Origin of the sequence: Roseimaritima multifibrata (genome assembly GCF_007741495.1) — a bacterium.
In the GTDB taxonomy this organism is placed as follows: domain Bacteria; phylum Planctomycetota; class Planctomycetia; order Pirellulales; family Pirellulaceae; genus Roseimaritima; species Roseimaritima multifibrata.
On sequence record NZ_CP036262.1, the window covers coordinates 115,344 to 173,014 of the forward strand.

General features: G+C 54.7%; 43 protein-coding genes and 1 tRNA gene (2 of these 44 cut by a window edge). 22 read left to right on the forward strand and 22 right to left on the reverse strand.

The window, feature by feature from the left end; genetic code table 11:
- The 3 genes from lpxK to FF011L_RS00495 all read left to right on the forward strand — a co-directional run.
- Positions 1 to 397, forward strand: the 3' end of a protein-coding gene (lpxK, locus tag FF011L_RS00485) for a tetraacyldisaccharide 4'-kinase (RefSeq protein ID WP_145349451.1). The gene continues 674 nt to the left of window position 1, outside the view; the window shows 397 of its 1,071 coding nt (coding positions 675–1,071); its start codon lies beyond the left edge, outside the window; the stop codon is at positions 395 to 397.
- Between the two features lie 123 nt (positions 398 to 520).
- Positions 521 to 814, forward strand: coding sequence for a zinc ribbon domain-containing protein (locus FF011L_RS00490; RefSeq protein WP_145349452.1), 294 nt, complete (start codon positions 521 to 523; stop codon positions 812 to 814).
- A 31-nt stretch (positions 815 to 845) separates the two neighbouring features.
- Complete coding sequence (locus FF011L_RS00495; protein WP_145349453.1) at positions 846 to 1,364, forward strand: SET domain-containing protein; 519 nt, start codon at positions 846 to 848, stop codon at positions 1,362 to 1,364.
- 119 nt (positions 1,365 to 1,483) lie between these two features.
- On the opposite strand, the gene FF011L_RS00500 is transcribed toward FF011L_RS00495, so the two are convergent.
- From FF011L_RS00500 to FF011L_RS00525, 6 genes are all read right to left on the reverse strand, one after another.
- On the reverse strand, positions 1,484 to 2,098 hold the full coding sequence (locus tag FF011L_RS00500; RefSeq protein ID WP_145349454.1) for a hypothetical protein: 615 nt from the start codon (positions 2,096 to 2,098) through the stop codon (positions 1,484 to 1,486).
- A gap of 68 nt (positions 2,099 to 2,166) precedes the next feature.
- Positions 2,167 to 4,329, reverse strand: a complete 2,163-nt coding sequence (locus tag FF011L_RS00505) for a serine/threonine-protein kinase (protein ID WP_246109646.1) — start codon at positions 4,327 to 4,329, stop codon at positions 2,167 to 2,169.
- Positions 4,326 to 4,961 carry a hypothetical protein gene (locus FF011L_RS00510; protein ID WP_145349455.1) on the reverse strand — a complete coding sequence of 212 codons (636 nt, stop codon included), beginning with the start codon at positions 4,959 to 4,961 and terminating at the stop codon, positions 4,326 to 4,328. The genes FF011L_RS00505 and FF011L_RS00510 overlap by 4 nt, the downstream gene beginning before the upstream one ends.
- A gap of 257 nt (positions 4,962 to 5,218) precedes the next feature.
- The gene (locus FF011L_RS00515) at positions 5,219 to 6,028 is read right to left on the reverse strand and encodes a hypothetical protein (protein ID WP_145349456.1); all 810 of its coding nucleotides are present in this window, start codon (positions 6,026 to 6,028) and stop codon (positions 5,219 to 5,221) included.
- A gap of 1,116 nt (positions 6,029 to 7,144) precedes the next feature.
- Entirely contained in the window at positions 7,145 to 7,360 is a 216-nt protein-coding gene (locus tag FF011L_RS00520; RefSeq protein WP_145349457.1) for a hypothetical protein, read from the reverse strand.
- A gap of 24 nt (positions 7,361 to 7,384) precedes the next feature.
- Positions 7,385 to 7,936 carry an RNA polymerase sigma factor gene (locus FF011L_RS00525; RefSeq protein ID WP_145349458.1) on the reverse strand — a complete coding sequence of 184 codons (552 nt, stop codon included), beginning with the start codon at positions 7,934 to 7,936 and terminating at the stop codon, positions 7,385 to 7,387.
- Between the two features lie 309 nt (positions 7,937 to 8,245).
- Between FF011L_RS00525 and FF011L_RS00530 the strand changes: the two genes are divergently transcribed.
- Together FF011L_RS00530 and FF011L_RS00535 are read left to right on the forward strand one after the other, a co-directional pair.
- On the forward strand, positions 8,246 to 9,100 hold the full coding sequence (locus FF011L_RS00530) for a leucine-rich repeat domain-containing protein (RefSeq protein WP_145349459.1): 855 nt from the start codon (positions 8,246 to 8,248) through the stop codon (positions 9,098 to 9,100).
- 370 nt (positions 9,101 to 9,470) lie between these two features.
- Positions 9,471 to 10,454 carry an HAD family hydrolase gene (locus FF011L_RS00535; RefSeq protein ID WP_145349460.1) on the forward strand — a complete coding sequence of 328 codons (984 nt, stop codon included), beginning with the start codon at positions 9,471 to 9,473 and terminating at the stop codon, positions 10,452 to 10,454.
- Between the two features lie 64 nt (positions 10,455 to 10,518).
- Here FF011L_RS00535 and FF011L_RS00540 read toward each other — a convergent pair whose 3' ends face one another.
- Positions 10,519 to 11,949 (reverse strand): DUF1501 domain-containing protein, encoded by a 1,431-nt coding sequence (locus tag FF011L_RS00540; protein WP_145349461.1) that lies wholly within the window; start codon positions 11,947 to 11,949, stop codon positions 10,519 to 10,521.
- Positions 11,950 to 11,963: 14 nt separating this feature from the next.
- Positions 11,964 to 15,947 carry a DUF1553 domain-containing protein gene (locus tag FF011L_RS00545; protein WP_246109647.1) on the reverse strand — a complete coding sequence of 1,328 codons (3,984 nt, stop codon included), beginning with the start codon at positions 15,945 to 15,947 and terminating at the stop codon, positions 11,964 to 11,966.
- A 165-nt stretch (positions 15,948 to 16,112) separates the two neighbouring features.
- Between FF011L_RS00545 and FF011L_RS00550 the strand changes: the two genes are divergently transcribed.
- On the forward strand, positions 16,113 to 19,091 hold the full coding sequence (locus FF011L_RS00550) for an FAD-binding and (Fe-S)-binding domain-containing protein (RefSeq protein ID WP_145349462.1): 2,979 nt from the start codon (positions 16,113 to 16,115) through the stop codon (positions 19,089 to 19,091).
- Positions 19,092 to 19,142: 51 nt separating this feature from the next.
- Positions 19,143 to 20,036, forward strand: a complete 894-nt coding sequence (locus FF011L_RS00555; RefSeq protein WP_145349463.1) for an alpha/beta hydrolase — start codon at positions 19,143 to 19,145, stop codon at positions 20,034 to 20,036.
- A 992-nt stretch (positions 20,037 to 21,028) separates the two neighbouring features.
- On the opposite strand, the gene FF011L_RS00560 is transcribed toward FF011L_RS00555, so the two are convergent.
- Together FF011L_RS00560 and FF011L_RS00565 are read right to left on the reverse strand one after the other, a co-directional pair.
- Entirely contained in the window at positions 21,029 to 21,421 is a 393-nt protein-coding gene (locus FF011L_RS00560) for a hypothetical protein (RefSeq protein ID WP_145349464.1), read from the reverse strand.
- A gap of 134 nt (positions 21,422 to 21,555) precedes the next feature.
- Positions 21,556 to 24,315 carry a serine/threonine protein kinase gene (locus FF011L_RS00565; RefSeq protein WP_145349465.1) on the reverse strand — a complete coding sequence of 920 codons (2,760 nt, stop codon included), beginning with the start codon at positions 24,313 to 24,315 and terminating at the stop codon, positions 21,556 to 21,558.
- Positions 24,316 to 24,664: 349 nt separating this feature from the next.
- On the opposite strand from FF011L_RS00565, the gene FF011L_RS00570 reads away from it, so the two are divergent.
- Entirely contained in the window at positions 24,665 to 25,339 is a 675-nt protein-coding gene (locus tag FF011L_RS00570) for a thioredoxin family protein (RefSeq protein ID WP_218932912.1), read from the forward strand.
- Between the two features lie 807 nt (positions 25,340 to 26,146).
- On the opposite strand, the gene FF011L_RS00575 is transcribed toward FF011L_RS00570, so the two are convergent.
- Complete coding sequence (locus tag FF011L_RS00575) at positions 26,147 to 26,638, reverse strand: hypothetical protein (RefSeq protein WP_218932913.1); 492 nt, start codon at positions 26,636 to 26,638, stop codon at positions 26,147 to 26,149.
- A gap of 98 nt (positions 26,639 to 26,736) precedes the next feature.
- Positions 26,737 to 29,208: an efflux RND transporter permease subunit gene (locus tag FF011L_RS00580; RefSeq protein ID WP_145349467.1), complete on the reverse strand. Its 2,472-nt coding sequence runs from the start codon at positions 29,206 to 29,208 to the stop codon at positions 26,737 to 26,739.
- Positions 29,209 to 29,263: 55 nt separating this feature from the next.
- Here FF011L_RS00580 and FF011L_RS00585 point away from each other — a divergent pair, with 55 nt between their 5' ends.
- Both FF011L_RS00585 and FF011L_RS00590 read left to right on the forward strand, forming a co-directional pair.
- Positions 29,264 to 30,703 (forward strand): glycosyltransferase family protein, encoded by a 1,440-nt coding sequence (locus tag FF011L_RS00585; protein WP_145349468.1) that lies wholly within the window; start codon positions 29,264 to 29,266, stop codon positions 30,701 to 30,703.
- Positions 30,704 to 30,941: 238 nt separating this feature from the next.
- Positions 30,942 to 34,169 carry an LPS-assembly protein LptD gene (locus tag FF011L_RS00590; protein ID WP_145349469.1) on the forward strand — a complete coding sequence of 1,076 codons (3,228 nt, stop codon included), beginning with the start codon at positions 30,942 to 30,944 and terminating at the stop codon, positions 34,167 to 34,169.
- A 545-nt stretch (positions 34,170 to 34,714) separates the two neighbouring features.
- Here the strand turns inward: FF011L_RS00590 and FF011L_RS00595 are convergent.
- On the reverse strand, positions 34,715 to 35,611 hold the full coding sequence (locus FF011L_RS00595) for an energy transducer TonB (RefSeq protein WP_145349470.1): 897 nt from the start codon (positions 35,609 to 35,611) through the stop codon (positions 34,715 to 34,717).
- Between the two features lie 306 nt (positions 35,612 to 35,917).
- Entirely contained in the window at positions 35,918 to 36,673 is a 756-nt protein-coding gene (locus tag FF011L_RS00600; protein ID WP_145349471.1) for a lipoate--protein ligase family protein, read from the reverse strand.
- Between the two features lie 313 nt (positions 36,674 to 36,986).
- On the opposite strand from FF011L_RS00600, the gene FF011L_RS00605 reads away from it, so the two are divergent.
- The 10 genes from FF011L_RS00605 (at position 36,987) to FF011L_RS00650 (ending at position 48,515) form a co-directional block, all read left to right on the forward strand.
- Entirely contained in the window at positions 36,987 to 38,708 is a 1,722-nt protein-coding gene (locus tag FF011L_RS00605; protein WP_246109648.1) for a hypothetical protein, read from the forward strand.
- 157 nt (positions 38,709 to 38,865) lie between these two features.
- Positions 38,866 to 39,210 (forward strand): rhodanese-like domain-containing protein, encoded by a 345-nt coding sequence (locus FF011L_RS00610; protein WP_145349472.1) that lies wholly within the window; start codon positions 38,866 to 38,868, stop codon positions 39,208 to 39,210.
- A 331-nt stretch (positions 39,211 to 39,541) separates the two neighbouring features.
- A complete protein-coding gene (locus FF011L_RS00615; protein ID WP_145349473.1) occupies positions 39,542 to 40,198 on the forward strand; it encodes a ribonuclease H1 domain-containing protein in 657 nt (218 codons plus the stop codon).
- Positions 40,199 to 40,256: 58 nt separating this feature from the next.
- Positions 40,257 to 40,340 (forward strand) — tRNA-Leu (locus tag FF011L_RS00620).
- Between the two features lie 119 nt (positions 40,341 to 40,459).
- Positions 40,460 to 41,692 (forward strand): tyrosine-type recombinase/integrase, encoded by a 1,233-nt coding sequence (locus FF011L_RS00625; RefSeq protein WP_145349474.1) that lies wholly within the window; start codon positions 40,460 to 40,462, stop codon positions 41,690 to 41,692.
- Between the two features lie 279 nt (positions 41,693 to 41,971).
- A complete protein-coding gene (locus tag FF011L_RS00630) occupies positions 41,972 to 42,952 on the forward strand; it encodes an IS4 family transposase (protein ID WP_218932914.1) in 981 nt (326 codons plus the stop codon).
- 1,103 nt (positions 42,953 to 44,055) lie between these two features.
- The gene (locus tag FF011L_RS00635) at positions 44,056 to 45,156 is read left to right on the forward strand and encodes a patatin-like phospholipase family protein (RefSeq protein WP_145354837.1); all 1,101 of its coding nucleotides are present in this window, start codon (positions 44,056 to 44,058) and stop codon (positions 45,154 to 45,156) included.
- 20 nt (positions 45,157 to 45,176) lie between these two features.
- Positions 45,177 to 46,268, forward strand: coding sequence for a cyclic GMP-AMP synthase DncV-like nucleotidyltransferase (locus FF011L_RS00640; RefSeq protein WP_218932916.1), 1,092 nt, complete (start codon positions 45,177 to 45,179; stop codon positions 46,266 to 46,268).
- Positions 46,258 to 48,039 carry a ThiF family adenylyltransferase gene (locus FF011L_RS00645; protein ID WP_145349476.1) on the forward strand — a complete coding sequence of 594 codons (1,782 nt, stop codon included), beginning with the start codon at positions 46,258 to 46,260 and terminating at the stop codon, positions 48,037 to 48,039. The genes FF011L_RS00640 and FF011L_RS00645 overlap by 11 nt, the downstream gene beginning before the upstream one ends.
- Positions 48,030 to 48,515 (forward strand): Mov34/MPN/PAD-1 family protein, encoded by a 486-nt coding sequence (locus tag FF011L_RS00650; RefSeq protein WP_145349477.1) that lies wholly within the window; start codon positions 48,030 to 48,032, stop codon positions 48,513 to 48,515. The genes FF011L_RS00645 and FF011L_RS00650 overlap by 10 nt, the downstream gene beginning before the upstream one ends.
- Before the next feature lie 433 nt (positions 48,516 to 48,948).
- Here the strand turns inward: FF011L_RS00650 and FF011L_RS00655 are convergent, their stop codons facing one another.
- A complete protein-coding gene (locus FF011L_RS00655; protein WP_145349478.1) occupies positions 48,949 to 50,250 on the reverse strand; it encodes an IS256 family transposase in 1,302 nt (433 codons plus the stop codon).
- A gap of 200 nt (positions 50,251 to 50,450) precedes the next feature.
- Entirely contained in the window at positions 50,451 to 50,723 is a 273-nt protein-coding gene (locus FF011L_RS00660) for a hypothetical protein (protein WP_246109650.1), read from the reverse strand.
- A gap of 458 nt (positions 50,724 to 51,181) precedes the next feature.
- Here FF011L_RS00660 and FF011L_RS00665 point away from each other — a divergent pair, with 458 nt between their 5' ends.
- Positions 51,182 to 52,231, forward strand: a complete 1,050-nt coding sequence (locus FF011L_RS00665) for a replication initiator protein A (protein WP_145349479.1) — start codon at positions 51,182 to 51,184, stop codon at positions 52,229 to 52,231.
- Between the two features lie 15 nt (positions 52,232 to 52,246).
- On the opposite strand, the gene FF011L_RS00670 is transcribed toward FF011L_RS00665, so the two are convergent.
- From FF011L_RS00670 to FF011L_RS00695, 6 genes are all read right to left on the reverse strand, one after another.
- Complete coding sequence (locus FF011L_RS00670) at positions 52,247 to 52,606, reverse strand: hypothetical protein (protein WP_145349480.1); 360 nt, start codon at positions 52,604 to 52,606, stop codon at positions 52,247 to 52,249.
- On the reverse strand, positions 52,603 to 53,280 hold the full coding sequence (locus FF011L_RS26660) for a ParA family protein (protein ID WP_145349481.1): 678 nt from the start codon (positions 53,278 to 53,280) through the stop codon (positions 52,603 to 52,605). Before FF011L_RS26660 ends, FF011L_RS00670 begins: the two co-directional genes overlap by 4 nt.
- A 296-nt stretch (positions 53,281 to 53,576) precedes the next feature.
- Entirely contained in the window at positions 53,577 to 54,461 is an 885-nt protein-coding gene (locus FF011L_RS00680; RefSeq protein WP_145349482.1) for a toprim domain-containing protein, read from the reverse strand.
- A gap of 86 nt (positions 54,462 to 54,547) precedes the next feature.
- Entirely contained in the window at positions 54,548 to 54,949 is a 402-nt protein-coding gene (locus tag FF011L_RS00685) for a DUF6876 family protein (RefSeq protein ID WP_145349483.1), read from the reverse strand.
- The gene (locus FF011L_RS00690; protein ID WP_145349484.1) at positions 54,946 to 55,167 is read right to left on the reverse strand and encodes a hypothetical protein; all 222 of its coding nucleotides are present in this window, start codon (positions 55,165 to 55,167) and stop codon (positions 54,946 to 54,948) included. The genes FF011L_RS00685 and FF011L_RS00690 overlap by 4 nt, the downstream gene beginning before the upstream one ends.
- Before the next feature lie 265 nt (positions 55,168 to 55,432).
- The gene (locus tag FF011L_RS00695) at positions 55,433 to 56,182 is read right to left on the reverse strand and encodes an ankyrin repeat domain-containing protein (RefSeq protein ID WP_145349485.1); all 750 of its coding nucleotides are present in this window, start codon (positions 56,180 to 56,182) and stop codon (positions 55,433 to 55,435) included.
- 455 nt (positions 56,183 to 56,637) lie between these two features.
- On the opposite strand from FF011L_RS00695, the gene FF011L_RS00700 reads away from it, so the two are divergent.
- A protein-coding gene (locus FF011L_RS00700; RefSeq protein WP_145349486.1) for an FCD domain-containing protein crosses the window boundary here: on the forward strand, positions 56,638 to 57,671 show its 5' portion. 61 nt of this gene lie beyond the right edge of the window; only the first 1,034 of its 1,095 coding nucleotides appear in the window; the start codon lies at positions 56,638 to 56,640; its stop codon lies beyond the right edge, outside the window.

A 57,671-nucleotide genomic window follows, 5' to 3' on the forward strand; every position in this document is an offset into this window, starting at 1 on the left:
GCGCTTGGTCGATCATGAAAATCGACCAGAGCCCTTGGAGGTCGTGGCCGGAAAGCGAGTCCTTGTTTTCTGCGGGATCGGCAATCCGGCAGCTTTCGCAAAAACCGTTCGCGACTGTGGAGCCGAATTGGTGGATCAGCTGTCCCTGCCAGACCATGCGTCGTACGATCGCGAAATGCTGGAACGCCTGCGTGCGTGGGGAGAGAGCTGGCCACCCGGAGAGATCGAGTACATGCTCTGCACTCAAAAGGATTTGGTCAAAATTCGTACGAATCGGATTGCCGGGATTCCACTGCGGGCCATTCAAATCGATATGACTGTCGAACCGGAGGCCGAACTGCAACAAGCCTTGAAGAAGGTTGTTCAGCCAGATGGCCCTGTCGAGGGAACCGTGTGAGGGATCGGGGAGCGTTCAGCTTTCCAGAGTTTCGTTTGTTAAGCTCAGGGAGGGCTCCTTCGAGAAATGTCGTTTCGAGGGCCCTCACCTAGTGTGGGAATCTAACAGCAGGGAGTTCATTGCATGGGTTGGTTCCGCCGCAGAAGAGATTCGTCGCCTGACGCTCCGCTGGTTCCCTGCCCGCACTGTGGGGCCGATGTTCGGGCCGATGCCGTGGCCTGCCGGGAATGTGGCTATGCCTGGGAGGCGGATGACTTGGTCGACGACGGTTCGGATGATTTTGACTATGATGCGTTCGTAGAGCGAGAATTCTCCGAATCGAATGTCAGTCAATCATTGCCGGCTTGGCAACGGTTCGTCATATTTCTCTTAGTCCTTGCTTTTGCCGCGACCTTGTTGGGGCCTCTACTGTTTTAGGAAGGACAACAACACCTTGGATCGAGACACCATGAGCGGATTAAGTAAAAAGCGTCGAGCGAAGCTGCAGCAGAAATTGGATGAGGATTACGGCTACCGGCAATACGCCGACCGTGATGTGGAAGTCCGCGAAGGAGCTTGCGGGCATGGAGTACACGCCGTTCGCCAGTTTTTGCCCGGAGAATTGGTGATCGAGATCTGTGGTCAAGTGCTGTCGCAAAAGAAGTACGACGGATCCACCTATGTGATGGAAATGGATGATGAGTGGTACCTGGAACCAACGATCCCAGGGGCCTATCTAAATCACTCCTGCAATCCGAATGCGGAACTGCTGAAACTGACCGACAGTTCGATGGGGATCATCGCGATCTGCAATATCGAACCCGGGTCGGAAATCACGTTCGACTACCAGTGGACGGCGGGCGATTGGGTTCCCCGTTGCCAATGCGGAGCCCCAAATTGCCGCGGCTGGGTCGTCGGTGCCGATTCGCTTGAAGAGATGAAAGAGTTTGCTAAAGAGCAGAAGCAAAAATCAAAGCGAAAGAAATAGCCGCGAGGGATTTCGAAAACGGGCAGGCAGTCATTCAGGTTGCCTCGGAACCTTGCCCGTAAAGCCAGCACAGATACGTTCGGCTGGAGGAATACTTCCCGCCGCACCGCAACGTCCTGCTATGCCGATGCGCGGGACCGGCTGACGACCTTCAGGACCCCCGTCATTCCCAGTAGCAGAGCGAATCCGCCGGCTCCCAGGACGCCCAGCCCTGCCAATCGACTTCGCCTTTCATAGCGGCGCCATTTCTTTTGAATGCCGTCGCGGAAGTCTTGATCGAAGACCAGTTCCACTGCGTCTTCGTACATCACCCCATCGCTGGTCGTGACTTCGCCGTGATAGATCCGATCAGGATTGACCAGTTGTCGATCGATTTGCTGATCGTCGATTTTGAACGGTGGATCGGTCGTCCCCAAGACCTCGCTCAAGTAGGCGGCTACGGCGATCCGTTTTTGTTCCGTCAGACTTGTCATGCTGGCCTCTTCGGTCAACGCAGGACTGGAAGCGACTGCCCAGCGATGTTGAGGGCCTTCTAGAACAGGATCGGCCACAATCCACTCTGGACGGTCGTCGGGATAGAACTGATGTTGCAGCGGAGCTACCGAAAGCTCACTCAAAGCGGACGCTTCGGACGCCGGTTCATCGGCGAAACAGGCCCCAATCGCTAGCAGTGCACAACAGCTGACCCCGATGATTCGATGGAAGGATTGTAGGGATGGGAGGTTTCGATTCATTGTGGATGTTCTCCATGAAGAGGAGTGGATAGCTGTGCGGTGTGGAAAAGGGGCTGGGCGAGGGAGCCTTAGCTGACCTGCATTTCTTGATGACGATTTTCCCATGGCGATGCCAATTGCAGCACGATTGCGATTCCGCCAGCAACTAAAATGCCCCATGGTTGTGGAATCGGCAGGGCTAGGCTGATCGCCCATTCAAACACGACCGCGACCGCAACGGTCCAAACGCTGAGGCGTCGTTTGCGAAGGGGGTCGGTGTTTTTCCACCAACCAACGGCTCCCATCAGCAGTGCGAAGTGAGCCATCATCGCAGCGAGCCGCGGGACGCCTTCGTTTGTGTATAAGTTTTGTGGCAGGTTGTCAGCGACATCTGCCGATAGTGCTGTCCCGCCGATGGGCAGTAGTAAGTATTCCGATGCGACGTACGCAAACGAACCAACGATGATGCCCACGCCCGCAAGGACTAAGCGTCGCGATAGTGGTTCGCCTTCGCCTCGCTCCCACAGTTTTCCCATCCCTAGCAGTGCCAAAGCGGCAAACCCGATCGTCACCGCGGTCAAAGCGTAGGGAGCGATATTTTCGGCAGACAGGTCCGCGTCGCGTAACCCGATCATCGTCCCGACCACTCCTAGGATCGCCGTCCAAAAGATCGCTTTCGTCCAAGAACCACTTAGCTCGGTCATCCGTGTGAGCGAACGCTTGCTGGCCAATTCGATTCGTTTTTGTTGCCGCCACTGCCCCGCCGACAGCGGTCGTGGAATCTGGGCTCGGGCGACCGCCAGTTGATGGGCTTCGGCATACGAAGGTTGTTGACGAATGCCCAGGACCAAGTGACGGATGATGTAGTAGGGAACGTAAAAGATCGCCACAAATGTCAGCAGAGGAACCAGCCATCCGGTATTGATCACCACCAAGGCGACGATCATGAACATCATTGCGATGCGGGTTCCCGGATACGATTCCAAGCTTTCCCACCACCGCGCTAAATCGGTTAGGGAGCCACGGATGGCGCGAGCCAGTGGTTCTTCGCGAATCGGTTTTTCGGCGGAAGCGCCCGGCGCTGCTGGAGGGCTGGCCAGCCTGGCAAGGATCGGGTCCTGTTTGGATTCGGCGGGGGATGAAGTGCTGCCTAGGCTGCTGGGCATCGTGGCCGGAGTACCGCTACCAAATGTGTCGATCTGCAAACCCAATGGCTTTAGCATTTGGGCGATCGATTGTGGTCGATTGCGTGGGTCTTTTTCTAATGCACTTTTGATGACTTCGCGGTACGGAGACGCGATGCCTTCCAGGTCGGGCTGCGCCGTCAGATGCTTCATCACAATTTCATGGCTGCTTTCGCCATCAAACGGGACTCGTCCTGTCAGCAATTCACACAGGATCACTCCAAGGGCGTAAATGTCGATTTCACGGCCGTATTCTCCGCGACCTACCTCGGGGGCCATGTAGTGGAAGGTCCCGACACTTTCGGTGTGGCCTCCACGACGACTGGCCGAAATGAATTTGCTTAGCCCGTAATCGCCGATTTTGATAATGCCTGCATCGTCAAATACGTTTCCCGGTTTCAGGTCGCGATGGACAAGTCCACTGTCATGCAGGTAAGCGATCCCGCTGGCCAGGCCGACCAAACAGCGACGGACTTCCTCTTCGGGCAGACCTTGTGGATGTTGATCCAGAACTTCCCGCAGGTTGGGGCCTGCGATGTATTCCATGATCACCCAGGCTTGGTCTTGGTCGTCGCGGCAGACGTCGAACAGCGAAACCAAGTTGGGGTGTTTTAGGTTTAGGCAGTGCGATACGCCTCGCAATTCCACATCCAGATTGCGTTGGATGCGTTTGATCGCGACTTCTTTGCCCGCTTCGCTGACCGCGAAATAGACTTCGCCAAATCCACCGATACCAACGCCACGACGAATCGTGTAACGCGGCAGAGGGGAGCTCCCACTGGCGTAGGTGAAGTGCATTTTCGGAGCGGTTGGAATAGGAGGCGAACTGGCCGAATCACTCGGCGTGTTATCAAACGCAGATGTAGGAGTATCGGCGGCATTGGGCCGGCCGAACAGACGACGACCTCTGTCTAGTGTACCGGCAAGAGCGGCCATAACTGGATTTTCCCGCTGTAAGTGATTTTTGTTAAGATCGTGATCGATCCCGCTACCATTAACGGCCGATACGGAATCGGTTGTGGGCGCGCTAAATTCAGCCCGCTGCGGATCCTTGGGAGAACGGCTCATAGCTTCTCCAAGGTCATGGACAGATCGAAATCGTGCCATCGCGTTCCGCACTGCAGGTTTTGCCATTGAGTCCCCGCGACCGCTGGTTTGATTTGCCAAGCATTCTCTTTTGGCATCAAAACCAGTTTTCCTGCCGCGTGAGGGACTTGGATATGGCAGTCTGCACTGGGGCCGATCACAAGGGTGTCATCGATCAGCAAAATGGCATCGACATGGGACCGGAATCGGTATCGACGATCGACTGTCAGGCGTGCGGATCCTGAAAGTGGATTGGGAAGACGGAACTTGAATGGAACCCCGTCGCCAAGCACAAATGAGTCTTCGGGGCGAAGCGAGACAACCGCCTGGGGCGAAGCGGATTCGCGATTCCCGCTGGCCGACGCGGAAGGGGCCACGCGGCCGTCGACCGCTTGGACCTGGTATTGCCCATTCGACCGGGTGATCAACGCTTCGCGTCGCCGGAGGTCGGCTTGGACGGCGATCATCGCTTCGTCGTCGGAAGCGGGGCCGCCGATCGTGGCGGATAGAGAAGTGATCAGCAGGAATCCCCCTGCACCATCCACCCACAACGCCCAACGATCTGGTTGCCCAGATTGATTCGATGGCTCGGTTGAGAGTGAGTGAGAGTGCATGTTCGAGGGAAAGCCGTTGCCGTATGTTTGCAAAGTGATTCGAAAGCCCCAGCGAGCTGGTCGGCAGTCGGTTGGATCCGTGTCGGCAATTGCTCGGCAAGAGGAATCACTTTTCACGACTTCCGCGAAGCGAAAGACGACACTTACAGATCCGCGGCCTAGGAGCAAAAGGGGGCACCCTTACCGCATTTTACCGGAGGGCTTTCACCGCTCCGGTAACATTTCGTTTCAATTAATATCCGTCGTCAATGTTTGGACTATTGAACCATTTCGATCGAAACCAGTTGCTGATCGTCGTCTGCGTCGCCACCGAAGTAGGTCGAGATTTCATCCAGCAGGTCTTCTTGCTCTGGTTCGTCTAGGTCGATTTCGCCAAAGTAGTCCGCGTCGACGGCCATGACTTCTTCTTCGACGTCGATCCGGGTGGCCAGTTCATCCAGCAGTTCGCGAGTTCGCGAGAGTTGGCTGTCATCCAGGTTTAGGTCCGAAGTCGTCTGTGCGACTCGCAGTGCGGACAAGCGAGCTTGTAGGTTTTCGACTTCAACCTCCAGCTGACGTTTGGCACTTAGCATCGCGTCCATTCGCTCATTGGCTGCGGCCAGCGAAGCGTGGCGTGCATCCAATTGCTGTTCCAGTTTATCTACCGTAGCCCGTTGGGTCTTAAAACGCTTCCAGCGAGCACTCAGGTCGTCTTTGACCTGAACAGAAGTGTAGGTTTTGCCAGCGTAGGTGTAAGCCTGGTCGCCACTTTTCAGGTCGCTGCTCAGGCGTTCGATATTTCGCTGAGCATCGGCCAGACGGGCACTTGATTCGTCGACTTGCCGTTCCAGGCGAGTCACCCCGATTTTCTCGCGGGCGATCCGCTTGGCGTTTTCGGTGATTTCCGGCTCAAGGTCGGTGATCATCTTACGCGCCCGGTCGACTTCCCATTCCATGGGGACCAAATCCTTCGCGGATTGGGTCACTTTGTCGGCCGCACACCGACCGTAGCTCCACAGGCCCGTGCCCATTGCCATTCCGGTCAGCAGGGTAACAGCCGAACCGGCCAGAATAATTTTCTTAAGCATCTGATTTTTCCTCGAAGAGAGAAAGTGACTCGATAGGGGGGAGACGTTCACTGTTCGTCTCAAAACCGTTCCATTCAGACAGTTATTCGCCTAATGAGTCGCAATCTTTGGTTTCCTGGAGAAAAAATTCATTGAATTTTGTTCCGGTGGCGGGAGGGCGGATCGAGAGGCAATGCGCTGAGGGTAACCGGTTCTAATTTCAAATCTTACGTTCCTGTCGGGTAAACCGACAAAGGGACGCTGTGCCAGGGCGTTTGTTTAATCAATGTCAGTTGCTGCCCCGGATCGGGACAAGTCCGGCGGAAGCAAAGTAGCCACTCCAAAAAGCGCAACATCAGAACTTACGCGTCGGGTTAGGATTTCCTATGCCCAACGAGCTTCAAATCCGTTACTAATACAATCGACGCCCTCCACGAAAGAATGCCCCATTAAAGCTACTTTCGAGAAGCGGTAGCGACGATGATCCGGCAAACGATGAGTCGGAAGCGTCCGCCGGAGCTGTATCGCTGTCGCTCTTTGATCCGGCCTACTTTCTTTCGAGAAGCGGTAGCGACGAAGATCCGGCAAACGATGAGTCGGAAGCGTCCGCCGGAGCTGCATCGCTGTCGCTCTTTGATCCAGCCTACTTTCTTTCGAGAAGCGGTAGCGACGATGATCCGGCATACGATGAGTCGGAAGCGTCCGCCGGAGCTGCATCGCTGTGGCTCTTTGATCCGGCCTACTTTCTATCGAGAAGCGGTAGCGACGAAGATCCGGCATACGATGAGTCGGAAGCGTCCGCCGGAGCTGCATCGCTGTCGCTCTTTGATCCGGCCTACTTTCTTTCGAGAAGCGGTAGCGACGAAGATCCGGCATACGATGAGTCGGAAGCGTCCGCCGGAGCTGTATCGCTGTCGCTCTTTGATCCGGCCTACTTTCTTTCGAGAAGCGGTAGCGACGAAGATCCGGCATACGATGAGTCGGAAGCGTCCGCCGGAGCTGTATCGCTGTCGCTCTTTGATCCGGCCTACTTTCTTTCGAGAAGCGGTAGCGACGATGATCCGGCAAACGATGAGTCGGAAGCGTCAGCCGGAGCTGTATCGCTGTCGCTCTTTGATCCGGCCTACTTTCCCTGGATCACTGCTTGGTGCTGAAAAACCGCTGTCCGGTTCCGCCATTGCCAATCGGGACCTGAAGGGCTTTGCCGCAGCGGGGGCAATTTCCTGCGTATGCCGTTAAATCGACTCGCCGGTAGATACGGGCGTACACGTTACAGCAGCGGAACATAACCCCCAGAAATGGCCGCCGAGGGCCGGGAGTGCCCGCGTCATGGGCATGAATTTTGTCGGTCAACTTGTACGTTCCATCGTTGAGAAATCACTGCTGCATCCCTTCCAAGGTTAGACGCAGCTGCGTCCGAGCTCGACTCAACCGGCTACGGACGGTGCCAATGGAGATTTCCAGAATCTCCGCAATGTCTTCGTAGGGATGATTCTCCATTTCTCGCAAGACCAAAATTGTCCGATGTTCGTCCGATAGCTGGTCGAGGGCGACTTGGATGGAAAGAACGCGTTCGCCTCGGAGCATGCGCTCGTCGGGTGAATCGACGTTGTCGATCGGTTCATTTCCGGTCACTTCACGCGTCTGGTCCAGGGACATTGTGACCCGTTTGCGCCGTCGCCGGGATAACGCACTGTTAAACGCGATGCGGTACAGCCAAGTAAAGAAGCGGCTGTTGCGTTGAAAGGTGTCCAGCTTCAGATAGGCTCGGACAAACGCGTCCTGGACCACATCTTCGGCTTCTTCTGCAGAGCGTGTGACCTGTAGCATGGCAGCAAACAACCGATCCTGGTGCGTTCGCACCAGTTGCCCAAAAGCTTCTTTGTCCCCTTGCAGGGCGGCCTCGATCAGCTCCGCCTCTTTGCTCACACGTTGGTTTCCGGTCGAGAATGGCGAATCGATATACAGGCCAAATGGGGCACGGGCGAATCTCGCCTTGCGATCGCCCCTATCTAATCTAATCCATCATCACAAGAAATGCTTAGGGGGGCCGGCTTTGACGAAATCTAGATGCCTCAGACCGACTGGTTCTGGGCCTGCCGACGAATTAGGCTAGAGCATTGTCAAAATGGATTTCAAAGTGCCCAATTTCGCAGTTTGACCCAAAGTACAATCTTGGCAAAGCAGTAGACCTGCCCTTCCTAACCTGCCCCTCCTTTTTAGTCTGATGAGCGAGAAATGAAGCGATATCCTGAATCCCTCCTCGGAATGATTGTTTTTGTCTGCACGACAGCCTTGGTTGCCGCCTCCACGTCTGCAGAAGATCCGCCGAAACTATTCCCGGATGCCGGCTTAGAGGCGGCTGTTCGAGCCGAAGTCTTCGAGAAGCGGTACAACACGGAACCTTTGACCAAAGCGGATGTTGAAAAAATATCGCAGGTCGTTGGACGTGGAAAAAAGATTAAAAATTTGGAAGGATTGCAGCATTGTCCCGCCGTCATGCTGATCGATCTGAAAGACAATGAAATCGTAGACCTGAAACCACTTGCGGAACTGAAACGGTTGCAGTCGGTGACGCTGGCAGGAAATAAAATCAAAGACATCCAGCCCCTGAAAGGTCTGACTGCGATGCAGTTGTTGGATTTGTCCGGCAATGAAGTAAGCGATCTGGCTCCTCTGGAAGCGATGTCCAATCTGCGGACCTTGTATGTGGCCAACAACAAACTGGAAACAGTTCAGCCGATCGCAAAACTGACTAAGATTTGGTCGCTGGACGCGTCGGGCAACAAACTGACGGACCTCTCCCCTGTCGCCGATCTGAAATGGTTGACCACTTTGGATGTGCGAAACAATCAGATCAAGCAGTTGGACCCGATCGCGAATCTGCCCGCACTAAAATATCTGCTGATCAGCAAAAACAAGATCGAAGACTTGGCACCCCTGGTCAAAATGTGCGAAGCCGACGCCAAGACCGCAAAACGTTTTGCTCCCTACCTAAATGTATACGTAGGGGAAAACCCGCTAAACGAAGAGGGGAAAGCCAAAGCCTTCGAAGCCCTCAAGGCGGCAGGTGTGAAAGTGGTTGAAAAGTAAAGAACAACGGTTGTTCGCCGAGAAACAAACTTGCATTGATCTCAACGCTGTAGATAAAGCGTTGAGATCATTTTTTTTGAGTGCTACCAGGGCAAAATCCCAAACCGCTGCGTCAGCGAGGGATTGAGGCCTGCTTTTTCTATCCCTCGCTGACGCTGCGACTTGGGATGTTTTGGCCCTGCCGCACAGTCGCAATCCGCGTCAGCGATTGCTTCCTGTTCAGTGCTTCTCTCGAAGCGAACGTCAATTCGCAATGCCCACGATGAACGATCTGATTATCCTTTAGTGGATTCGTGGCGCATGTTCTACAATGGCGTCGTCAATCCGCTTTGTCTCATCGGGCCCTTTTTCTAACTTGGACGATTACGCAATGATAGTGAGAACCTGCCTGCCGTTTTGCCTGCTGTTTGCGGCCTTTCTCCCGCTTGCTTTTGCGGTCGATCCGCTCCCTTCGTGGAACGATGGTCCGAACAAAAAAGCGATCATCGATTTTGTTGAAAAGGTGACCAAGGCGGGGACCCCTGATTTTGTTCCGGTCGAGGAGCGGATTTCCGTCTTCGATAATGATGGGACTTTGTGGTGTGAGAACCCACTCCCCTTTCAAGCGATCTTTGCTGCGGATGAACTGAAGACGTTGCTGCCCGATCATCCGGAATGGCGCGAGGATCCTTCGGTGAAGGCATTCCTTAAATCGGATATCGCTGCCCTGTCGGCCAATCATTACAAAGGGCTTCTGGAAATTATTGCCCTGACTCATGCGGGCATCACGCCGGATGAATTCACCGCTCGAGTGAAACAATGGTTGGCGACTGCCAAACATCCTCGATTTGACCGTCCTTTTACGGAATGTGTTTACCAGCCGATGCTGGAACTGCTCAGCTACCTTCGCGCCAATGACTTCCAGACCTGGATTGTTTCCGGAGGCGGAGTCGATTTTATGCGAGTCTTTGCCGAAGGAACGTATGGGATTCCGCCCGAACAGATCATTGGCTCGTATAGCTTGGTGCGATTTGAAATGAAGGATGGCAAGCCGGTCCTAACGAAGACCGTCGATTCCCTCTTCATTGATGACAAAGGAGGCAAGCCCGTTGGTATCCATACCTTCCTGGGGCGACGCCCGATCGCGGCGTTTGGTAATTCAAATGGAGACCAGGCGATGATCGAATACACCACGATCGATAACCCTAGGCCAAGCTTTGGCTTGATCGTCCATCACACCGACGCGGAACGTGAGTATGCTTATGATGCGAATCCCAAAAGCACGGGCAAGCTGACGACCGCCCTCGAAGTGGCTCCTAAGTATGGCTGGACCGTGGTCGATATGAAGAACGACTGGAAGACGATCCTGCCATAGATCCCATTCGGAGCCAGTAAGGAGATGGTTTTCTGTGGCGGGTGTTCCGCACAGCCATGGCGAACTAGCTCATGATCGCGCTGATGGGGCTGGCCGGTTCGACTCCGGTCAGTTTTTGGTCCAGGCCCTTAAAGGGAAAAATGAATCGATCGTGATCGATTCCCATCAGGTTCAAAATGGTCGCGTTTAGGTCGCGGATGTGGACACCGTCGCGAACGATGTTGTAACTGAAGTCGTCGGTTTCACCGTGCACGAAGCCCTGCTTGATCCCGGCTCCGGCCAGCCAAATGGTAAAACACTTTGGATGGTGATCGCGGCCGTAATTTGTTTTAGTCAATTTTCCCTGACAGTAGATCGTGCGGCCAAATTCTCCGCCCCAAACGACTAGCGTTTCATCCAACATGCCACGCTGTTTCAGGTCGGTTAACAGGCCTGCGGATGGTTGGTCGACGTCTCGGCATTGTTTAGGTAAATCGCCTGTGAGGTTTCCGTGTTGGTCCCAACCGCGATGGAAGATTTGAGTGAACCTTACGCCGCGCTCTGCCATCCTGCGAGACATCAGGCAGCAGTTGGCAAAGGAACCCGGTTTGGTGACGTCGGGACCGTATAGGTCCAGCACATGTTGAGGTTCGTCGGAGATGTTGTTTAGGTCGGGGACGCTGGTCTGCATCCGGTAGGCCATCTCGTACTGGGCGATCCGAGCGTTCGTTTCCGGGTCGGCCAAGCGAGCGTATTCGGCTTCGTTTAGACGCCCGAGTGAATCGAGCATTCGGCGGCGAATTTTAGGACTGATACCATCGGGATTCGATAAGTACAGCACGGGATCGCCGGAACTGCGGAGCGCGACACCTTGGTACTTGCTAGGCAAGAAACCATTTCCCCACAAACGGTTGTACAGCGCCTGAGCTTGCTGGCGTCCGGACCAGCTGGCGGTCATGACTAAAAATGCGGGAAGGTTTTCGTTTTCGGTTCCCAGCCCGTAGCTCAGCCAAGATCCCAGGCTAGCCTTGCCGGGTAACTGGTCGCCGGTGCAGATGTAGGTGATTGCTGGGTCGTGATTGATCGCTTCGGTATGCATCGAATGGACGAGCGAAATTTCGTCGACTTTGGTTGCCATGTGCGGAAGCAACTCGCTGACCATTGTCCCGTCTTTGCCGTGAGGTGCGAACTTATAGACGCTGGGGGCAATCGGGAACCGCGACTGGCCGCTGGTCATGGTTGTCAGCCGCTGGCCTTGGCGGATCGATTCGGGCAGGTCTTTGTCATACCAATCGGCCATCGCCGGTTTCGGATCCCACATGTCCATTTGGCTTGGTGCGCCTGACATGAACAGGTAGATCGCTCGCTTCGCTTTTGGTTCATGGTGCGGCAGCGTCGGAAGCCCACCGACAGCTTGTGAACCGGCCGCAGGACGTTGTTCTAGCGAAGCCAGCGCAGCGGCCCCTAGGCCCGCGGAGGTTTGCGAAAAGAAATGACGACGTGTCTGTGGAGTCATGGTGATCAACTGGGCTATTTGGTGATAACTTCGTCTAAATTCAGAAGTGTATTAACCAGCACGGTCCAAGCCGCTAACGAAGCGTTCTCGGATTCAACCAAAGCTTTGGCCGCGGCGGGATCCGCTTCGTAGCTGGCGTTTAGATCGCCTAGGAGTGTCAGTAGTTCTTTCTGTTCGGCATCGGACGGAGACCTCGCAACAATGGTTTGGAAGATGGTTTCCAGTCGTTCCGGATCGGTCCCTTCGCTTTCGTTGGCGCGACTTGCCAGACGTTTGGCGGCGGTCATGTATTGTGGTTCGTTCAATAATAACAATGCCTGTAAAGGCGTATTGGTCCGTTCGCGACGTGCTGTACACGATTCGCGACTAGGGGCATCAAACGTCGATAACTGAGGCGGCGGGCTGGTCCGTTTCCAGAACGTGTACAGGCTCCGGCGGTAGATCTTGCTGCCGGTATCCGCGGTGAAGCGGACCGTGTTGCTGCCCGAATAACCAACCGCAAACCACAGCCCATCGGGCTGCGGCGGTTTCACGCTGGGGCCGCCCATTTCTTCGATCAGCAATCCGCTGACCGCTAACGCTTGATCGCGAAGCATTTCTGCATCCAGGCGAAAGCGTGGGCCTCTAGCTAATAATCGATTGGTCGGATCCTTAGCCAAGATTTCCGGCGTCACTTGGCTGCTGCGGCGATAGGTGTCGGACATTACGATTTGTTTCATCATCCGTTTGACATCCCAGCCGGATGCCTGGAAATCGACAGCCAGATGATCCAATAGTTTTGGATGGCTAGGGACGTCCCCTTGGGCGCCAAAGTCTTCGCTCGTTTTGACAATGCCGGTTCCGAAAACCTGTTGCCAGAAACGGTTCACGATGACTCGGGAAGTCAGCGGGTGGGAAGGCGCGAACAGCCACTGCGCCAGTCCCAGGCGATTGTTGGGTGCGGATTCAGGAAGCGGTGGGAGGAATTCGGGGACTCGCCGCGTCACCTCTTCGCCGGGGGAATCGTACAACCCACGCAGCATGATGTTCGCTTTCCGCGGTTCTTCCGTTTCTTTCCAGACCAATGTGATCGGGATCGCTTTGTTGATCTCTTCCAGGCGTTTGACAAGGCCCGCTTGTTCGTCTTTTAACGCTAACCAGTCGGGATGCAAGCAGAACGCTTGGCGGTAGTAACTTCGCAGTCCCTCGGTTTGGGCGACGGTTCTTTGCTCCGCTGGGATCTTGGCGGTTGCCAGGATTTGCGGAGGGGTCACAACGGCAGGAGAGCGAAGGGCCGCAGAGAAGCCAGCGTTTCCGGAGTGATTAACGATTTTCAGGTAAAGCGAATTCTCCCCTTTCTTTAAATCCAGTTTGTATTCGGATTCAAGCGCGACCAGCGGGCGTTCGCCGCGGACTTCCGCTAGACGGGTTCCGTTCAGCCAGACTTGAACTCCGTCACCGGTTCCTAGCAATAGCGTCGCTTGCTGGTCGGTCGGGGCGGTGATCGAACGATGAAGCAAGATTACCGACGGTTGGTCGACCGCCGCAGGAAGGTCACTGGAGATCGTGTCATTAAACTGAGGGTGCGACTGCCAAGGGAAGTCCTGGTCGCGATAGCGAACCGCGGTTTCAGCGGTCGGCGGCGTTTTGTAATCGACGGCTCCGATTTGTCGGGGGTAGGCATGGCTGGGCGATTCCACGGGAAAAGGTCCTGCGAGTTGCCAGTCGGATTGCTGCAGACGTTTGCCCTCGGTTGCCTGCGGGATTTGGTCACTGACGGACAGTCGAATTTGGCCAAACAGATGTTCGCTGAACTGCGATTCAAATTTCAAGCGGACCCGCAGACGTGCTTCACCACCTTCGGATAGCAGCCCCCGCGTGGCGAACCATGCGACTCGAGGTCCCGGTTTTTGGTGTCCTCCGATAGCCCAGCCTTCGGCTTTTTCGATTTTCCCGTCGTACGCGAAGCGGAGCGCGAATTTACCGTCTGGCTGTTCGAAATCGGCTTCACCGTAGGCGAATTTAACGGGCAGCCAGTCGTTGCCGGTCGCTTCGCTTTTCGTTTCGATTTCAATTTCTGAAAGGACAGCATTCCCGTTGGAAGCCAATCCCGCCAACGCTTCGGGGGTGTCGGTGGGAACTTCCAGGCGGACCAAGCGAAGCCCTTCCTGGGCGGGCAGGACCGATTCCAATGTGATCGTTGCGGTGGCTGGCGTTTTGCCACCTAGCTTGATGATTCCGGTATCGGTTTGCTCCAGTTCCAGCGTCGAATCTTTTCCGGCGTCCAGTTTATCCGGATGCAGGATTTGCCACTGAACGTCCTTGTTTTCGACCAGTTGTGCTTCCCAACGCGCCTGTTCGGAATCGACCGTATCGATCGGCTGGCGAGCCTCCAAGGCGAGCGCTGCCAACGCGGCGTTGACCTGTTCGATTTGTTCGATGTCGGCGGGCTGCGGGACCGGCAGGTTGGGTGGATGGTCTTTGACGTTTCCATCAAGCGCGCGTCCATCCAAACTATTGAAGAACGCGTACAGCGAGTAATAATCTCGCTGAGTAATCGGATCGAATTTATGATCGTGACAGGTGGAGCACTGAGTCGTTAAACCCAAGAAGACCGTTCCAAAAGCATCCACACGATCGACAACATTGCGGAAGAAGACTTCGTCATAAATCGACCCTCCCTCGCTGGTTGTCACGTTCAGGCGGTTGTAGCCGCTGGCGATTTTCTGGTCGAGCGTTGCATTTGGCAGCAGGTCGCCCGCTAACTGTTCGATCCCAAATTGGTCAAACGGCATGTTGTCGTTAAACGCCCGGATCACCCAGTCGCGATACGGCCACATTTCGCGGTAGTTGTCCAGGTGCAGGCCATGCGTGTCTCCGTATCGCGTCAGGTCCAGCCAGAACCGAGCCATATGTTCGCCGTACTGAGGCGAAGCGAGCAATCGGTCGACCGCTTTTTCGTAGGCTTCGGGGGAGGTGTCCGCCAAGAACTGGGAGGTTTGTTCTGGAGTCGGAGGCAGCCCGGTGAGATCAAACGTTAACCGTCGGAAGAGCCGTCGAGGATCTTCCGGGCCGTTGAGTACAAGGCCTGCCGCTTCGGCTCGCTTGGCGATCAGGTAATCGATCGCGGAGCTCCCTTGAGTCGCAGCAATCGGGTCTGCCTGAGGCGGCGCAAAGGACCAATGCGCCCGGTACTCGGCCCCCTCTTCGATCCAAAGTTTCAGCTTCGCCTGTTGATCTTCGGTCAGCGGTTTGTGGAAACTTGACGGAGGCATTTGAGCCTCTTCGTCGTCGCTGCTGACGCGTGCCCAAAGTTCGCTGTCATCAATGTCCGAGCGACTGACCACTTCAAACAGCCCTTCCTCGGTATCCAGGCGAAGACCGGAATCCCGTTTTTCCTCATCGGGGCCATGGCATGCGAAGCAATGGTTGGAAAGGATCGGGCGGATGTCTTGGTTGAAATCAATCGTCGCGGATTCGGCGGACTGGGGGGCCGTGTCGTCGGCATTTGCCACCGAGGTCCCCAGAACCAGCATGCCAGCGGCAAGGGCAAAAACGAAACGGAAAAGACCCGCCGGAGAAAACGTAGGTTTTTCGAAAGTACCATCCACCTTCTTAGCGGTACGGCGCAAGCCGTCCGGCCCCCACGCTGGAAACCTTGCCCGTCGGCCGGTCGGTTGGTGTTGCTCCGGCAGCATTTTTAATGATCGCTCTCGCTCCTTCTTAGCGGTACGGCGCAAGCCGTCCGGCCCCCGCGCTGGAAACCTTGCCTGTCGGCTGGTCGGTTGGTGTTGCTCCGGCAGCATTTTTAATGCTCGCTCTCGCTCCTTCTTAGCGGTACGGCGCAAGCCGTCCGGCCCCCGCGATGGAAACCTTGCCCGTCTGCTGGTCGGTTCATCCCGATCCGCTACGGCAACGCCAGCGACTTCAAACTCCCCGCGTCCTATTCCACCAATGCGACAACCCAAACCGTGATCGCGGGTAACAGCTTTCGGATAGAGGATCCGCAGGCGAGGCATAGAGAATTTCCAAAAGCGTATTTGGGAGGTGGGACCCTTCTATTCTACTGCGATTTACAACTTAGAACAAACGAAACTGCGGCTACGGTTCCCGCTTGGCCCGTAGCAGATCTATAATCCGGGAAAACCGTTGTTATCGATCGATTCGCTGTTTCCGGGACACCTGTGATTAACGCCTCTGAAGACCCCGCCACCAATGACACCATCGACTCATCCGAGCTGCAACGGCTGCTGAAACAAGGAATTCGAGGGGAAGTCTACGTCGATGATGTTAGTCGGGGCGTTTATGCGACCGATGCGTCGTTGTTTCAGATGTTTCCTCGCTGTGTGGTCGTCCCTCGGGATCAGGCGGATCTCTGCCATGCGATGAAAATTGCTGCGGCTCATAAGATCTCGGTGACGCCGCGTGGGGGGGCGACTTCCCTCTCTGGGCAAACCTATGGGCCCGGGATCATCCTGGATGTTTCGAAGTACATGAACCAAGTCCTCGCGGTCGACGTGCAGGCTCAAACAGCGAGGGTTCAGCCGGGCGTCGTCCGCGATCAATTGAATGCGGCGGTCGCCGCGGATCAATTGCATTTCGCTCCTGATCCCGCGACCGGTTCACGAGCCACGATCGGGGGCATGATTGGAAACAATACGTGTGGGACTAGGAGCGTCGTTTATGGAAAAACGATTGACCACGTCCTTGCCTGCCGGGTTCTGTTGGCCGATGGAACGGTTGCTGAATTTGAGCAAGTGGAACCAGCGGTTTGGCAAGCAAGAGCGGCCGGGGAAAATGTCTCGGAGCGAGAAGCCGAACTCTATCGCGGAGTGACGGAGATCATTTCGGAGCACCATGATCAAATCCTTCAGCGATATCCCAAAGTGCTGCGACGGGTTTCCGGTTACAACCTGGATGAATTCGTCGACGGCGCAGGCTACACCGGGACGATCGGCCCGCGAGCCGAACAGAACCAGGGGAAACGGCCGTGGAATCTAAGCAACCTGATTGTTGGCAGCGAAGGAACCCTTGGCGTGGTCCTGGAGGCGACCGTACGCCTGACGCCCCTGCCCCAAGCCAGCGCGGTTTGTGTGGTCCATTTCAGCGAACTGTTGGATTCATTGAAGTATGTCGATGCGATGCTCCAGCACGAACCTTCGACGGTTGAACTGCTGGACGAAACGGTCATGCGCGAAGCCAAGGTCAATTCGGCAACGCAGCATATGTCGCACTTTATCGAAGGGGATCCTGCCGCCGTCCAGATCGTCGAATTCTTTGGCCAAGACCTGCCCGAGGCACAGCGACGCTGTGAACAATTTGCGACCGCGATGAAAGAGGCGGGGATCGGTTATTCATGGCCCGTGTTGTCGAAGCCGTCGGACGTTCACGATGTCTGGGAAACGCGGAAGCTGGGACTGGGGCTGATTTCCAATGTGCGTGGCGCCAATAAAGGGCGAGATTTTATCGAAGACGCCTGTGTCCCGACCGCTCATCTTGCGGAATACATTTCCAAAATCCAACAGTTGTGCACCGCCCAGGGGATCACCCGTTTAAGCCTGTACGCTCACGCGTCGGTTGGAGTCGTGCACGTTGTCCCTGCGCTCGATCTGCATCAGCATGCCGAAGCCGAAAAGATGCAGGCCATCGCGGATCAGGCTTTCCAGTGGGTGATGGAATATGGCGGGTCTTGGTCGGGCGAACATGGCGATGGACAATTGCGAGGGCAATATTTGCCTGCCATGTTTGGTGACGATCTGTATGAAGCCTTCCGCCAAGTCAAAAGGTTATTTGATCCCAACAACCTGATGAATCCAGGGAAGGTAATCGATTCTCAAACCCTGCTGGATAATCTGCGATACCAGCCGCCTGGCTATGCAGAAGCTGCCGAAAAATCCGAACAGGCGGCACTGTATAAGTACGCGGACCAAGGGGGCCTGCAGTTGGCCGTCGAGCAATGCAATGGCGTGGGAGCCTGCCGAAAAATCGGGAGTGGCACAATGTGTCCTTCGTACATGGCGACTCGCGACGAACAGCATTCGACGCGAGGACGAGCCAACGCGTTGCGGTTGGCAATGAGCGGGCAGTTAGAGGCAGATCCTCTGGAGGGATTGGCGTCGGATGGGCTGCATGACGTGCTTTCTCTCTGCTTGGCGTGCAAGGCTTGCAAAAGCGAATGTCCGAACGCTGTGGATATGGCGAAGCTGAAAAGTGAGGCTTTGCAGATTCGCCATGACCGCAAAGGAATTTCGCTGGGCGCAAAAGTGTTGGGCCGGATGCCGGATGCCGCCAAGCGTTTCGCTGGCTGGACCGGGAACATCGCCAACCTCACGAATTGGATTCCAGGTGGTCGGGCTCTGTTGCAACGAATGGTTGGGATCGATCGTCGGCGTCCGCTGCCGACCTTTGCCACGACAACCCTTGCACAATCGCTTCAGCGGGATCCTGTTCCGACCGGTCGGCGAGACCGTGGGCGGGTCGTGTTGTTCGACGATACGTACGCCAACTACTTTGAACCCAACCTGGGGCGTGCGGCTATCGGATTGTTAGAAGATGCGGGATACGAGGTCATTCTGGCAAAGGCCGGTTGCTGCCAGCGAACTCGGCTGAGCAAGGGACTGGTTCGTGAAGCCAAAAAGTACGGCGTTGAAGTCTTTCGTCGGTTGGACGTTTTTGCACAACAAGGGTTGCCGATCCTCTGCCTGGAACCTTCGTGTGCCTCCGCGTTGGTCGACGATCTTCCCGATTTGCTAGACGACCGAGAACTCGCCCAGCGGGTGGCCGGACAGATTCAGATGCTGGATGGCTTTTTGGATCGTGAGGGAATCGAAGTCGAATGCACGGAGGAATCGATTCTGTTGCATGGACACTGTCATCAGAAAGCGACCTTTGGAACCAGCGCGATCCATGCCCTATTGGGAGGCCCCGAATCGGGATGCTGCGAAGAAGTCGATTCGGGGTGTTGCGGGATGGCCGGATCGTTTGGCTACGAGCACTACGACCTGTCGCAGCAAGTTGGTGAAGACCGATTGTTTCCGGCGGTTCGCCAGGCGGTTGCAGAGGGGCGTGCCGTGGTTGCTTGTGGCATTTCATGTCGGCATCAACTAAAAGATTGTTTGGGGGTGGATGCCAAACACTTCGTTGAAGTGCTCCGCATCCGGTAGATCCAGACTGGTTTTGGACTACATCGTCGTTTCACTACTTGGATAAAAACCATGCCGACTAAGTTCCTGTTGCCATTTTTGACGTCAATGTTGCTGTTACCTTCCACACTTGTCTTTGCTCAGGATCGTGCGGAAATCCCACTTTGGCCGGCTGCGGCTCCAGGCGAAACCGGCGACGTTGAGCCCGAGCATGCGCTGCCAAAGCGTGAAAACGAAAACCCGCCAAAGCTGCGGATCGGCAATGTGTCGAAACCAGTGATGACACTTTTCAAACCGGAGAATCCGGACCCCAAAGGTACAACCGTAATCGTTGCTCCCGGAGGCGGTTATTCGATCTTGGCTTACAGCCACGAAGGATCCGAAATCTGTGAGTGGTTGAATTCGATCGGAGTGACCGCAGTCTTACTGAAGTATCGAGTCCCACGGCGAAGCGAAGAAAATTTTCACGAGCTGCCTCTGATGGACGCTCAGCGAGCGATCCGGATGGTCCGATCGAAGGCAGCCGAGTGGAATATCAATCCAGACCGGATTGGAATGTTGGGGTTCAGTGCCGGCGGCCATCTGACGGTGATGGCGGGGACCAATGGTGGTAAAGCTTCCTACGAAGCGGTCGACGAAATCGATCAGCTTAGTCCTCAGCTGAATTTCATGATCCCCATTTATCCCGCTTATTTGTTGAACAAAAAAACGAATCAGCTGAATACAAACATCGTGGTCAATAAAGATATCCCGCCGGCATTCATCGCGATCACTTTTGACGATTCAGAGCGAGCCGTGGGAGCGGCGATGTTGTTGGTCGCGATGAAGAAGGTTGACGTGCCCTGCGAACTGCACGTCTATCGCAACGGGGGCCATGGGTATGGGATGCGAGCTTCAAAGAACGCCGTATCGAAGTGGCCTGAATTGTGCCGCGACTGGTTCGCAGCATCCGGTCTGATCGAATAAAAGAGCAGGAAGCGGGTGAAGTTTGTCGCCTTTCGGGTTCCCCCGTCCCTCGCTGCCCAGCGTGTTGGGATTTCGACAGCCTGCGGACTCCTCTCTGCTCTAGGCCCGAAGGGTCGACACAATCTCTGCCGGGGGTGAAGCCCCCGGAGCAGCGAAATATAAATGAAGAAAGTCTGGCTCCCCTCGCCCCTAAGCGAGCTCTTTGGGGCGTAGTAAATCTCTGCTAGCTCATTGCGTGATCTCTGCCTCTTTTTTTGATTTAGTGAAGCTTGCTTGGGGGAGAGGGGCTGGGGGTGGACTGTCAAAAATCATTGCGGCGTGGCAAGCTGCGTACACTGCAGCATGTCAGACAACCCGGATTTTGAACGCTGTGAAACCGTATTTTCACCAGCACTTTGCGGTAAAAACGACCGTGAAACACATCGGTTTTGTCGGGGTGCGTCCAGGTCGACACCGACAAGTTTTTGACAGTCCAGGCTGGGGGAGAGGGGGAGATTTCCAGGCGGCGATTTTGCAGCGAAGAGGCGGTTAAAGCCTAGGATTTCAAGCGGTTATGCCACGCCTTGCCCAACGCTGTCGGCCCCTCTCCCCCAAAACGAGCCTTTGAATCGACCTTAATTGAATTCGCTGGCGAACCGTTGATCCGGTATCAAATCTGTTTTAGGCGAGCTTGTCTTGAGGGCGAGGGGAGCCAGACTTACTTCACTTATAAGCCGCACGTCCCAAGGGCCGACACAAAGACAGAGGGTAACGCATCCACATGGCATAACTTCAAAATGCGTCAGCGAGGGATTGCAGAGCATGTTTTCCGGTCCCTCGCTGACGCAGCGGGTTGGGATCTTTGACAGCCCGCGGGGTCCTGACGCCAGCACATCCCCCGAAACAAAAACGCAATACCCAAAACCCTTCCGGTTGCAGGCATAAAAAAACGCCGACCACACAGAAGTGTGGCCAGCGTTTTTGGGTTCACTGCATTGAAATGCGGTGGATGCTTACAGTTTGGCGTCGGTGGCGGGAAGCTCACCTGCTTTGATCTTTTCGCCAAAGGCCTTTCCGTCTTTGCTTTTGACTGGAGCGACTTTCTTGAAAGCTTCCAGGATTTCTGCTTTTACCTTTTCGGGTTCCGCTTTGATGCGTTCCTTGGAAAAGTTTTCGGCGTCAAGGTGTTTGTGAAGGGCGTTGCCATACTCGTTGCGAGCTTCGTCCTTCTTTTCGCCTTTAACGTGGCAGACGTAGCAACCGGCTTTGCGGCCGGATCGCTTGAAATCTTCGCTGGCGTCATCACCCAAGTACTGGGCTTTCCACTGCTTGTTAAATTCACTGATGGCGTATGCTGGCGATCCCAGCATCATCAGGGTTAAGGCCATTAAAGCAAAACGTTTCATTCGCGAGTCCTCAGAGTTGTTTGGTGGGATAATCAACGGCTGGTTCGGAGATTTTATAATAGATCGCGATATTCGCGAGGCAATCCCCAAGTTAGCCAACTGCGATTAAATCTGCTGGGAGACCATTTGTCAAATTAGGTAGGATCGTCTGGTGGGGTCGTTGCACTAGGAAGTAGGGTCGGAAGAAGCCCTATATCAAATCCAGGTAAGACGGTCCCATCTTGAAGAAAATCTTCTGGGGTTAACAAATGAAGCGGTTTTTCGCTGGGGGGGGACGGCTGAGACCAGTGAATGATGGACTGCGGAGCCTGCTCTTTCATCCATGCTGGGGGGGTGTTGGTCGCTAAATCGGACAATCGAAAAAGAACGCTGTCGTCGGCCTGATCGTTTAATCGCACCATTTGGTCGCTATTTCCAGGGCCGCTGTCGTAGTGATTGCCGATTCCGCCAAGGAGCACAAAGGGGCCGTCTTGCAGATTGCTTAGCCCGTTGATTTCAATATGGCTGAATCCTGGAGCGGTTTTGAAGACCGAATTGGTGCAGACGCGGTCTAGAACCACTGGAATCGACCCAGAGGGGCCCAGGTTGACTTGTGCTAAGCCGGTAGGAAGCGAAGCGGTGATCTGTTTGAGGACCAGTTTCAGCTGAGTCCGCCCCGCTGGAGGCTTGGTGATCGCTCCGCCCGTTTCCAGCAGCCGCTGTGAAATCGCGGCCAGGCCATTTTCCCAGCGAAATTGTAACTGGGCGGCAACGTCCATCCGGATCAGTGTCATTTCTCCTCGGACAATGACGTTCAGCAGCTCGATCGCGACCAGCGGAGGGCTGGCAGCACTAACGGTCTGCTGATCTTCGGACGATGTGGGGACCGGGGTGATCCAAAATGCGTTGATCGGATCACGAAGAAATGTATTTTCGATCGTGATCGCACAGTTTTCAAATTGGACGCCTCGATTGGCGGCGATTCGAAAAAGAGCCCCACCATGGACGGCGTTGCTGGGAACTTTCCACACAAATTGTAGGTTCTCAAATCGCACGCGCTGCGATCCGATGTCGACCATCACCGCATGTTCCATCGCTAACAGTGGTGAATTTTCAAACTGGATCTGGCAACCAGGGTCACTCGCGGCGATGACCAAGTTGTTTTGTTCGATGACCAACGGTTCGGTGACGATCAGCCGTTCGGCAAGTTCAATCCGAGCGATCTTGTGTTCGTTTGCCAATGCCAATGCAGTGGCCAAATCGTTGGTTCGAAGTTCATCGGGCGTGGTGGCTGAAATCCCGCCGACGCGGATCCGAGTCGCGGTAAGTTCTGAGATCGTGCTGCTCATCGCCGCGCCACTGGGAAGGTTCTCTTCCAGCCGAGTCGTTTCGGGGACGATCCCAGGCGGGAGCGGGATTTGTTGGATGCTTGGAGGCTGAGTCGCTTCGTCGGACGATGATGGCGCCGGTGGTCCGACCAGCGGTTTCGTCGCTAACAGATCCTCACCCATGTTGCTGGGCTTTCGTAGCAGATCCGTTGCTGGTTGGTTTGTCTCTTTAGGACGCAGCGAAGCCATCCGCGTCGGTTCGCTGGCCATGCTGGTGGGGCGCGGCATGCTGTCGTCGACGGCGCTAACCGAAGAGAGCAGCTGTAGCCATGCGACGCTTAGAACGAGAAGAACGGCGGCGGTGATCCACGGCAGGTGGCGTTCCAAACGAGCCAGCCAGCTGCTGCCCGTGCTGATCGCGACGGTCGATAATCCCTGCGAACGAGTCAGGTTTTCGCGCCGTGCTAGTTCGGCCAGGTCGGAGATCAAATCGATTGGACGACGGTAGCGATCCCCAGGACGTTTTGCCAACATCTTGTGGAGAATGGAAACCAGGTCGTCGCTTACCTCTGGACGCACGTCCCGAGGATCCGGTGGAGGCGAATTGCCATGGCTGAGCAATTTTTGCAGGACCGTTCCACCCGGGTATGGCGGGCTGCCGGTCAACATGAAGTACAGTGTGCAGCCAAGGGAATAAATGTCGCTTCGCACGTCGGCGTCGCGAGGGTCGCGGGCCTGTTCCGGCGAAATGTAGTCGAACGTGCCCAGCGTCACGCCGCTGGCGGTCATGTCTCCGGAGACTTCCAACTGGAGCGTTCTTGCCAAACCCATGTCAACAACCTTCACCTGCCCGTCCGGGCGGATCAGGACGTTGGACGGTTTGATGTCGCGGTGAACGACGCCACGCAGATGGGCATGTTCAAGCGCTTCGGCTACCTGGCGGACGAAGTAGACCGCCTCGTCGATCGATAGGACCCCGTGGCGGTTAACCAAATCACGAACGTTCGTTCCTTCGATAAATTCGAAAACGATGTAGTGCCATTCATCGTGTCGGCCAACGTCGTAGACGCGAGCGATGTTGGGATGGTCCAGCTTGGCAGCACTCTGAGCTTCATTGCGGAACCTTCGCAGCAGATCGGGGTCTTCGCCGACGCGAGGGATGACCTTGATCGCGACCGTGCGGTCCAGACGCGTATCGTGGGCGCTAAAAACAGCGCCCATTCCACCCCCGCCGATCAAACTGTTCAGCTGAAAATGGTTCAGATGGTATCCCAGCAGGACACTCGCAATCTGAGCGGGCGTATGTCCGGCTAAAGGAGATTGCCCGTCCCCGTTCGCTTTTCGAATAACCGTCTTGGCGGCGACCAGATCGTCGATCGGCAAATCCGCAGCACTTCCCTGATCCGGAGGCGTTAAGTCTTGGCCCGGGATCTCTTCGGTGGAAGTATCCGCAGGGAGCGCAGGGCTTAGACGAGGCAGCACGGGTTTCGTGCTCTCGGTTTCGCTGCTGGCCGCGATTTCACGGTCCGGTTCCGAGTCCGGGCCTGGATCGTCAGCCGAAGAAGAGGGTTGAGTAGATGGATCCATACAATCCAACCTAACTGAGCCCTCCAGAAGGGTCAATCTTTTCCACTCCTCAATTAGGTGGATGCTAGCAGCAGTGGTCCGGGCGAGGTGGTGTTGCACGACTGGAACGATTGTGCTGATTTCCTGTGGGGAATGCACGCGTTGATCCTCCTGCAAGCGGTCGACGATCGGCGAAATCGGTCACTTTCAGACGGACGGGTAGCCTCGGCACACCCTCGGAGGCCTAGCGGAGAGGAGAACTTGTCGGCTGATTCGGCGACCCCCTGCAAATGGGTGCCAATCGGTTCGCCCTTGCGGCCAACCCCCGGAAAACGCTACAGGGCGTTTTTAACTCTTTAGAGATAGCATGATGCTTACGTCCCATAACAAACGATATCTGGTCCTGGGGATCCTGGCGGTATCCGGATTGACCGGCTGTGCCAACCGCGGCCGCATCCCTTTCTTTTCCCAAGCCCCTGAACCGGAATCACTGGAAACCGCTGAATCCAGTCCTTCTTACGCGCTTTCGGATACTTCTGAATCCTCCCCTGCGGCAGTTGCCGCCGCCGAGATGTCGATGTCCGATTTGGAATCGACCGAATCGCCCAAGGAGCAAGCTCCCGCCGATGTGCAGGTGAAAACCGTTTCGGCGACGATGGAATCGAAGGCGGAAGTCGCTTCGGCGGATCTAGAAAAACCAGCGGTCGTGTCACGGTCGATGATCCAGCCAACCCTGATAACGCTGCCCGAGGGCGCAGACCTCGAAGCCTTGGTGGCCGAAACAAGGGGGCCGGTCCTGATCGATTTTTACGCCGATTGGTGCGGCCCCTGCCGAACTCAAGGAAAGATTTTGCATTCCCTGGAATCCGAAGCGGCTAGTCGGCAAGGTCGGATTATCAAGGTCGATATCGAAGCGCACCCGAAATTAGCAAAACGTCTGGGCGTCAAAAGCCTGCCCACGTTGGTCATGATCCGTGACGGCGAAGTGGTCGAACGAAAAGTAGGCGTGACCGACAAAAAAACGTTGCTGAACTGGCTGAAGTAAATCAATCTGCTTGCCGCCCGCGCGATACGAGCACGAATCGCAAGTTTTGATGTTGCGCGTTTTGGAGTGGGCTACTTTGCTTCCGCCGGGCTTGTCCCGGTCCGGGGCAACAACTGGCAGCTACCCGCCATGCCTCTTTGCTCATTCATCTTTCTCCGCCAGCCCCAAATCGCCTAGGCGATTTGGGGCTGGCGGAGAACAGCCTTTTGATCGCCCGATAAGGTAGCTGCCAATTGCGAGTCCGCAGGGGCAAGCCCTGAAACGGAACTCTCGATACTTGGAGCTAAAAAGGTGCTGGAATAGCCGAATGATTTGAGGCATCCGCAAGAGTACGGTAATCAGGACGATTGACCACAGCAATCACCTCAAAAGCGCAACATCAAAAAGCGCAAGCGAGTGAATAAACGATTCTTAGCGGAACGGCGCGAGCCGTCCGGCCGGTAAACCATCCGGCAAGAGTCGCCCTTCTTATGTGGATATATTTCAAGCCCAGCGGTCTGGCAGATACTCGCCGCCCGCAAGAAATAAACGAAATACAATCACGAAGCGCCAGCGAGTGAATAAAAGATTCTTGACGCGGGTCCAATGTAATCGTTTGCGTGACTGTTCTGAATACTTGCTTGCGCTTCGTGCTTGTATTCGGATACGCGGCATATGTGAGGAGGTCCGCGTCGGCGAGGTGTTGTTGTCCCTTATAAACTTCGCATCCCGTGCGAAAGGCGACACTGAGGAACGCCCGCGTACCTGCGGAGCGGCTCGCGCCGCTCCGCTAGGATTGTTGACGCGTGCTTGCTCTACCGTCGATGCTTACTGGTTTGGATAAGGCTGCGGAGTCCAGGGGGCACCGTTTTGCGTTTGGTAGCCGGCTGGCTGATTCTGCCACGGTGAATTGTTTTGTTGCGGCTGCTGTGGCTGCTGAGTGTAGTTCGGCTGCTGTGGGTAATTGGCTGGGAAAGCCTGCGTCCCACTTTGTGGCGGGTAATTCTGTGGAGCTTGCCCGTTCTGTGCTGGGGGGTAGTTCGCGTTGTGACTGGCTGGAGCGTTGTAGTTGCCCCAGGGTGCATTCGCCGGGGCTCCTGTGTTCTCTTGGTAGCCCGCGTTCGAGGCGGCCTGACCAGCTTGTTGGCCGCGTTGCTCCAAATACTCACGCCCTCGATCGACCGCCTGTTGTGCATCTTGGCGGATCTCGTCGCGATTGATTTCTATCTTTGTTTGGTCGCCGTCACGCTCGATACTAAACCAACCGGCCATAAAGCCGATCACTACCAAGACCGCCAGCATCATCAACGTCCGTACCATGACCAACTACCGTTGCGAAAATTTTGAAACAAACTCAAATACAAAAACCGAACTTCGTCTGGCCTGTTAAAGAGTGGCCAGCCGCCGGGAAGAGTGTTTCAAAATTCATCGTCTGAGGGGAAGAGCAACTTCGAGGAAAAAATGGCTCGCCCTAACAAAACTGGAAGCAAAATTTGGTTTGCTAGCATCCCAAGCAGCATCGCTAACGACAGCAACGCTCCAAAAGTTGCGGTGGGGACGAAGTCGCTCCGAGTCAGGACCGCAAATCCGACGACCAAAGCTAGGGTCGCACAGCTGATCGGCCAGCTCACTTGCGATTGGGCTCGCAGCACCGCTCGCCCGGCACAGCGACCATAACGTTGACGGCTTCTCCGATAGGAAGCGAGGAAATGGAGCGATCCATCGATCGTTAATCCGATCGATACGGCCGCGATCATCGCCCCGCCCATGTTCAGGGGAATATTCAGCCAGCCCAATGCGGCCAAGGAAATCATCACGGGGAATCCATTGGCCAGCAGCGTCAGGGCCGCCCACACAAAATTGCCCGTTGCCCACCAGACGACCACAAATATCCCGATCGATGCAAGGCCCAGGCTGGTCCATTGGTCTTCCAGCAAGCTGTTAACCAGTCGAGCCAGAAGGACGTAATAACCTGTGACGCGTCCCGGTTCCGTAAATGCCGATTCCTCAAGTCCTGTTTGTTTGGGACGTTGCTGGACAGATTGCCATTCCGGACGATCGAGGTGTTGCTGGACGGTTTGTTGGACCGACCGGATCAATGCGGTTTTCGCTTCGCTGTTCAGGTTTTCTGGGCTGCGAAGCATCATCCGCAGGCCGTGATAGCCATCGTTCGAATCGGTTGGTGTCATCAACGCCGCCGAGAATTCGGGCATGATTTGAGCCATCCTCTGCAACCGGACGCTGGAGGGGGCCAGCCGGATCAGCGGGTTTTCGGAAAGCGCTGCCGCGGCGTCGGTGTCCGCCATGCTGAGTGTCTGCGTGACTCGAGCATTGGGGAAATCGGGGATGCGGATCGCTTGCAGGTCCACCTCTAGGTTGTGAACGCGTTTTAGGTCGGCGGTCGTTAACGGGCGATCGGGGATGGGCAGCAAAATATCCCACACGCCCGCGCCCCCAAATTGCTCTTCGACCAATTGGTAGGCCTTGGCGATCGAGCTTTCCTCGCGGAAGTTGCGAAGGAAATTTGTTTCGGCGCTTAATCGACTTAGACCGATTGCCGTCAGCAAACCCAGCAGGCACGTTCCCCACAGAATCGCTTGACGGTGTTTTAAAAGCCCGACCGTAAACCGCGATCCCCAGCGACCGAAACCGGCAGTAAACCGTCGACGCCGTTTTGAGCGGTTGGCTTGATGGGCGTGTTGGGGCGATCCTTTTCCGTGGGCGGTCTCCGGTTTTCCGGCACAAAGCCCCGCAGGGAGAAGAAAGAATAATACCAACATGACAACGCCGACCCCCAGTGTCATCAGCAGTCCGAAATCGCGGACGGGACCAACGTCGGCGGCCATCAGGGCGGCAAATCCAACCGCATCGGTGAACCCGGCCCACAGGATCGGAGGGAGCAAACGGGTCAGCGTTCGGATCGTCGCCGCTTGCCGATCCTCGCCGCGGGCCCTGCGTTTTTGCCACGCGACCGCGATATGGATCAAAGCGGCAACCGAAACGACAGTCAGGATTGCGGTCAACATCGAAGAGACCAACGACAGCTGCAGGCCCAGCAAAACCGCCAGCCCACGTGTGACGGTGGACGATCCCCAGATGGTTGCCAGTGCCAACAGGACCCAGCGGGGACTGCGAAACAGAATGAGCAGAACCACCGAAAGCAGCCAGATGGTGGTCGTTCCCAGCTGTTGACCATCGCGTTGGATCATCGTGTAACCCTCGCTGACCAAGACCGGCTGGCCGACAAGAACGCCTTTACCGAGCTCCGGCGGCAGGTCATTGGCGATTGCACGGAGGCTGGCAACCGTCGCTTCGTGGTTCGCTTGCACCCCGCCCGACCGTTTGTCCGGCGTTTCAGATGAAGGGTCTGCAAGTGGCTGGAGCATGACGACGATCGCGCCGTAGTTTTCGGCTTGATTGTGCGTGTAGCCGGCAAACATTTTGCGGAAAGCGATCGACGTCGGGCTGGTTTCCAGAATGGCTGGAGGCTTTTTCTCACCTAGCAACGCCATCCCAAACGACGAGATCCCACGCAGTTCTTCAACCGACTGGGCGACTTCGGCGATCGACAGCGTCGCTTGGACGCCGGGCACCGCTCCAACACGGTCGCTCAGCTTGGCCGCTCGTTGAAGCCCGCCGGCGGTGAATAATTGATCGTCGGGATAGACCAACAACACGATCGCGTTGCCGCCAAAGTGCTCGGCAAGATCTTTGTAGGCGACGACCGCTGGATCGCTAGCCGGGAACATCGATTCGATTTGCCGATCCATTTGCAGTCGACCGGCTGCTGGCAAAGTCACTAAATAGAGTACGATACCGATCCCCAGCAACCACCATCGCAAGGCAACCCACTGTCGGACCAGCGATTGAAGGGGAGTTTCTTGAAGCATGGTCCTCGTTTGTTTCCCCGTTGGAATTTCCTTTGAGCCCGTGGATGGCGATCCCGTGAAGAACGATCCCGCAACTAGTCAATCGGATTGGTCGTTTTCAAGTCTGAAGGTGTGGCGGTCTCTGTGGGGATTGTTGCTGGTCGCGTTGGTGATCCGAGGAGGAATCTTAGTCTCTCGTGTCGATAGTCTCCAAGCGGACGTCGATGGGTACCGCTGGATCGCAGAGACCTTAGCAGAGTATCAAGTCTTCGGAGTCGCTGGCGAGGAAGGCAATGTACGTGCGACGGCTTTCCGCCCTCCCCTTTATCCGTGGATGCTTTCCTGGTTGGTCAGCGATTCGCCCACCGACGCGGGAGCGACCGGGGAATCGAAACCGACGGTATCGATCTGGAGCGTCGTTTTGTTGCATTTGATTCTAGGCCTTTTGACGGTCGCTGGAACGTACCATATCGCCCGTGCCCTGCTTTCTCCGCTAGAGGCCTGGGGGGCGGGGTTGTTGGTCGCCATGGACCCCATCTTGTTGACGCAGTCGACTCAGGTCATGACCGAGACCTTGGCCACCGCGTTGGCGGTCGCCGTCGGGTTGGCGTGGCAGCGGCTGTTTTTGCCGCTGGAGTCAAGCCACACAGACGATCAGGCAGCCGCGAACAACCCGTTTGCCCGCCCGCGTTATTGGCTGGCAAGTGGCGGATTGGCGGTTGCGCTTTCGCTGGGATTTCTGTCGCGACCAACGTTTTTCGTGTGGGCGTTCTTGCTTTTGATTTATCTGGTTGGGGTTGCCGTGCGGAAGCGAGTCTGGTGGCCGGTGGTGACGGCCGCGCTGGTGGTTGCCGTCATGGCGTCCGTTATCGGAGCTTGGACGGTGCGGAATCAGCGGCAATTGGGGCACCCGGTTTGGGCGACGTCGCACGGTGGATACACGCTGCTATTGGGGAATAATCCGCTATTCTATGACTATCTTGAGGACGACCCGGAGCAACCCAATCAGACGGACGCCTGGGATGCTGAGAGGTTTCATCGTACTTGGGCCGGACGCTATCAAAGCGATCCCTTAGAGGAGGACTTTTGGAAATGGCCGCCAACCGGGCCGGTCCCCTCTCCACAGATTGACGATGAAGTCGCAGATGACGCGTTGGCCTATTCGGCTGCGAAGCAAACCATCCATCAGCGTCCAGCGATGTTTGCTTGGGCTTGTTGTGTCCGCGTCGCCCGTTTGTGGACGCCGCTGCCGCATGCGACTCCCGGACGGAGCCTTAATGCTGTCCGAGCCGTCGGAGGGTATTACTTCATCTTTTATGCGGCGATGCTGGGAGGCCTGTGCCGTTACGGTAGACGCTGGCTTCACTCTCCTTGGATGGCCGGGTTATTGCTAGCAGTGGCGTTAACTTGCCTGCATTCGATTTACTGGAGCAACATGCGGATGCGAGCGCCGGTGATCCCGTGGATGGCATGCGTCGCAGCCGCCGCCATCGGATCGAGAGAGCCGCGACGGTAGCGACGGCCGTCACGTAGCTGTGCTCGCCAGCGCCTGGGCAGTGCCATTCGGCCCTCTCCTAGCAAAAATTTTTCTGCGAAAGGGATCAAAAGCCTAAAAACAACGCAGATTTTAAGCTTGTGGGCAATCTTCGCTGGTCCGTATACTCCGCCGCGTCTGGGCTCCGATTTTGCCCGGATTTAAAACTGCAAGGATTGCAGGCTTATCACAAGCTCTTAAAGCAAGGATGTTAAATCCGTTGTCAGCCCTGCCGGCCGAACGGAACGATCGTGAAGTGGAAGGATGTAGCGAGCCCCGCTCGCCCACGTCCCTTTCCGCTGCGCGCCGTCGGTCTTGCCGGTCGCTGTTGGTGGCATCCTTGGTAATGATTATTGGTTGGCTGGGGGGGGCGGATGCCTATTCCGCCCGACCCGCCGAGACGCAGGCTGCTGGGCTTCGCGTTCGAGGGACCACGGTGTGGCGATGGCGCGACGGCGCGACAGACCTCTATTTTTTAACAGGCGATTGTGAAATTGAATCGAACGGTAAAGCGATTCTTGCCGATCGAGTCCTGGTGAAATTTGATCGACGCGGTGACGCATTTGATGTGGTGGCGTTGGCATCGGGATCGGTTCATGTCGATGGACAATCGCAGCAAGAATGGTCGCAACAGGTCACGCTCTCGCAGCGTCCTTCGATCGATGGTCTGCAGTATCGCGGGCGACCGGAGCAACCACTGGAACTGCTCGCCCGAATGACACAGCTGCAGGGACAGCCCATACAGGGACAGCCCATACAGGGACAACCGCACGGTCGATTCGGCCAGGTTCAACAAGCTCAGCTGATGACGCCCATTCCCGCAGCCAATTCGGCCGCCTATGCAGACGGCGGGGTCCAGCAAGCCGTTGGAATCTTCGATCCGGCTGAACCGCTGCAGGCGACCAGCCCTATTCGTCCGGTGCAATTTCAGCCGCCCGTCGAACGAGAGGGTCCGCTGGGAGACAACAATATGCGATTTTTGGTCGGCGGAGGTGCACTGGCCGTCGAAGTATTGCCACGAAACGCTTCGCTCCTTCCGCAGATCAGTATCCGCACGCGACCGCTTCCTGGCGAAACGCAGGGAGAATCGGTGATCATTGGTCGCGGAGGGGTGACGATTGCCATCAATGATGCACAAGCCGATCTGGGCGACAGGATCATTAACGTTGGTACGGTTTCTTTGTCCGCAGACCGAGTCGTCGGCTGGATGCCAAACTTAAGCAGTGTCTTAAGTGGTGGCGGTCTGGGGGCTGGGGATGGTGAACTGTATCTGGAAGGAGACATTGTCTTTCGGCAGGGAGACCGTGTGATCTATGCCGATCGGATGTACTACAACGTCACCCGCCAATACGGAATGGTGTTGGATGCCGAAGTCCTCACATCGATCCCCGAATATGAAGGGTTGGTCCGGTTAAAAGCGGATGTGCTTCAGCAGGTTTCACAGGGCGAATTTGTTGCCTTTGATGCCGCGTTAACGACCAGTCGGATGGGGGTTCCTCGCTACTGGCTGCAAAGTGAACAGCTCCGGTTAAGCACGCGTGAAGAGTTGGTCGTCGATGATGCGACCGGCCTGGGGACGATGACTCGCAGGAACCTGGTCAGCAGCAATCGGAATTTCGTCTATGCCGGCGGAGTCCCGTTGCTTTACTGGCCGGTCTTTACGAGCGATCTAAAGCATTCCAATTTGTATGTCACCGATATCAAAATCAAAAACGATAGTATCTTCGGGACCCAGCTCTTTTTGGACTTCGACTTGTTCCAGGTGCTGGGCGTCGACGATCCGCCTGATAATGTCGAGTGGACGCTGTCGACGGACTACCTTAGCGATCGTGGCCCCGCACTTGGGACCACGTTGGATTACAACGTCCCTAGCGTGTTGGGGATTCCCGGTCCGGTTAAAGGGATGTTTGATATCTGGGGGATCGATGATAGTGGACTGGATTATCTAGCAAACGATCGAAAGAACCTGGTTCCCCCGGTAAGCCTCCGAGGGCGAGCTCTCTTGCGGCATCGTCATTATTTGCCGAACGATTTTGAATTGATCGCCGAACTCGGTTTGATTAGCGACCGCAACTTCCTTGAGCAGTATTTGGAGCGCGAATGGGATCGCGACAAGGATCAAGACAACTCGCTCCGATTGCGCAAATATTATCAAAACAATATGTTCGACCTGAACGTTTCAGTTCGAACCAGTGACTTCTTCATGGATACCAATCAACTGCCACGCTTTGACCACTACGGTTTAGGCGGTTCGATTTTTGGCGACCGTCTGACGTGGTCGATGCACAATCAGATTGGGTATTCCAAGTTGGAGGTCGCCGACGCGCCGGAGGATCCTGTGGAATTGGCCAAGTTCACCTTGTTGCCAGGGGAAGTCCCCGCGGAAGGTTTGATCGCTTCCACGAAACAGGAACTCGCCGCTCCAATAAACGCAGGGGTGGTGAAAGTCGTTCCCTATGTGTCGGGTGAAGTGACCTATTACGGTGAAGATGTGAACGGCAATGAGCTGACTCGCTTGCTTGGGCAAGGGGGAGTCCGGACGACGTTGCCGATGTCCAAGCAGTTTCCTACTGTCCAAAGCAGTCTGCTGAATATCCGTTCGCTGGCACATAAGCTGGAATGGCGAGGCGATTTTTTCTATGCGGACAGCAATACCGACTTGGATCAAATTCCGCTTTACGACCAGCTGGATGATGATTCCCAGGAGCAGTTTAGAAGGCGTCTGATCTTTGATAACTTTGGCGGGCCGCCGCTGCCAACGCAGTACGACCCTCGTAACTTTGCCTTTCGGCAAGGCATGCAAAGTCACGTTACCAGCCCTAGCAATCCGATTGCTGACGATTTGATGCAGGTTCGGCTTGGTTTGAATCAACGTTGGCAAACGAAGCGTGGGCTTCCTGGGCGAGAACGGATTGTTGATTTGGCCATCTTCGATTTCGATGTCTTGCTGTTTCCAGAAGAGGATCGCGATAACTTCGGTGAGGTCCTTGGCCCGACTCGATATGATTTTCGTTACCACGTCGGAGACCGTGTGACCCTATTGTCCGATGGTTACTTTGACTTTTTCGAAGAAGGTCTACGCTCGGTCAGTGCAGGCGTTATGTCCAGCCGACCGGGACTCGGAGACATCTATGTTGGGTTCCTTAGTTTGGAAGGACCGATCAGCAGCAGTGTTCTTCGCGGAGCCGTTGACTACCGCCTAAACGAGAAATGGATCTTAGGTGCGGGAAGCACATTTGACCTCGGAGTGGTCGGGAATGTCGGTCAGAACCTAACGATCACAAGGATTGGCGAATCGGGATTGTTGCGGATGGGAATCAATGTCGACTCCGGTCGCGACAACGTCGGTTTCGTATTCAGCTTCGAGCCACGGTTCTGGCCCAAACGACGTCTAGGAATGTTAGGCGGTCAGCTGATTCCACCGCCCGGAGTCGAAGGGCTAGAGTAACGCGGTCATTGTCCATCCTAGCGGCGCGGCGCAAGCCGTCCGGCCGACGTCCTGTGTATGGGCTTGCTCTTTTTAGCCCGGAGGGCGGCAGATACTTGCCGGCGGCCTCAGCCGCCGGATTGCTTCCAGTGCATTGTTTAGCCCAGCGGGCGACAGAATTGGTGATGGAAAATTTCTTTCGCCCGCTGGGCTTTGCCATCTACTTTATCCCACCGGCGGCTAACGCCGCCGGCAAGTATCTGTCGCCCTCCGGGCTGTCTCCGCTTGGCATTGGAGACTTTCGATTGTCGAGTTAGGTTTGCTCGCAGTTTCGTCGACCGCTAAGAATCGGCCCCCCTCCTAGCGGAACGGCGCAAGCCGTCCGGCCGACGCGCTGGAACCCGCGCGCACCTGCCGGGCGGCTCGCGCCGCACCGCTAAGAAGATTGCCGGTCTACGTCACACTCCTAGCGGAACGGCGCAAGCCGTCCGGCCTTTCTTGCAGAGCGGTTTCCAGGCTGGAGACCTTGTACCCTTCCGTTCAGAAATTTAACGTCTCCACTTACCCTACGGGTCGACAAACCGAATCGGGACGGCGATCGTTTGTGCGACGGCGGTCTCCCCCTTCATCGCCGGCAGAAAATGCCAATTGCGGACCGCTGCGACCGCCGCGTTGTCCAGGTCCTTGTGGCCGCTCGATTGAATGACCTCGACTTTGTTTGCTTTACCCTTTGAGTCAACTTCGACGCGAAGGATGGTTCGACCCTGACGGTTTTCTAAGTCGGCGGCCGGAGGATAAACGGGCGGTGGATTGCTGGGAGCGGGGCGAGCCGGTGTATCGACTTGAGCTCCGCTAGGAGCGGACGTGGATGCCACCGTTGCCGGGGCTTCGGCGGCAGGCATCGATGCCTCGATTTCTTCGTGGGCATCCTGAGCCGCCTGCACATTTGCGTCGGCCACTTCGGCTTCCGAGTCGCTTTCCGGCATGGCTTCGACGATAGGAGGCGGTTCGGAATCCGGAATCACTTCGGGCCCCGGTTGCCCATTGGGGTCACCCTTGGGGACGGAGTCCACGGGAAGTTCGATTTCCGTAAACGTCATAGGGAGCAGGACGGCCGGCAGTTCGGCCAGCAGCGGTTCGATTTCGCGAGGAGCTTCGCCGCTTGTTTCCAGAGTCGGCGGAGGGCTGGACGAATCGGATTCAGGATCGCCCCATGGAACGAGAACCGCCGTCGCCGCCGAGGCCGTTACCTGGGCAGCAGCCAATTGGATCACCGCTTGGCTACCCGTTTCCCCCGGAGTCACCGGAACATCAATCGATTCACGAACACCAATCGAAATACCCAGAATAGCCGCAGCCGCATGCAGAATCAGGCTGGCACTCCAAGCGCTCGCCCCATGCCCAACCGTCGGGCTGATAGGGCCAGTTTCAAGTTGCAACGGAACGATAAACGGAGATTCCATGAAGCGATTTTAGCAACCAACGACAAGGGCGGAGAGGGGGGCGGAGGGGGGGAGACACGGAGACACGGAGACACGGAGACACGGAGACACGGAGACACGGAGACACGGAGACACGGAGACACGGAGACACGGAGTGAAGGAGTGAAGGAGTGAAGGAGTGAAGGAGTGAAGGAGTGAAGGAGTGAAGGAGAACGCGGTCCTCCAGCTCCCAGCTCCCAGCTCCCAGCTCCCAGCTCCCAGCTCCCAACTCCCAACTCCCAACTCCCAACTCCCAACTCCCAACTCCCAACTCCTTGTCTCCCAAACTCAATGCCGAAGTGTCCAGGACTCCTGCCCATACCTCTCCTCGGTCAACTTCCTGATTCGCTCTTCCAGTGTGCTGGGTAGCGGTTCGTGGTCTTTGCACAGGGGCTCTTGGGCTTCGAATTCTTTTGCTAGGTGCGTTCGTAGTGAGTTGGCGTTGGCTGGGACGTTGGTGATGAAATCTCGGTGGGAGCGCTCTTGGCGGTAGGTTGGCTGCCGTGGCGCCGTTGCTAGACACTCCGCGATCAGGCCTAGGTCGCTCGCCAGCAGGATGGTGCCGTGATACAGCACATGGTGACGCGTGATGCGTAGGCTGTTCCCTGAAAACTTGCGATTCTGGTAGGTCAGATCGCAGATGCCTTGGAACTGCAATGCCTCCTTTTGGTCCGAATCTACCGATTTTTGAACTCCAGCGAGGACCCGCTGCATAACATGGGAGTGCAGGTGGTTCAGTTGCCGTAGGTGTGGGTTCGGTCGCAGGTCGATCACCAAGCTGTACATCAAACAGCCCGGGCCCCCCATAACGGTTGCCCCTCCACTGCAGCGGCGGAGGATCGGGATTTGCTGCGAACGGCAGTGCTCCAGCTGAACCTCTTCCGTCGCCTTTGAGCCTCGCCCGACGACGACCGTTGGACTGGCGAACTGCCATAACCGGAGCACCGGAGGGATCTCGTCCGCCTCGGCAGCTAGTAATAAGGCCTCGTCCAACGCCAGGTTGGACGCCGGCGAATCGAGGGAGCGTTCCAGCAGTTGTGGCATCGTAGGCGTCAAACGGGGCAGGAAATGGTTGCTTTCTCGCAACGTCTGTTGCAAAAACGCAACGGTTGTAGCGATGAATAAACAGTTCAGGAAAGATAGTGAAAGGTTGTTAGGGGGGCGGTTGCGAAAGTGCCCTTTTTCCCAGGAATTTTATCAATTTAGCTAAAGCATTGAAGCTACATTAGTTGAGACGCGTGGTAAGCGTTAGTGGCATTTGCACATTCGCTTGCTCGTAACCAAAATAGAACAGCTCGTCAGAGGTAGGAAACCTTCATGCGAAATCTTTTGATTTCCTTTTCCCTCGGACGTGCTGATGATTCAGACCATCAAGATGATTTCCTTTTCGATTCAGATGATGAAGCACGTAACCGTGAGGCAGGATATGGAAAAAAGTAGTCACTACCGACAGCTGCTTGGAACCGCCGCGCTGCTGGCAAGCGTTTCCGGCGGCGAATTGCTCGCTCAGGACGCATGCTGCTTTCAGCCTGCTTACCAGTTGAAGTGCGAAACCGTGATGGAGCCACAAACGGTGGCTCGGTTCCGGCTGGAGTACGAAACCGAAATGGAAGAGAAGGAGATCGTCTCCTATCGGCCCGTGTTGAAGACTCGCGTCGAACAGCAGACGCATCGAGTCGCTCGCCCGGTCACCAAGACGACCTATCGCGAGGAACGCTACTTCGTTCAACGCCCGGTCTTGGAAACCAGTTACCGCGACGAAACGGTCACGCAAACCCGTTATGTCACCGAGACCGCCGAACGGGAAGAACAGGTCACCAGTTATCGACCGATCACCGAAACGCAGTACCGTGACCAGTCCTACACCGTCCAGCGCCCGGTCACCGAAACGCAGTACCGCGATCAGTCCTACACCGTCCAACGCCCCGTCGTTGAAACGCAGATGCAGACCCAGCAGTACACCGCGCTCCGCCCGGTGACTTCTTATCGTCCGCAGACCGTCGATGCTGGCGGTTATGTCGCTCAGCAAGTCGTCCAGCCCGGTTCCGTTCAATACGGAATGCAGTGGGCTCCAGGGACCGGTTACACACCCGGCCCGTTTGGGATCTTCGCTCGACGAAATCCAGGCGGCCCCGTTTGGACGCCTCAGGTCACTCCGCCAACCGTCCAGACGCAGTTGGCTTATCGGCCTAACTTCATCACTCAGCAAGTGCCGCAGACCACGTACGTTCCTGAAGTCGTTCAGCAACAGGTGCCCGTTCAAGTCCAACGCATGCAGACCGAAATCGTTTCACAGAAAGTTCCTGTGGCGGTGACGCGAATGCAGACCGAAGTCGTGAACCAAAAGATTCCTGTTCAGATCACCCGGTACGAACCGGTCACCGAAGTTCGCAAGATTCCTTACCAGGTTCAGCGTCCTGTCACCGAAACAACCACTCGCAAGGTTCCCGAGCAAAAGTATCGCTGGGTAACTGAAGAGAAGGTTCGCAAGGTGCCCGTGACGACGACCGAAATGGTCTACGAAACATCTAGCAAGCCGGTTGAAGTTCAGTACTACGAGAACGAACGAACCGTCCAGCGAATTCAGGTCCCTCGCACCAAGCAGGTTTGGAAACGCGTCGAAGAACAACGCATGGTCCCTCGCCAAGTCGTGCAGCGGATTCCATACGGATATGTCGATCCATTTAGTGCTTCGATCGTGCATGGCTACTCATCGTTTGATGATTCCGTCAGCTCATCGATGATCGTCAATCCTCCCCCACCGCTACCCGTGCCGGATCCAAGTGCCAGTACAGGGGACGCTAGTTCGATGAAGCCGGAAACCAAACTGAAGGCTGTTGAAGTGAATCCAAGCGGTTCAGAAGACAGCCCAAGCGATGCCAATGATTCCATTTTTGGCGAAGAAGGGCCCAGCACTCCTTTGGATGAAGCTGGCGACGGAGAGATGGATCTTGGTTCGCCAGGGGGATCCGCTGCCGATCCTAGCGACGAAGACGAAGTCGAAGTCCCATCGTTGGGTTCGCCTGCCGTTCATCGGATTCGCTTATTTCGAGCCGATTCTCAGCCTCGCGAAGCCTAATCGGATCATGGTTCGCAGGCGTCCGAAAACGCTTGCATGTTGCATGATTCTCATTCTTTCGTAACACTGCCAAAGGGCTTGTGAACGACGTCTAAAATTTCTAGACGTCTGCCACAAGCCCTTTGTTCTTTTTGACGTTACTGTTTGCGAGTTTCCGATGACCAACGAATCAGAATTGCCGATCGAAATCGATGTCCAGGAAGTCCAGCGGCTCCGCGATGCAGGCGAAGCTTTCCTGTTGCTGGATGTCCGCGAACAGGATGAGTACGCAACGGCTAGGATCGAAGGGGCCGTCCTGCTGCCGCTAAGCGAACTGCAAGAGCGAGCCAAGGAATTGCAGGAACGCCAGGCCGAGCGTGTCATCGTCCACTGTCACCACGGCGGCCGAAGCCTGCGAGTCGTTTCGGTGCTGCGTCAAAGCGGTTTCAAGCAAGCACAAAACATGACTGGCGGCATCGAGCAATGGAGCCAAGAAATCGACTCCACCGTCCCACGCTACTAGCTGCCGCATTGTCGCCTTTCGCGCCGCGAACATCAATTGTTTTGAAGTGATTTTTAGCGGAACGGCGCGAGCCGTCCGGCCTCGCGTCGTCGGACCATTCTCACCGTTTCGCGACAATTGAGACCGCGCAGGGGTACAATCGGCGTTCCCCGCGAAAGTGGCGTCTTCAGTAGCATACCTGCCAGCCAGCCAAGCCGATCCTGGCAGCCCCTAAGCCTATAAACGCGACGTCAAACCCCACTTCTGGGCATGCTCCGGCGGGTTCATAACCGGCAGCTACCCGCCGCAAGACTGTCGTCCTTTCCCCAAAAAACGCAACGCATCCAAGCCCATGGCCCAGAAGAAGCCCAAATTCTACGTCGTCTGGCAAGGCCGGTCCCCGGGCGTCTATGCGACTTGGGATGCATGTCAGAATCAGATCAGTGGTTTTTCCGGGGCCAAGTACAAATCTTTTCCATCCCGTTCGGCCGCCGAAACCGCATTCAAGCAGGCAGCCGACCAGCACTGGGGTAAAGGCGGATCAAGTCGGTCCAAGAAATCGACCCCGGTCGTCGATTCGGACGATCTGGAGGGGATGGGGGTCGACATGACGGCCTGGGCCGTCGACGCCGCCTGCAAGGGGAATCCGGGCGAGCTGGAATACCAGGGCGTCGATTTGGCTTCGGGAATCAACCTGTTTCACAAAGGGCCCTACGAAGAGGGGACGGTGAATATCGGCGAATTCCTAGCGATTGTGCATGCTTTGGCGCTCCTGGATCACGCGGGGCACTCGCACACCGCCATTTACTCCGATTCGCGGATCGGGATCAGCTGGGTCAAGCAGAAGAAGTGCAAAACCAAGCTGCCCCGGTCGCCAATCAATGCGGGGTTGTTTCGGTTGGTTGATCGAGCCGAAAAGTGGTTGGAATCGCACAAATTTCAAAACCGGATATTGAAATGGGAAACCAAGCACTGGGGAGAAATCCCCGCCGATTTCGGCCGCAAGTAAGTCTCCCCTGCCCTACTTGTCAAACTTTCCAACGATGATTAACTTTTCAGGCTAACCTGCGGATGTGGCGGAATTGGCAGACGCGCTAGATTCAGGTTCTAGTGCCCGCAAGGGCGTGGAGGTTCAAGTCCTCTCATCCGCACTAGTCTTTTAAAGGGTTCAGCGTAATATTCGTTGAACCCTTTTTCTTTGGGTTCCCAGAAAAGCGACCAAAACGCGACCAGCGTGGAGGTCGCGTGTCTTTAGCAGGGGAGCCACCTCATGGCAGGTTTGGAAGTCCGAAATGGCCGTTATAACCTCATCCTTCGGTTCGGCGGCAAACGCTTCGTGCGGTCGCTGAAAACCAGCGACGAAGACGAAGCGACGTCGAAAAGGCTCCGTGTCGAGGAGAACATCAAATTGGTCGAATCGGGCCGCTTGACGATTCCAGACAATTCGGACGTCGTCACGTTTCTGCTGTCCGACGGAAAGCTAGACAGAAAGCCCGTCGTAAAAGGATCGTTGACCATTCCGCAGCTGTTCAAAGAGTTTTGGGAGGCCCTGCCAGTCGACAGCCTCGAAGGTTCGACGATGGACATGATGAAAATCCATCAGCGTCACGTCGAAAGCGTCCTCGGTAGGCGGTTGATCGCTCAGGACCTCACTCACGACGATTTGCAGAAGTACGTCACGAAACGTGCTGCAGTAAAGACTTACAAAGGGACGACGATCAGCGGGGGCACGATCAAGAAGGAAATCGTTACGTTCAACTCGGTCTGGCGATGGGGCGTTAATACCGGCAAGTTGCACGGCGAATTTCCCAAAAGCAACCTCCGCTACCCAAAATCCAAAGAACTGCCCGTCTTTCAGACTTGGCAAGAAATCGAACGCCAAGTAGCGGCGGGAGCGTCAGCCGGGATCTGGGACGCCCTCTATCTGAGTCTGGACGAAATCACCCATTTGCTGGACCACGTTAAAGAAATCGCAAATCTGCCATTTCTCTATCCGATGTTCACATTCGCCGCATACACGGGCGCTCGCCGCTCGGAACTGCTACGGTCGCAACTGTCGGACATCAATCTGCAAGGCGGGGTCATCACTATTCGAGAGAAGAAGCGAGTAAAGGGCAAGACGAGTACTCGCCGCGTGCCGCTCGCCACGCCTCTCAAAGCGGTATTAACCAATTGGTTAAGCGAGCACCCTGGTTCTCCGTTTACATTCTGTCATCCCGACCCGATCCTGGGGTCACACCGCAAAACTCGAGACGATGAGAACCAACTAACCAGAGACCAGGCGTCTCACCACTTCAAGCAGGTATTGCAGAATAGCCCTTGGTCGGTGATCAAAGGCTGGCACTGTCTCCGTCACAGCTTCATTTCAAACTGTGCCAGCAAAGGGATTGACCAACGCATGATCGACGAATGGGTTGGGCACAGCACAGAAGCCATGCGTCGCCGCTACCGGCATTTATTCCCCGCAAGTCAAAGCCAAGCCATGAAATCCCTGTTCGCTTGAATCGACGTCATAGTTTGGCATCTTACGTGCCAATAGGCGTAGGGTATCGTGTAGCGTGGCGATTGTAGCGAAAAAGAGGAAACTGACATTGCCTGTCGACCGCATTCTGAGCAATCCGAATGAATTGCACTTACCGGCAAGAGGCAAGGCTCCGGTGTCGGCCACGAATGGCACGTAGATTATTCCTAAGCCCTTTTTGGGAAACGATATATACGAAAAGAGCCTCACTTGCTTAGATGGAGTTACCACACACCCATCACCGGCAAGGAGGCCATGAACGTGAGCAGTTTGAACAATGCACGGTTTCGGCGACAGATCAGTTTTTTAAGGCGACAATTCTTACAGGACGGAGAATCTGCGTTCGCGAATATTCTCGCTGACAGTTGCATCGCTGAAGCTTTGAGAGCGAATGACGTCCAGTGGAGGGATCGAATCTTCTCACCAATGGTGACGCTTTGGGTATTCTTGATTCAGGTTCTTAGCGCGGATCACTCTTGCCGCGCTGCGGTTGCTCGATTGGTTGCTCACCGCGTTTCACAGGGAAAGCCTTCGTGCTCTGCTGAAACTGGTGCCTATTGCCAAGCGAGAAAACGGATTCCGGAGAAGTTCTTCGCGGACGTTGTCAGGAAGACAGGACATGCAACGGTGGAGGCCGCTGACACCGCATGGCGATGGAAAGAACGCCGAGTCCTAATGTTCGATGGAACGACCGTGACCATGCCCGATACAGCAGAAAACCAAAGCGATTATCCACAGAACTCCGCGCAAAAGCCAGGCCTTGGGTTTCCCATCGCACGCATCGCCGCTCTGCTCTCGCTTTCCTGCGGAGCTGTTCTGGATCTGCGGATTTGCAAATATGCGGGCAAGGGTCAAAGTGAACTAGGGATGCTACGACAGTTGATGGGTGTCTTTAGCAAAGGTGATGTCTTACTCGCGGATCGACTCATGTGTTCTTGGCGAGAAATAGCCATGCTCAAAGCAAGGAGTGTTGACTCTGTGACTCGCCTTTCGGCAAAGCGAACTGCGGACTTCCGCTGCGGCAGACGCATTGGCAAGGATGACCACATCGTTAGATGGCCCAAACCTGTGCTCCGTGCAACCGATCCAGAGACAGATTGTTCGCTTCCGGATTTCTTGGAGATTCGTGAAACGCGTGTGCGTGTTGAGCAGGCGGGTTTCTGCACGGTTTGCATCATCATCGTGACAACGTTGCTAGATTCCGATGAAATCACCAAAGATGGAACAACGAACTGGATCTAAGATCCTTAAAAGAAACCATGCAGATGGATGAATTGCGATGCAAAACACCAGAACTGGTGCGTAAAGAGATCTGGACGCACGTTCTGGCGTACAACTTAATTCGAGCAGCGATCGCACAGGCCGCCGTCGCACACCGAATTGAACCGAGATCAATCAGTTTTAAAGGAGCCATTCAAGCAATCGAAGCATTTCGCCCTCTGATCGCATTTCAAGGTCACCAGACCGCAAAACAACTTTCGACGATTTACAGTCATATCCTTAACGCTCTCGTCGTGCATCGGGTCGCGGACCGGCCAGACAGATTCGAGCCGCGGAGAAGGAAACGGCGAAACGACAGATATGATCTGTTAACAAAGCCAAGAGACGCAATGAAACGCGAAATCCAGAAACAACTCATACGTAACTAAGTGCCATTCGTGTCGGCCACCGGAGCAAGTTGGCAAGGCATGAGAACGCGCGTCAGTGTGATTCAATGCAGAAGATCGCAATTACGTCGCGATGCTTCAGGCAAATGCCCCGTTTGCTTCCTCCCCTTTGTGCAGCAAAACCACATCAAAGGTTTGCCGGCCGGCCCGCGCATCTTTCCAATTCGTCCACCTATATTCAATATTTGGGGTCGCATGGATCGCAGTGTTTCGGGACTCCCCTCTGTCCAAGGCTTCGTTCTTGCTCCACCGTCGTGACACCTTGTCGCCATCCGCTCATGCTTAGCGGCATTTTCGCCAATCGCTTTCTCAGGCATTATCGCCTACGGTCGCTGCGACGTGACACTTAGGATTGCGTTGGAAGCGAATGGAGACTCATTTGCCGCGGCATCTTGGAACATTGACCGAAATATCGGAGGCGTGGAGACGTCTTTCCATTCGGCAATGGTGTTAGCGCCGACGGTGTTAACCCACCTTTGCTAAAGTGACGTTTGCGTTACTGTCAGTTTGGCCCTAGGCCAACCACCGATGACGAAAATCACGGCAATTGACAAATCATCTTGTTTGGCCTTTGATATGCAGACTCCCCATCCAGCCATCAGAAAACCAACGCTGATGCTCGCCGAAAACGGATTTTGATTGACCTAACGTGTCAACCAAACAATGGAAACTTCTGAAATGAATCTAAACGGCCAACCAGAACAACAAACCACGAAACCTTTGCGGGTATTGAGCCTAGATGGTGGCGGGATGCGTGGAATCTATTCAGCTGCGTACTTATCGCGATTGAACGATCGTTTTGCACAGGTACACAAAACATCCAAACTCATTGACTTGGGCAAGCGTTTTGACTTGATAGTGGGCACCAGTACCGGCGCGCTAATCGGTTGTGGTTTGGCGAAAGGCGTTCCCTTGAGTGAGATCGTTGCTCTGTACCGAAACAACGGAAGCAATATTTTTCGTCGGTCAATTCCTAAAACGATGTTCGGCGTTCCTCTGGACATTTTGAAACGCGGTAAAGCCCTAGCCGTGGGCGAAAAATCGCTGCGAGAGGCGTTGCAACTCTGCCTCGGCAATACGACTCTTGCGGAGATATATCGTGACCGAAATATTGCGATGGCGATTCCTGCGGTAGAAATGGGCCGCCACGGTTCTTGGGTCTTTAAGACAGCGCACCTAAATGGTTCAAATCATCGCGATGATGACTACTCGCTCGTTGATGTCTGCATGGCAACCAGTGCAGCCCCTCTCTACCGATCGCTAGCCCGCATTCCAGTACCAGACTCAGGTCAAACTCGTGCATACAACTATTTTGCTGATGGTGGCCTTTGGGCGAATAACCCGGTGCTTGTCGGACTAATCGACTCGCTTGGCATGGCATCCGAGGGACAAGAAATCCAAATCTATAGTTTGGGGACATGCTCAAGACCAACTGGCGAGAATCTGCGCCCGTCGGATGTGAATCGAGGCCTAGTTGGCTGGCGGTTCGGTGCTGATGCTGCCGCTTTGTCGATCGACGCACAGGAAATGGCGTACGACTACATGGCAAGGATGTTGACTAAGCACGTAAAGAATACGTGCACTATCGTCCGTTTTCCATTCGACGATGTGCCCGCCCACATGATGGACTATTTGGGACTCGATGACACGCGTGAAGAGTCAATGGATGAACTCGTTCGACAAGCGCACTCAGATGCGGATTTCACTAACAGTAAGTGTGCAAAGCCGGAGGACACAGACGGACGGCTGATCGCTTCACTATTTAAACCAGAAGAATAGATTACTTGCGAGGAAACTAAATGTTTGATTGTTCAAAAGACGTTATCGCGTACCACAAAGACGATGTCACGCTGCGTCAAAGTGACTGCGACAGCATGCGACAGCGCAGGAATTCTAACCAGGCTCGGTTGGCAAATGGACTAAAGAAGAACGACGACCCAGCTCCGTTGGAGCACGTCACACAGGGATCATACGAAATGAAAACGATGGTCCAACACCCGGATAACGACTACGACATTGATGACGGTGTCTACTTCGAAAAGGATGGCTTGGTCGGGAAGCAGGGCGGAGACAAATCCGCTCTCGATACACGGAAGATGATTCGTGACGCCGTTGATGACGGAAGCTTCAAGACACCACCAGAAGTCAAGACGAATTGCGTGCGAGTTCAGTACGACACCGGTTACCACGTTGACCTGCCAGCCTATCGGCGTGTAACTGAAACGGACATCTTCGGTAACGAGACTACCTACAACGAACTAGCAAGCTCATCCTGGATGCGATCGGATGCTCGAGATGTAACGAGCTGGTTTAATAGACTGAACCAAGAACTAAGCCCAGATACAACGAACGGTCGCCAAGTTCGCCGAGTTGTTCGTCTGATTAAGAAATACTCCAAGAGTCGCTCCAGTTGGGAGTCAAAAAACCTCAGCGGTTTCGGAATTACAAAACTGGTTACCGAGTGCTATCGAGCGAACGAAAATCGGGAAGATATGGCTCTCCATGACACGATGGAAGCGATTCGGGACCGGCTAAACGGCAACCTCGTTGTTGACCATCCTGTCACGCCGGACGCGACGATCACAACCGGTGACGAAGACCCTAAGGCAATTTTTTTGCGTGAGAAACTCTCTGAAGCGATCAAGAATTTGGAGCCGTTATTTGAGTTCGGCTGTACTCGGGAAAAGGCTTTGAAATGTTGGGACAAAGTATTCGCGACGAAATACTTCACTGATCGTGATGCAAACGCCAAGAAGAGCGAAAGTTCTGCAAAGTCAATGAATGCAGTGAGTCCATTCGGCGTGTTTTCGGAATCACGACGAGAGGAAATTGAGGAAAACCCTGTCCAAAAGCAGGGTGGTGGTAGGTTCGGCACGAGCCATGAATGCTAAGAACTCAATAGCGGAGCTTGCCCGTTGGATAGACGCTCTCCCCAATACGAGAAGACTTGCCGGCCATGAATTGCACAACTATCGCAAGCAATTTGTTGACGGTTGGCGCATTGACCTGAATCTCGCGGAGAACGTGTCCATCAATTTGTTGATTACTGCTCAGTTTCCGTTTGTCTCACCGAAGATTGCGCTGATTGATCGAACCAAGTTCTTGTCTTGGCCGCACGTCGAGAAGGACGGCTGCCTATGCGTCTTTCCTCCCAATACCAATGTTGACCCGTATCGCCCAGTCGAAGTTGCCAAATCTCTAGTAGCTGAAACCGAGGCCCTATTGCAGTGTCTTCTCGACGGCAATTTGGATGATGATTTCAATAGAGAATTTGATTCGTACTGGCTGCTATCGTCAGACGACTTACGCCATCAGTTTTTTTCGATACTTCCGGACGGATGCGATTCGCAGAAAGTCGCCGTTTGGAGTTCAAGTAAATTTCGCATAATTGGTGCCGACGAAAAGTCTGTACTTTGCTGGCTAAAGAACCGTCTTCAGAAAGACTACGACAGAACTGACACCGGCTTTTTGGTCAAATTGTCGAAACCGCTCTCGCCAGAGGAATACCCAGACTGCACGGAGGCTCTACTGGCATTGATCTCGGAAGATGCACCCAACTTTTTGGAATCGATATCGGATCACATCGCAAAGTCTTTTCAACCATTGACGATCATCTTGGCAATCAGCGCCACAAACGGGACCAACTATGGTGTCGTGGAGCTGTGCCGCTTATTAAGAGCCAACGAGAAGGTCAGCAAGTGTGGCCGATCGAACCGCGTTAGCGTTAATGGTTTTCGCGATGGAAAGGCTCCGCTGAGCGTTCAACTTAGTCAGCAAACAAAATACACCAAAGTTGTTCGGTCACCACTAGAACGAGCGGATGCGGAGTGGGCACTTGGCGGTCGCGGCCACGATCCGCGGTTTGCGGTGCTACAGAAGCAGCGAGTCGCGATCGTCGGCCTTGGATCCTTTGGTTCCTTTCTTACCGACAACCTAATCCAGGCCGGGCTTGGGCAAGTTGCGATGTTTGATGGAGACCTAATGCGATGGGAGAACACGGGCCGACACCTTCTCGGTGGCGACACAGTAGGACAGAACAAGACGGACGCACTAAAGCGGCGGTTTGAAACCAACTATCCGACAATTGTTAGTTGTGAGTCTAACCCGGTCGATTGGCAGCAAAGGATTGAGACTGCTGAGTCACTAGATGGGTTCGATTTAGTGATTTCGACCACCGGCTCATGGAAAGCTGAGTGTATGCTCAATGACCTTCATGAATGCTCCGGGAAGCGAACACCGATTGTATATGCCTGGCTCGAGCCGTTCGCCGCAGCTGGACATGCTGTCGCAATAATGGAGCGAAGTGGATGTCTTCAATGTGGATTTACTGGTGCAGGTCAGTTTTCTCGGCGCGTATTCGATTGGCCAGCTGCACCGACGACCATGGTTTCGCAAGCGGGGTGCGGGAACGAGTTTCAACCTTACGGCATAACCGACTCGCTTCACTCAATCGCAATGGCAGTTGATCTATCGGTTGAATGTCTTCTCGGTCAGCTAACCGCATCGACACATCGTGTTTGGATCAACAAGGATCGAAAAATCGATCCGATTCAGCGAGGTTGGTCTGTTGCATGGCAAACAGTCCCCAACTTTGATACGCGTGAAGAAGTAGTCTCCGAGTTTCCGTGGTCCGCTCGCCCGGATTGTCAGCGATGCAGTTAGACCAACCAATCAGATATGCAATTGCAAATAGCGACCAATGTATTGTTGTGGAGACTCAAGTCTTGGAAGTATTTGACGACTATCGACAGGACCGCTGCTGGAAGCGCGAAGCAGGTGGGCAGCTATTTGCCAAGCTTACCAATGATGAAATTGTGCTCAAAATTGCGACTTCACCTACGCGGAAGGACATTCGCCGCCGCTTTCAATTCATTCCATTTCTGAAAAACCAACAGGAAGAAATCAACTCGCAATTTGAGTCAGGCCTGTTTTTCGTTGGTGACTGGCATACACATCCGCAAACGGTGCCGGAAATGTCACCAGAAGACCGAGAAAGCATGGCAGACTGTTTCGTGAAATCGAGTCACGGCTTGGACGCTTTTCTCATGGTAATCGTCGGTACGAGACCATTTCCCGAAGGCCTGTCAGTCTCAATTCATCGTGAAAGAGATTTTGCAAAGGCAACTTTAGTGAGCTAAACCTTTCAATTTGATAGGTGATCCTGCTAGTAACTCGGCGGTCTTCGCGTATGAGCGACGGCGATGATTCGTTCGTTGCGAACCATGTAGGGCATGAGGTGCTTTTCCTCAGAGATTCTGAATTTTATCACCGCAGACAGAAGGGCCACGAAGCCCTGCCCTAACTTTCCGCAACTCGTCAACCTGCACCGGTGGCCGACGCCGGACGCTCTGATTTCGTCGATCGGAAGATAATCCGGCGTCGGCCACCGGAGCAAGTCGCGTTTGATGGCTGAACACCTCCGTCAATTCGAACAATTACCGGGGATGTCCGATTTGTTGTTGAAACTCTTGATGGTCTCTCGGGTAAAACGTAGGTGGTTGTGTCTGAGCTTGCAAGAAGATTCCCCCATCCCAGCTTCGCCGTAGGCGAAGCTGGGATGGGGGAAAGACGTTAGGCAGGCGGTACCTCCGGTCGCCCCAGGGCCGCGACAAGCAAGGGAAGTGATGTGTGACCGGTGATCCGGCGAAACCCTTTCTCGGCCTCCAGCAACGCATACGAAAGCCACCGACTTGCTTGATCGGTTTCGGCGCGAAAACGCGTCACACGCCCCAGTCTGCGACGCGTGTTTAAGAATGAGTTCTCAATCGCGTTAGTGCTCAAAAGTGAACGGTGAAGCGTGTTGGGGACGTTCAAGCGATGCAAAGCCAGCAGGTCATCACCGGCTTCGTGCAGACTCCGATACGCCTCGGCGTTTATCGGTTCCAAGAACGTTTTGAGCTCGCCGAAGATTTCCTCGGCAGCTTCGATTCCCTGAACGCGGCGAAGGCGAGTGAATAGACGCGATAGTTCGCCCCAATGACGCTTGGAAAGTTTTCCTTTGATATTACGTTCTTTGTGAACCAAACAACGCTGGATGACAGCGTCAGAAAAGAACTCAACCACCGCACCGCGAAGAGCATCGCTGCCATCGAGAACCACGTACAAGCGGTGGTCGCATGTGAAGCCGCGATTGACGATTCGGGTCATCAGTTCACGCGAAACTTCCAGGTTTTCACTACTGCCCAACGCAAAGTCCAAGACGTGTTTACGGCCTCCGCTGTCGATCCCCAGTGCCACTACGGCAGTCTGATCTTTGCTCAAATGGATGCCGTCAAGCATCAACGCACACCAGGTGATCGAGCTCAGGTCCTTCCCTCGCATCTGCTCAATCAACTTGTTGCCAGCGTCCTTCCAAAGTCGCGAAACGTTGGATTTTTTGACACCGGGAGAATTCGGCTTTAGCTCTTCGATACCGCGAGAAGTGACCCCCGAAACGATCGCTTGTACGATCTGTGCCTGTAACTGTTGGGGATCTTTGGCGACACGGTAGGTGCTTAGTTCAACTTCATGACTGGAGCCGTTACTGAACTTCTGACGCACTCGCGGCCGGACAACTTCTTCGCGTTCGCCCTCGTACAGCACACGCCCTGAGCTTGAGCCGGCACGATAGACATCGCTGGACGTGGGATCGTGCTTGGGACCGCACAGCTCCGTTACTTCTGCGGCCATGACTTCACTGATCATTTCCCGCACGTGACCTCTCAGGAAATTGCGAAAGATCTGTCCGGTTTCAGAAGCTGAAACTTGCCCCAGTGATTCTAAAAGACTAACTTCATTCATGATGGTCTCCCCGTCGGTTGCTGCCGACGAAAATTGGAAAGTTGTGGAGAGCAGAGTCTGCTCTCCGGGAGACCATCTTTCAACTTTCAACAATTATTTGGACGCTTCCTAAAAGTCCATGCCGGGCGATTAAACGGCTGTCCAGAGTATTCGGAGTCCTTGATGACCCTGTTCAGCCGATGGCTCTAAGGCAATAATAAAACATCGCTGGAATTGATTTGCCGTCAATCCATCGTAGGATCCATGCTCTCTTGCCCCGGATCATGGCTCTGTTTTTTGGCGTGAGGTTTTCTTCAGCGTCGCTCAAGCGGCAGAAGCCCCTCCGATTTGATGCGTTCGAGTTCGGCATTGGAAATCATCCATTCTTTTGCACTGCCGCGCCCGCAGACTCGTTTTTCAGCTTTGACTCGTCCTAGCCGGCACCATTCGCGAACGCTGTAAGCGGCTCGATCTAAAATCTCTCCAACAGTCTTGGTGTCGTACCACTCTTGGATAGCTTTGGCTTCAACCAATCGATTTAGCTGAAGCTCTATCCGTTCAAGCTGAGTAAGAATCGTTTCCATCATCGTTTACGCCTTTCACTTCGGGTCACGGTGAATGAATCGTCCAATCTGTCCGACGCCTAATTGACGCTTGAATGCCCCTAAAGGGGAAATCGAATCGAGTTGTTCTTCTTCCCTCTTGGCAGAAACGTCTTGAACCTCGACCCCGCAATTCTGGGTCAATACCTTGCTCCTGAACGATGCGAACTTCGATAAGTTATCCACAGGCTGCAGTGTGTTATATAAGTGTTAAATAAAGTGTTACGCTGTGGATAGCCAGCGATAACCTTCTGAAATTTGCACCTTTTTCAAGGTAGCCTGTGGGTAAAATGTCGTTCGATTGTGTGTGGAATGTCGAAAAGGCGTGTGTGAAATGACGAAGACAGTTCGGGTCTGCGCGAGGATTCAAACGCTTTTCACTTGTGGGTGAAATGTCGTTTTAGCTTGACAGTGTGGGCGAAATGTCGTTTGTCATTAGGGGTATGAATGAAACCACGACAACACGCTCGCCGCTGCTTCCCGACCGGCATCCCACACACGACTTCTTCGTTTGCGACATTTTCAACGCGGCTCCTAAAAGTGACATGGCGTCGATGGAGCATCCAATCTTCAGCCTTTCCACCAAGCCTGATCGCAGTATTCGTCGATACGATCACGGTGACTTATTCGTTGAGATCCGACCGTCCGCTGACGGGCTCGCGACAGTTCACGATCGCGATATTCTCATCTACTGCATTAGCCAAGTTATGGCGGCAAAGAATGCCGGACGGTCCGCGTCGCAGATCATTAGGTTTCGCGGCCACGAATTACTGCGAGCTACAAACCGAATGACTAATGGGCGGGGCTATGATGGGCTCAAGGCGGCTTTGGAGCGCCTCGCCGGCACCAGGATCACGACCAACGTTGTCACGGGCGGCAAAGAGATCATCCGTGGATTCGGGCTGATCGATCAATACGAAATTGTCCGGGAAACTCGGGGCGGTCGCATGCAGGAGGTCGAGGTTAAACTCTCAGACTGGGTTTTTAACGCCGTAGAGCATCATGAGGTGCTGACGCTGAGCCGAGACTACTTCCGGTTAAGGAAGCCTATTGAGCGGCGAATTTACGAGCTCGGTCGCAAGCATTGCAATCGCAAGGCAGAATGGAAGATTTCCCTCGCCCTACTTCAAAAAAAATGCGGAGCCGTTTCGTCATCTAGGGAGTTCCGACGACTGGTCAACAACATTGTCCAGGAAGATCGAACCTATTCTCACATGCCCGACTATGCCGTGGATCTGAATGATGATGACATGGTCATCTTCACCAGTCGTGGGACGATTGCAAGCTTAACTACTTCGAGCGATGTCGACCTGAGCCATGTTCGCATCAGTGGTGACGGATACGATCAAGCGCGACTTGCGGCTCCGGGCTGGGATATTCATCGTGTCGAACAGGAATGGCGGGAATGGATGACAGAGTCTCCAACCAATTCGGACGCCGCATTCATCGGCTTCTGTCGCAAGTGGTTCGAGAAACGTGGACGTCCCGCATAAACTTCGTTTATGCAATCAGACCCGATTCGCCAGCTTTTGGCTTTCCGCGTGCAGCCAATTTTCTATCGCCACTTCGATGATGTCCTGGATGCTGTTTGGCTCAACGCCGTCTAGCTGTCGCTCCAACGATGCCCGTTTCAAAGCCGAAGCAAGTTCAGGACGACAACGAGTAGTGAGCGGAACGCGGCCCTTGTATTGTGGCAAAACACTTTTTTCCTTCTCGGCAACCGGCGTTTCGGTTGACTGCTCGGCTGCTACTGTTGAAGCATCTGTGCTCTTTGAAGGTTTTCCCCCGAACACAAATTGTTTTTCTAATTCGTCGATGGCGGGAGTGTCATTGAGGCCAGTCACCAGTGAACGTCGCTCTTTGGTCATGCGGAAACCCTCGCTTTCGACTTCTTCGTCGCCTTTTTTCGAACCGCGTCGGGAAGAATCTCGCAGAACAACCGGTGAACTTCTTGAGAGGCGTCTTTCGTCTTAGACCCCATCTGCCAAACCACTGCACCCTGCCCCGGAGCGTCTGCATAAATCTGCCGTAGAACGAGCGGGGTATCAGCCATCGGGAGATTAAGTGCGGCCGCCGCTTCAATCATGTCACGGGTCAGTCGATAGTTCTTCCTCACCATGCTAAGCACGATGACAGCCCTTGGTAGGCCGCCGCGAATGTCTTGGGCCTGCCGTAGCACTTCGGTAGCTTTGGAAAGGGCTCGTATTTCAAGCAGTGAAGCCTTGCATGGAACAATCGCCAAATCGGCTCTCAGCAGAAGTGCCCTACTCGTTTCGGTCTGGCTTCCGGGGCCATCCGCGACAAGAAAGTCAACGTCTTGAGCCAAAGCAGGCAACTCATTAAGAATGTCGTTCGGCTTGTCCAGTACAACGGTTTTCACATCCGGGCACGCTTCGCGAACCCACTGGCTGGAACTATGCTGAGTGTCACAATCGGCAAGCAGGACGCTGTGCCCTTGTTCATGCAGCCAGGCTGCCAGATGAACTGCGGTTGTTGATTTCCCGACTCCGCCTTTGGTGTTTGCTACTGCGATGATTGTCATGCAGCAGCCATACCAGCAATCTTTCCAAATGGCAAGCAGAAATGTTTGCCGGGCATCATGCAAACTGGTTAGCCAGATCGCATGAAAGTTAGTTGGAAAACAGGCATGTAAGCATGCTTCCATGTTAGCCAGCAATCATGAAAGCCAGCCTAGGTGGCCTGCCTTATTTCAAATTTGAAGAGCGGCATGCTCCTTCAAGGAATCGCCTGCCATATTTTATTTTTGCTTTAGTGTACGCTCGTGCATATCAGTTATGTAACTGACTTTCCCCGGGAAACTTTCCTTTGGGATTTGAGTTAGCGAATTGGGCCCGTGAGGGAAGCGGTGTGAAACGCATTTAGATCCTCGTAACCAACATAGATTTCCGAGCGATCGACTACCGATGTATCTGGTAGCCTGGCACCTAACATTGCTGTCAAGTCATTGGTCGCTTGCCTGCCAGTCGCGTCGTGATCGAGCCATAGCGTCACTTGGTTTGGGCTGAGCTTCACTATCTGCTCAACGGTGGCCTCTTTCAATGAAGCCGAATTCATCACGACCGCAGTATCATTACTGGACAGTAGGTGGCGGCTGATCGCGGTCAAGTAGTCGGTAAATCCTTCGAACACGGCAACGGATTCAGAACCTGGATTTCGCGTACTGATCGCCTTGCTGCCGAGTGAACCTTTGAAGCGACTGGTACGAAGTTCGTAGCAATCGCGATCGTTAGCGAAGCCAATCGCGAAGTATTCCTTGCCGTCACGGGTGTAGCGAATTTCGCGAAGTTGTTTTCGACTTGCCGGGTCATCCAGCCCGCGAGACTTCAGATACCGAATCAGCGAGTGTGACCGAAGTGGTTCAACGCTTGTAATTTCGGGGATTGAGGCCTGACGGGTCGCTATCACCTTTTTTACTGCCGCCCGCTGAGGCATTGGTTCACCAATCAGGCGGCGAAGCTCCACCAGGGCTTCTTTGACGGTATGAAGTTTGTTTAGTTCCTGAATCAAATCCAGCACGTCCCCATGTTTGCCAGTGGCAAAGTCATACCATTGATTGCGGTCGTTGATTTTGAACGAGGGCTCAGCTTCGTTACGGAGCGGGCTGCAATACCACAGTTCGTTTCCACGCCGATAGGTGGGAGCATGCCCGAGTCGCTCAAGCACATCGCTTAGCGGCAGTTGTTTCGCTTGATTGATATTCATGCAGTACTCCTTTGTTTAACGGTATGCCATGCCGTGAGTTGCCAAGCAACATAAATGGGGCGACCAGGACGGCCGCCCCACAGATGTCAGTGCTCAGACGGCAAATACAATGTCCAGTACGTTCCGTCGAAGCCTGCCCAAACGTCGATGCAATCGAACGGAAAGTCAGTGAAGTCAATCGCCTGCGCGATGAATGGCTTCAGTCCCTTGTCGGCTACGGCGTACAGACTGGCTGTCTGTTCGTCGGTGACTTCAAGTCTCCAAAATTGGAGGGACTGCAACCGGTCGTCCCGTTTCATTGCGTTTCGCATTTCCGGGCCAACGAAATACGAAGCAATAGCGTCGATTAGCCAGTAGGCCTGGGCGTTCTCTGCAAGGTACTTGATGCCCGGCGTATAGATCACCGATCGGTTCAGCGTCCGGTAGCGAAGGTCGTCGCCAGTAAATTGCTGAAGATCTGCTTTTGAGAAGGAGCTCGTAATTGTCATGCGGCACCTCCATCAGCTTGCTCGTGTATTGCGGGCTGGCAGACGATACGCCCGTCCAGAGGAAGGCAATCAAGCTGGATAATGAAGCCGCCACTCTTCGTATCCCAAGCGGCGCCAATGCGGTTCCAGTACGATTTGCCATCGCCGATGTCTCTGACCTGATAGGCAAAGAGCGATGGTCTCTTTGCAGAAGATGAAGTTGTTGATGTATCTGACATAAAAGTCCTTTCTTTGTTTTTCCGGCCACAAAACCCTTGCGGCCGATGGTGAGCAAAGAATGCCACGTTCGTCGGATCGGCCCGACAGGGACGAGTCGCAGTCCAGGGTTAAAGTGGGGGGACCATTTTTGGGGGAGCCGCTTTAATCCTGGACTGCGCCGGCGGTGGTATTAGCGACACCAGCCACCGGCCGTATGGTTTTGGACCTGGAGAGCAGAATGAGGGCTCAAGATTGAAAGCCAACGTGTTTCATCGCGACAAAAAATTAGCGATCGATTCCAGTAGAATCGTCCGTCGAGCTTCGGAAGGATGAGGAGGGGGATGCACTGGCTTCAGCGGCAAGAATGGCCTGGGCTGTATCCAAGTGCCCGTGCAATTCCGCAGCCCGGCGTATCCTTGGCAGTAATGTTGCCTTGGCGTGGGAGCCGATTCGACTTTTATCGATCAAAAGCGTTACGGCTTCCGTCTTGCCTGCTGCCGCCGCTTCGTGCAATGGTGTGTAACCAGTGTTGTTCTTGGCAAAAGCATCCGCGTCTGCAGCGGGATCAAGCAGTGACCGAATCATCGGAACATGACCTTTCTTGGCCGCAAAGTGCAATGCTGTGTCGCCCGCCGGCGTTGCCAGATCGACAGACGCACCGGCTCGAATCAATTCATGAGCCAGATACTGGAACCCGCCGTTTGCAGCGTAATGGAGCGGCGATTTTCCCGCAGTATTGACTGCATCAGGATCCGCACCACTTTCAAGCAGAAGAGTGGTGAAGCCGATATCGCCTGTTCGTGCGGCCCGATGTAAAAGAGTGTCGCCGTTCTGGCCGATTATTTGGTGTATGTCAGCACCGCGTTTGATCAGTTCGCGTCCGGTGTTGAACCGCCCATATTTCTGTGCGACTTCCAGAACCGTCAGTCCCGAGAGGCTACGTGCGTCGACAGTAGCCCCCTTCGAGATTGCCTCGTCGATGCCGCTATTACGTCCCTCTTGGATGGATTGAATCAGTTCATACTCTGGTAACATGCCGCCTCATGGAGCGGCGATAGAGCAAATTGAGGAACGCCGCAAGAAAAAAACGCAGGATGAATCAAATATTCATCGCTGAGACCACCTAATTCACATGCAGTATTGAGCGAGTGCAGCCTCTGAGTCATCGACGCGTTGAAGCGACATTTCGTTGACATTGCTAACTCTTAATGCGGCGGTAGCGAATAGCACAACGCCGCAAGATTCCACGAATTCACAATTATCTCGAGGTGCTTAAGGGCGTCTCCTTATGGGCGATGGAATTCCCCACGATCACCAGCGCCTAACCACTCCCCAAGAACCTTCTTTTGATTAATACGAGACTCTCAAGGCGAATTCGGTCCCAAACATCAGTCTGCGGTAGTCAATTGAGTTGCCAGCCACGGCAACGGGGGGTACGATGCAGGGCATCGCTAAAACACTCAATATTCAGTCGATCTGGGGTCCCAAACGTGCCTATTCAGTCGTTTCCTAGACTTGTAGACCAACTTAGTGGAATTGGCATTATCACAGAGCTTCAAAATCTGATCGATGATGCGAGGGCAGAATTCGGAGATGTCGTTCCGAGCGAGTTCCGCGAAGCCATTGCGTGGTTTCTTCGAGACTGCATTGAGAACCATGACCCACGTCATCTGAAGCGATTATTCGCCATTCGACTGCCGATCGAAACGCAATTTGCTTTCAGGCTTGGGCACGCTGCTCGAAGTGATAGCAGGTCATTCGAGGTTAAAAAGGCAAAATCCAATCTTCTGGAAATTATTACGAAGATGGAACGCTCGGAAGCAGGTAATTGGACTGAGTTCTTTGAGCTTGACCTGGCGTTTCATGGGGAGATCGCTAGAGGCGCCGAAGCGCAGGACGCAGCTCTGTTGATTCAAGAACTGCGGTCTGCGTATGGCATCGAAGACGTCTACCGATTTGACAGCAAAGATATCGAGTACGTGATCGATTCGCACCGAAAGATCTACAACGCCATTTTTGACCCAGGGGGGTCGGATGAAAGCATTCGGGAAGTATTGGCAAATCATATTTTGGAAGCAAAAACGTTAGAAAAGTGGGAGACAGAGCAGGAAAATCGTGCTAGCAAAGCTGAGCAAGGCGAAAGATTCGCTGACAGTAATGCCGAAGATAGGGAAAGGCCTAGCTTCAGGGAGGAAGATTCTATGGACCAGAATGATGTGGAACGATTGCTCATTGACTACCGGGATCGAGCAGTGGAAATTGTTGGTAGTGATCCCAACGAGTTCATTGACCAAGTGCGTACCGAACTGCAGCATCGAATCGAGGGAAACCCTGCGGGTTTTGAACCGATTCAGTGCGATGCTGTAGTCGAGGAAATGCTCATGAGAAAAAAATACGGTGCCGACCGATTCGTTCTGTATCGGTGGCAAGAACGTGTAGGCGTGCGGGGAGAGCCGCGGGTTATCGCAAAGACTCTCGGGACTGCTTCCAATTGGGCGGATATCGTACAGCTAGAACTTGAGAA

Excerpts from the sequence above, each read along its gene's own strand:
- FF011L_RS00695 (WP_145349485.1), bottom strand. The coding sequence starts at position 56,182 with ATGTTACCAGAGTATGAACTGATTCAATCCATCCAAGAGGGACGTAAT.
- FF011L_RS00640 (WP_218932916.1), top strand. The coding sequence starts at position 45,177 with ATGTTTGATTGTTCAAAAGACGTTATCGCGTACCACAAAGACGATGTC.
- FF011L_RS00530 (WP_145349459.1), top strand. The coding sequence starts at position 8,246 with ATGAAGCGATATCCTGAATCCCTCCTCGGAATGATTGTTTTTGTCTGC.
- FF011L_RS00495 (WP_145349453.1), top strand. The coding sequence starts at position 846 with ATGAGCGGATTAAGTAAAAAGCGTCGAGCGAAGCTGCAGCAGAAATTG.
- FF011L_RS00635 (WP_145354837.1), top strand. The coding sequence starts at position 44,056 with ATGAATCTAAACGGCCAACCAGAACAACAAACCACGAAACCTTTGCGG.
- FF011L_RS00665 (WP_145349479.1), top strand. The coding sequence starts at position 51,182 with ATGAATGAAACCACGACAACACGCTCGCCGCTGCTTCCCGACCGGCAT.
- FF011L_RS00515 (WP_145349456.1), bottom strand. The coding sequence starts at position 6,028 with ATGCTTAAGAAAATTATTCTGGCCGGTTCGGCTGTTACCCTGCTGACC.
- FF011L_RS00580 (WP_145349467.1), bottom strand. The coding sequence starts at position 29,208 with ATGCTTCAAGAAACTCCCCTTCAATCGCTGGTCCGACAGTGGGTTGCC.
- FF011L_RS00535 (WP_145349460.1), top strand. The coding sequence starts at position 9,471 with ATGATAGTGAGAACCTGCCTGCCGTTTTGCCTGCTGTTTGCGGCCTTT.
- FF011L_RS00650 (WP_145349477.1), top strand. The coding sequence starts at position 48,030 with ATGCAGTTAGACCAACCAATCAGATATGCAATTGCAAATAGCGACCAA.
- FF011L_RS00605 (WP_246109648.1), top strand. The coding sequence starts at position 36,987 with ATGATTCAGACCATCAAGATGATTTCCTTTTCGATTCAGATGATGAAG.
- FF011L_RS00510 (WP_145349455.1), bottom strand. The coding sequence starts at position 4,961 with ATGCACTCTCACTCACTCTCAACCGAGCCATCGAATCAATCTGGGCAA.
- FF011L_RS00685 (WP_145349483.1), bottom strand. The coding sequence starts at position 54,949 with ATGACAATTACGAGCTCCTTCTCAAAAGCAGATCTTCAGCAATTTACT.
- FF011L_RS26660 (WP_145349481.1), bottom strand. The coding sequence starts at position 53,280 with ATGACAATCATCGCAGTAGCAAACACCAAAGGCGGAGTCGGGAAATCA.
- FF011L_RS00595 (WP_145349470.1), bottom strand. The coding sequence starts at position 35,611 with ATGGAATCTCCGTTTATCGTTCCGTTGCAACTTGAAACTGGCCCTATC.
- FF011L_RS00565 (WP_145349465.1), bottom strand. The coding sequence starts at position 24,315 with ATGGATCCATCTACTCAACCCTCTTCTTCGGCTGACGATCCAGGCCCG.
- FF011L_RS00615 (WP_145349473.1), top strand. The coding sequence starts at position 39,542 with ATGGCCCAGAAGAAGCCCAAATTCTACGTCGTCTGGCAAGGCCGGTCC.
- FF011L_RS00600 (WP_145349471.1), bottom strand. The coding sequence starts at position 36,673 with ATGCCACAACTGCTGGAACGCTCCCTCGATTCGCCGGCGTCCAACCTG.
- FF011L_RS00670 (WP_145349480.1), bottom strand. The coding sequence starts at position 52,606 with ATGACCAAAGAGCGACGTTCACTGGTGACTGGCCTCAATGACACTCCC.
- FF011L_RS00575 (WP_218932913.1), bottom strand. The coding sequence starts at position 26,638 with ATGGTACGGACGTTGATGATGCTGGCGGTCTTGGTAGTGATCGGCTTT.
- FF011L_RS00540 (WP_145349461.1), bottom strand. The coding sequence starts at position 11,949 with ATGACTCCACAGACACGTCGTCATTTCTTTTCGCAAACCTCCGCGGGC.
- FF011L_RS00555 (WP_145349463.1), top strand. The coding sequence starts at position 19,143 with ATGCCGACTAAGTTCCTGTTGCCATTTTTGACGTCAATGTTGCTGTTA.
- FF011L_RS00545 (WP_246109647.1), bottom strand. The coding sequence starts at position 15,947 with ATGCCTCGCCTGCGGATCCTCTATCCGAAAGCTGTTACCCGCGATCAC.
- FF011L_RS00500 (WP_145349454.1), bottom strand. The coding sequence starts at position 2,098 with ATGAATCGAAACCTCCCATCCCTACAATCCTTCCATCGAATCATCGGG.
- FF011L_RS00690 (WP_145349484.1), bottom strand. The coding sequence starts at position 55,167 with ATGTCAGATACATCAACAACTTCATCTTCTGCAAAGAGACCATCGCTC.
- FF011L_RS00570 (WP_218932912.1), top strand. The coding sequence starts at position 24,665 with ATGCTTACGTCCCATAACAAACGATATCTGGTCCTGGGGATCCTGGCG.
- FF011L_RS00610 (WP_145349472.1), top strand. The coding sequence starts at position 38,866 with ATGACCAACGAATCAGAATTGCCGATCGAAATCGATGTCCAGGAAGTC.
- FF011L_RS00490 (WP_145349452.1), top strand. The coding sequence starts at position 521 with ATGGGTTGGTTCCGCCGCAGAAGAGATTCGTCGCCTGACGCTCCGCTG.
- FF011L_RS00680 (WP_145349482.1), bottom strand. The coding sequence starts at position 54,461 with ATGAATATCAATCAAGCGAAACAACTGCCGCTAAGCGATGTGCTTGAG.
- FF011L_RS00660 (WP_246109650.1), bottom strand. The coding sequence starts at position 50,723 with ATGATGGAAACGATTCTTACTCAGCTTGAACGGATAGAGCTTCAGCTA.
- FF011L_RS00505 (WP_246109646.1), bottom strand. The coding sequence starts at position 4,329 with ATGAGCCGTTCTCCCAAGGATCCGCAGCGGGCTGAATTTAGCGCGCCC.
- FF011L_RS00560 (WP_145349464.1), bottom strand. The coding sequence starts at position 21,421 with ATGAAACGTTTTGCTTTAATGGCCTTAACCCTGATGATGCTGGGATCG.
- FF011L_RS00625 (WP_145349474.1), top strand. The coding sequence starts at position 40,460 with ATGGCAGGTTTGGAAGTCCGAAATGGCCGTTATAACCTCATCCTTCGG.
- FF011L_RS00645 (WP_145349476.1), top strand. The coding sequence starts at position 46,258 with ATGAATGCTAAGAACTCAATAGCGGAGCTTGCCCGTTGGATAGACGCT.